Here is a 56,185-nt window from a genome sequence, read left to right on the forward strand (position 1 = left end):
GTCATCCTCGACGGCCCGACTCGAACCGATTGGCCGGCTAAAGGCTCCGTCTTTGTCGCCTTGCGCGACGACCTGCACTTGCCGCAAGTCACCATCGCGTCTCCAGTTCAACGTTCCGTTTGCAGCGATCCGCATTACGGCTGGCACGATGAATGTATTTGCGAGTTGCACAAGCATATGCTGGTCGCCGGATCGACGAAACCACCACCCAATCGATAGATGACTTGACCGCTTTCAGGGGGAGAGGCATGTTCCCAAGACGAAGTTGGATTACAGACGGCATCTTTGATTTGGAAGCGCTCTCGGCAGAACTGAACGCCGTTATCGACCAGGTGTCGCAACTGACCGATAGAGACGGCGTGCCTGCCGAGCAGCGTAAGCGCGTGCTTGCTGCGCTAAACGAGTATGTAGCCTGTCTCGAGGGCACCGCGCCGACTGCGACTGATTGCCATCGAGTCGCTCGCCTCGTTATCGAGTACTGGCCTTTGGATCTGGAGGTCGGCGAGCATATAGTGAACCTCGAGCGGAGGTTACGAGCGTTCTTCGGCCAATGCACGCAATGAGTCCCGGATACTGGATCATCGTTATCGCTGTCGTCATCGCGATGCTGTATCCCTACGTCAGAATTCTCCGACGTACGGGACATTCGGCGTGGTGGCTCGTCACCATGTTCATTCCGATCGTCAACCTCATCATGCTTTGGGTCTTCGCGTTCGCGAAATGGCCTGGCGTCGCCCGCGTCGAGCGATAGACGCAGCAATCACCAGCACGAACAACCGACAAGCAGCAAAACCGCCCGATCGAACGCGGCGCCCACTCCCACCCGACCCACGATTCATCCAACCAATCTCCCCGACCCTAACGCCGCAACCTAACGCCGCTAGGGTTTTCCCTTTCTCCAAGTCCTCCCTCCTTTCCCGCTAAACCCCATACGCCGCGGCCTTCTCCGCCCGATCGCCGCGCGTCGCCCCCACGTTTCTCCCCCTTGACGTTCTTTATTGGCGAGCTAGCATTCGCGTTGACAACATATGTTGCGACGAAGTATAAATGCACACCTATCGTTGTAATGGGCGTGCGCACTGCCTCCGGGCGAGCCTTCACTTCGTTGTCGCAGGCGTTTGTCGTTTCCGTCCGAGCGCTCCGCATATGCGCGCCGGGCGTTCAGCAGTTCAACTGGCAGTGGAGGCCACTATGGGACGTCGTTCCTTTTTGATGTCGTTGATCGCCGCGACGCTGTTCGGGTCGGCGGCGCTCATGCCCGCGCATGCGGAAAGCACGCTCACCGTCGGCGTCGATACATCGTTCATGCCGTTCGAATTCAAGCAAGGCGACAAGTACGTCGGCTTCGATATCGACCTCTGGACCGAAATCGCAAAGGACTTGAATCTGAAGTACACGCTTCAACCGATGGATTTCGCGGGCCTCATCCCCGGGCTCCAAACGCACAACATCGATGTCGCGCTTTCCGGCATGACCATCAAGGAGGAGCGCAGGAAAGTGATCGACTTCTCCGATCCCTACTACGACAGCGGTCTGGCGGCGATGGTGCGCGTCGACAACACGACGATCCATTCGATGGACGACCTGAACGGCAAGGTCATCGCGGCGAAGACGGGCACGGCCACGATCGACTGGATCAAGGCGCACTTGAAGCCCGCCGAGATCCGTCAGTTCCCGAACACCGACGAGGCCTACATGGCGCTCGAAGCGGGCCGCGTCGACGCCGCGATGCACGACACGCCCAACGTTCAGTTCTTCGTCAACACGGCGGGCAAAGGCAAGGTGAAGGTGGCCGGCGCACCCGTGAGCGGCGACAAGTACGGTATCGGTTTTCCGAAAGGAAGCGAACTCGTACCGAAGGTCAATGCGGAGTTGAAGCGGATGAAGGCCGACGGCCGCTACGCGACGCTCTATCGCAAGTGGTTCGGCTCGGAACCCCCGAAGTCCTGATGCCCAGTAATCGCCTAAGTTGGCAGGCGCATTAATGGCATGTCCAGCGGCGCGCGGGCGCGCGCCGCCTACTTCTCCGATAGCGGGAGCCAAGCAGTGGATTTCGATTCATCGGTAATCTGGAGCGCATTGCCGGACCTTTTGGACGGCGTGAAGCTCACGGTCATGATCGCCGTTCTGGGCCTTATCGGCGGCTCGGTGATCGGCCTATTGGCGGGGCTGGCCCGGGCATACGGTCCGCTCCTTCTCAACGTGGCGGCACAAGCTTACATCGAGCTGATTCGCGGCACGCCCATCGTCGTGCAGGTCATGTTTCTGTATTTCGCGTTGCCGCTGCTCGCGCACATTCGCATCGACGGGCTCACCGCGGCTGTCATTGCCATCGCGGTGAACTCGGGGGCGTATCTCGGCGAAGTCGTGCGCGGCGCATTCTTGTCCATTCCGCGCGGGCTCACCGAAGCGGGTCTCGCCATGGGGCTGTCCATGCCGCGCACCTTGCTCAAGATCGTCGGCCCGCTCGCGTTTCGACGCCTGATTCCGCCGCTCGGCAATCAGTGCATCGTAAGCCTGAAAGATACGTCGCTGTTCATCGTCATCGGCGTCGGCGAACTGACGCGCAAGGGTCAAGAGATCATCGCCGGCAATTTCCGCGCGGTGGAAATCTGGACGGCGGTCGCCTGCATATACCTCGTTCTGACGGGCGTCATGACGCTCGGACTTCGAATGGTCGAAAAAAGGATGCGGATGCTATGAGCATGGTCGAATTCAAATCGGTGTCGAAGAACTTCGGACACGTCACGGTCCTTAAAGACATCGACCTTCGCATCGATGCCGGCGAGGTGGTGGTGGTGCTCGGGCCGTCAGGGTCCGGCAAGTCGACAATGCTTCGATGCATCAATGCGCTCGAGAAAATCTCCGGCGGCGATCTGCTGGTCGACGGTTTGAGCGTGAAGGGGCGATCGGCCGACATTCACCGTATCCGTCTCGAGGCTGGCATGGTGTTTCAGCAGTTCAATCTGTTTCCGCAGATGACGGCGCTCGAGAATGTCATGTTCGGGCCGATTCAAGTGCGCGGTGCAACGCGAGCGGAGGCGCGCGAGCAAGCGTTGGCGCTGCTGCGCAAAGTGGGCTTGGCCGAGCGCGCGGGGCATTATCCCTCCGAGCTTTCGGGCGGGCAGCAGCAACGCGTCGCCATCGCGCGGGCGCTGGCGATTCGGCCGAAACTGATGCTGTTCGACGAGCCGACCTCGGCGCTCGATCCCGAACTGCGTCATGAAGTGCTCAAGGTCATGCAAGATCTGGCAACCGAAGGCATGACCATGATTGTCGTGACGCACGAGGTTGGATTCGCGCGACGCGTGGGTACGCGTTTATTGTTCATGGATCAAGGCACGATCGTCGAAGACGGTCAGCCTGCCGCGTTGCTCGATCAGCCACCGACGGTGCGGTTGCAGAATTTTCTGAAGCACGTCGCGTAGGTCGTCTTGGTTGAACGTACGTTTGATAGCAGATCAGTGATGCCGCAATTGAATTGCTTCACCATCGCGGGCGATTCGGCCCAGATCGGGCGGGCGCTAGGTGAGCTCGCTAAGCCGGTCTTCGATGCTTACATGCAGCAAAGCGCTGCTTGGGCCCGCCTGCGTCAATGGAGGGGAACGCCGTTCGTGGGGGCGCTCCGCAAGGTCGCGTCCGAGCGTTACCCGGCTTACGTCGCGGAACTCGATGCCATGGCGGCTGCGCTGGGCTGGCCTGGCGACGATCTCTTTCTGTGGAACTGTCGCGGCGAGTTGACACATCGCGCACCGGACGGCTGCACGACGCTCGCTGCCGAGCGAAGCATGGGCGGCACGGGCGGCGTAATCGCGCACAACGAAGACGGCGATCCGCATCTAAGAGACAAGTGCATGCTGGTCGATGTGCGCCCGACAGGCCGCCCCGGCTTCGTGAGCTTCTACTATCCGGGGTCGCTGCCGGGCCATACATTCGCGGTGAATCGCGCCGGCATCGCCCAAGCGATCAACAATCTGCGCATCGTGCACACCGCTCCGGGCGTGCCACGCATGATTCTTGCGCGCGCAGTGTTGGACGCGGTTTCGCTCGACGAAGCGGTCGCAATGCTGCGAGATGCGCCTCGTGCGAGTGGCTTTCATCACACGATCGGCTGCGCGGGAGAGGCCCATATATTCAGTATCGAAGCGACGCCGCGTCGATGTTCGATCGAACGCGTGGGCGGGCAAAACACCAACGTCGGACGCTTATTCGGTCATGCCAACCATCTGGTTCATCGGGAACACGAACTCGAGCTTCAAGTGGTTACCGATTCGTCGCGCGACAGGCAAGGGCGGCTCGCCGAACTGCTGCCTCAGCTAGGCGCTCGTTCGGACAACGAAACGTTGTTGCGGGTGCTGCGGGACCGGGCGCAGGCGGGCTTGCCGATCTATCGCGACGACCCGCGTGACCCAGACGATGAGAATACGCTGGCGACCGCCCTCATGCGCACCGATCGCGACGGAGTAGCGTTCGAGGTGCATCAGCACGGCGTGCTTGTGTTCGAGCAATTCATTTCTCGCACGGCGGGCGTCGCCGCCGGCTAATCGGCTCTACGACGACGCCCGCCGTTTCACCTACGATTTCGAGGTACTGCATGTCCTACGTATTTCACCGAATGCCGAAAAAGTCCTTGCCTGCGGCGGTGGCGGGCGACGGCATCGAGATCATCGATTCCACCGGCAAGCGATACATCGATGCGAGCGGCGGCGCGGCCGTGTCGTGCCTGGGTCATAGCCATCGTCGCGTGGTCGAGGCCATCGAGCGGCAAGCTCGACAGCTCGCTTACGCGCATACATCGTTCTTTACGACGCAGGTGGCGGAAGCGCTGGCCGAGCAGCTCGTGAGCACGGCGCCCAGCGGTATCGGTCACGCCTATTTCGTCTCGGGCGGATCGGAGGCGATGGAGGCCGCGCTCAAGCTCGCGCGTCAATATTTCGTCGAAATCGGCCAACCGCAGCGTAAGCATTTCATCGCGCGCCGGCAGAGTTACCACGGGAACACGCTCGGCGCGCTCGCCATCGGCGGCAATGCGTGGCGGCGCGAGCCGTTCCTGCCGCTCTTGATCGACGCGCATCACGTCAGCCCCTGCTACGTGTATCGCGATCGGCTGGCGGGCGAATCTGACGAAGCCTATGCGCAGCGCCTGGCCGATGAACTCGAAAGCAAGATTCTCGAACTCGGTGGCGACACAGTGGCGGCATTCGTCGCCGAAACGGTGGTCGGCGCCACGATGGGGGCGGTGCCGCCCGTCGCCGGCTACTTCCGCAAGATTCGCGCAGTGTGCGACAAGTACGGTGTCTTGTTGATTCTCGACGAAGTGATGTGCGGCATGGGACGCACAGGCCGCCTCTATGCATGCGAGGAAGAGGGCGTCACGCCCGATCTGCTCACCATCGCCAAGGGGCTCGGCGCGGGCTATCAGCCGATCGGCGCGACGCTCGCCAGCGACCGCATCTACGATGCGATCGTCGACGGCTCGGGATTTTTTCAGCACGGCCACACGTATATGGGCCACGCGACCGCTTGCGCGGCGGCGCTCGAAGTGCAGCGCGTGATCGACGAGGACAACCTTCTTGCCAATGTGCAGGCGCGCGGCGAGCAGTTGCGCGCGGCGCTGCGTGCGCGTCTAGGCGACGACGCGCATATCGGCGATATTCGCGGGCGCGGGCTATTCGTTGGCGTGGAGCTTGTTCGGGACCGTACAAGCAAAGCTCCGTTCGAGCCGCAGCGCAAGCTGAACGCGGCCATCAAGCAGGAAGCGATGACGCGCGGATTGATGGTCTATCCGATGGGCGGTACGATCGACGGCAAACTTGGCGATCATGTCTTGCTCGCACCGCCGTTCATCTGCACGCCGAGCGATATCGAGCGTATCGTCGAGCGCTTAGGCGATGCGATCGATGCAGCGTTGGTTTCAACCGGCGCATTGGCGGCAAGCGCCTCATAAACCGTATCGCGGCAGAGCCGCACCATGAAGGATCGAGATCGATGACGACTGAACGAAACGCCGCGCGCCTGCCCCCGTTCGATCGGGCTGCCGCCACGCCCGAGCAGGAGGCGGTGCTGGACGAGATTTTGTCGGGGCCGCGGGGCAATCTCGACGGCCCGTTTCTCGCGTGGATCGCCAGCCCCGAACTGGCGGAACACGCGCAGCGGCTCGGGGCGTTTTGCCGGTATCGAACGGGACTGCCGTTGCGGCTATCCGAGTTGGCGATCCTGATCACGGCGGCGCAGTGGCGTGCGCAGGCAGAGTGGCAGATTCACTATCCGATCGCGCTAGAAGCCGGCGTGTCGGTCGACGTAGGCGAGGCGCTGCTCGAGGGGCGGCGCCCCGCGTTTGCCGATCTCGACGAGGCGCTGATCTACGACTTCGCCACCGAGTTGTACGCCGCGAAGCGTGTTTCCGATATGACATTCGAAAAGGCCGAGAAGCGCTTCGGCCATGAAACCACGGTCAATCTTGTGGGTTTGCTCGGCTATTACGCGCTGGTGGCCATGACGCTGAACGTTTTCTCCATGCGGGCGAGCGAGGATCAGCCGTTGCCGTTCACGGAGTAACGCGAGGGCACTGCGCCGGGAAGACCTGAGCGTCAGCGAACGGCAGCAAGCGGTGGCAAAATCGCGGATAGCGGCGCTAGCCATGCCCTTTTTCCGATGCTAGACTCCGCGACGCCCGAGCATTTTCCGACGACATGAACCTTCGCCGACACGCCCGCATGACCGCATGGCTTGGCCTCATCGCCATGTGGCTCGTCGTCTGCGTGCCGCTCGTGAGTCAGCTCGTCGTTGCATCGCGCGCGCACGAACCCGTCGCGCCCCTATGCTCCGCCGCAACCCCCGTCGATATGCCGCAGCACGAGATCGCGGCCAATCCTTTGTCGGCGTGCGGCTATTGCGACCTGCTTGCCACCCATGCGCCGATGCCCTCGGTATCGCCCGTCGTCGTGCAAACGACGACGTTGGTCATGACCATGGCCGCGCCGGTGCTTTCCATCCGTTTCACCCCGCTTGGCGCTTTCCCATCCGGGCGCCCCAGAGCGCCTCCGCTCGCTTCCTGAAGATCGCTTCGCCCGACCGCTAGTTGCGCGCCCATGAACGGCGCGTGCGGTCGTTCGTCCCATGCTTTCAGGAACAGCCGATGCCTTTTTTCGCACCGGGCTGCCGAGCTGCTTGCCGCCGCAAGCGGGCTCGACATGTCACGCTCGCACTCTTGCCCGTTTCGCTGCTGCCGCGACTGGCGCACGCAGACGGCGCCTCAACCGATGTCACGCTGCCCCCGGTCGTCGTCACCGCCAACGGGGAGGCCAGCCGATGGTCGGCCCCTCGAACGATCGACCCGAATCTGCCGGCCACGGTCGAAACGGTTACGCGTGACAAGTTTTCGAATTGGAACGTCGTCAATACCGAGGACACGCTGAAGTACTTGCCGAACCTCGCGGTGCGCAAGCGCTTCATCGGCGATCTGAATTCGATCATCGCCGTGCGCGGCACGAGCAATACGCAAAGCGCGCGGGGGCTCGTCTATGCCGACGGTCTGCTGCTCAGCAATTTGCTGGGAAACAGCTATTCCTTTCCGCCTCGCTGGTCGATGGTCTATCCGGGCGAGATCCAACGAGTCGACGTCATTTACGGACCATTTTCCGCGTTGTATCCGGGCAATTCGCTCGGGGCGACGGTGCTGATTTCGACCGGCATGCCGAAACGGTTCGAGGCCGATGCGGAGGTGAAGGCCTTTACGCAACACTTCGATCTCTTCGGCGTCAACGGGAATTTCAACGGCAGCGAAGCGACAGCGACGCTCGGCAACCGAATCGGCAAGTTCTCGTTTCGGCTAGGCGTCAATCACCTGGAAAACACGAGCCAGCCTTTGTCGTTCGCCACGTTGGCGAAGTCGTCCACGCCGGCGAAGGCGGGTGACACCCCGGTCACCGGCGCATACTTCTACAACAATCAAACCAACGCGCCCACGACCGTCCTCGGCGTGAACGGCGAGGGCATCGAGCACACGATTCAAGATCAACTGACGCTGAAGGCGCAATACGATTTCACGCCGACGGTGCAAGGCGCGTTCACGCTCGGCTATTGGCGCCAAAGCTACAACAGCGCAACGTCGACGTTTCTGACGGATGCCAAAGGCAATCCCGTCTACAGCGGCAAGGTCGATATCGGCGGCTACGAATATGCGATCCCCACCGCCGCGCTGGCGCCGAGCCTCGGTTGGAACGAGAACTGGCTCTACGGGCTTTCGCTGCGTACGCACCAGGCCACCGGGTGGAATGCGGAAGCGATTGCTTCCTACTACGACGTGTCGACAAGCGTCGCTCGCACCGCCAACGCGGGTGGCCCAGGCAACGGACCAGGCGTCGTGACGTTCGGCGACGGCACAGGATGGAAGACGCTCGATCTAAAGGCCACGTGGACACCGGCCTCGCGCGACGCAGGCTGGCGCAATCATTGGCTCACCTTCGGCTATCACTACGATGACTATCGCCTAAGCAACGAGACGTACAGCACGGCGAACTGGCGCGACGGGGCGGCCGGTGCGTTCGCGAACGCATTCGGCGGCAAGACGCGAACGCAGGCCCTGTATGCGCAAGATGCGTGGCGTTTCCTGCCGCGCTGGAAGTTCGTCTACGGCGCCCGCTACGAAGATTGGAACGCCTACGACGGGAAGCAGGCGGTCGGCGCGACGGGGCTGCCCTATCCGCAATCGAATCAGCACCACATCTCACCGAAGGCATCGCTGTCGTTCGACCTGACCGACTCGCTCACGTTGCGTGCATCCATTGGCCGCGCCTATCGGTTCCCGACGGTGAGCGAATTGTTCCAAGGGCAAATCAACGGGACATCGATCGTCAACAACAATCCGAATCTCACGCCCGAGGACGATTTGTCGAAGGAGTTGACCGCGGAGTGGACGCATTGGAACGGCCTGTGGCGGTTGTCGCTGTTTCAGGATGACGTGAAAAACGCAATCTTCAGCCAGACCGATACGACGGTGATTCCGAACGTCACCAATTTCCAGAACATCGGCAAGGTGCGTTCACGCGGCGTCGAACTCAGTTACGAAGGGGAAGACGTCGGCGTGCGCGGGCTCGATCTGCTGGCGAGTATGGCCTACACCCAGTCTCGCATTCTCGCCAATGCGCAGAACCCGGCATCCGTCGGGAAGTATTTCTACCGGATTCCGCTGTGGCGCGCCGATTTGGCCGCGACGTATCGCTTCGACGAACGCGCGGCGGTCACGCTGGCCGGCCGCTACTCGGGGCGCCAGTACAACACGCTCACGAACACCGATACGAACCCCGACGTATTCGGCGGCACCAGCACATACGTGGTGGCGGACGCGCGCTTTTCGTTCAAGCCGACCAAGCGCAGCGAAATCGGCGTGGGCGTCGACAACCTATTCGACGCGCGCTATTTCGTCTACCACCCGTATCCGGGCCGCACCTTTTACGTCGATGCCAAATTGAGGATGTGACCATGCGAAATTCAGGTTACCGCACGCTGTGGCGATGGCACTTTTATGCGGCGCTGTTCGTCATGCCGCTGTTGATCGTGCTCGCCGTCACCGGCACGTTGTACTGCTTCAAGCCGCAGATCGAACCGTTGCTCTATCCGCATCGCTTGATCGTCGCGCCGGAGGCAAGGCCCCGGATCGCCGAGGAGCGGCTGCTGCGAAATGCGGCGGCGGCGCTGCCGCCTGGAGCCACGCCGAGCAGCGCGCATGTCGATAACGATCCGGCGCACAGCGCCGAGTTCGTCTTTCGGCTGCCGAGCGGGGATCGCGAGAGCGTGTACGTCAATCCGTATTCAGGCGAGATACTGGGCACGCTGAGCGTCGAAGGCCGGTTCATGCAGGTTGTGCGGATGCTGCATCGCAAGCTGTTGCTCGGCAAGCCGGGCGAATTGCTGATGGAGTTGGCGGCTTGCTGGACGCTCGTCATGATCGGCACGGGCGTCGCGCTTTGGTGGCCTAGGCGTGGTGTTCGCGTGCGTATGCGCGACTTATTCTGGCCCAACGCCGCGATGAGCGGCCGCGCGCTGTGGAAAAGCGTCCACGCGGTGTTGGGCATTTGGCTCGCCGTGGGCGCGCTTGCATTCATCGTGACCGGATTGCCGTGGACGGGCTCTTGGGGCAAGCAATTCAAGGCGCTCGCGACGAGCGTGAACCTCGGTTCGCCGCCCGGCGCGTGGGGTGGGTTGGCGCTGCATTCGCAGGCGCCGGGCGCGGACAAGTCGGCGGTGCGAGCTGCGGCCGGACCGACGACGGACAAGGCCGATGCAGGCGAGCATCATGCGATGAAGATGTCGGCGCACATGGATTCGATGCCGGGCATGGTGATGGACGACATGCCGTTGTCGAACGTACCGTGGGCGGTAGGTGCGGTGCCTGTCCCGCACGCGCCGGCGCATGGTGCGGCCGAACCCTTGCCGCTCGGCCGCATCGTCGCGCAGCTACGCGAGATGGGGCTCGACGATGGCTACGACATTGCCTTTCCGCGCGGTAGCGACGGCGTCTACACCGTCAGCTATTTCCCCGACGACCCGCAAAACGAGCGCACGCTGTACCTCGATCAATACACCGGGGCAGTGCTGAAGGACATTCGCTATCGTGACTACGGGGCGGTGGCGAAGGCGGTGTCGTACGGCACATCGCTGCACATGGGCCGTTACTTCGGGCTCGCCAATCAGATCGTTTGCACGCTGATTTCGCTGGGCCTGGCCGCGATGGCGGTCACGGGGTTTGCGATGTGGTGGCAGCGCCGGCCAGCCGGTGCGCTCGGCGCGCCGAACCGAGAGCAGGGCGCGCCACCCATGCGTGCGTGGAAGACGGCGCTGGTTCTGCTCGCAATCGTCTTTCCGCTGATGGGGGTGACGCTTATCGCGGTCTGGCTATTCGATCGCGCGATGTTCGGCAGGCGGCCAAGGCGAATCGCCGAGCGAAGCGACGGCGCTAATGCCTAGGAAATAGCGCGGGCATACACGAACGACAACGAACTGCCTCGGCATAAAAAAACGGCCATCGATCGACGATGGCCGTTGCGTGCTGCGAGAGAAAAGACGCTTACTGCGCGGCGACGTTCGGCTGGGCCGAGCGGCTCTTCGCCGTGACCGCCGACACGGCCACCGTGATGACCACGTTAGCCGCGAGCGCGATCAACCCGATGTACGTCGGATACGTCGCGCCGGCGATATGCAGCGCATAGACCGGCTTGAGTCCTTGCATCGCGGCGAGAATCGTACCGATCGAGATCCCCGCCAGCCAGCCGAGGAACAAGCCCTGCGTCGTGAGGCGCCGCGTATAGAGCGAGAACACCACCGCCGGGAAGATCTGCAGAATCCACACGCCGCCGAGCAGCTGCATGTCGATCGCATATTGCGTCGGCAAGGCGATGATGAACAGCAACGCACCGAACTTGACGACGAGCGACACGAGCTTGGCGTTCGACGCTTCTTTCTCCGGCGTGGCGTTCGGCGCGATCAAAGGCTTGTAGAGATTGCGCGTGAACAGGTTGGCTGCGCCGATCGACATGATCGCGGCCGGTACGAGCGCGCTGATCGCGATGGCCGCGGCGGCGAAGCCGACGAACCACGACGGGAACAACGTGAGGAACAGCGTCGGCACGACATCGGACGGCGACTTCACATGCACGCCCGCGGCGATCGCCATGTAGCCCAGCAGCGCGATCAACCCGAGCAGTACCGTATAGGCCGGCAGAAAGATCGCGTTCTTCTTGACGGTGGCCGCCGAGCTCGACGAGAGCACGCCCGTCATCGTGTGCGGATACATGAATGCCGCCAGCGCGGACCCGAGTGCGAGCGTCGCATAGGCCGTGAATTGCGAGGGCTTCAGCAAGATGCCCGTCGCGCCGCCCTTCGCCGCGAAGTACTTGTCCGCGGTGTCGAACAGGGCGCCGTAGCCGCCGAGCTTGACCGGAATCCAGCAGACCGCGACGATCACGACGATATAGATCATGATGTCTTTGACGAACGCGATCATGGCCGGCGCGCGCAGACCGCTCGCATACGTATAGAGCGCGAGAATCACAAACGCGACGATCAGCGGCAACTCGCCCGTAACGCCCAAGCTCTTGATGACGACCTGCATGCCGACGAGCTGGAGTGCGATGTAGGGCATCGTGGCGACGATGCCGGTCACCGCGATCGCGGCCGGGAACCACTTTCCGCCGAACACGCCTTGCACATAGTCGGCCGCGGTGATGTGATTGCCGCGATGACATGCCTGCCAAAGCTTGGGCATGACGGCGAACACGAACGGATAGACGATGATCGTGTAGGGCAGGGCGAAGAACCCGTAAGCGCCCACTGAATACACGAGCGCGGGCACGGCAATGACCGTATAGGCGGTGTAGAAATCGCCGCCTACCAGGAACCACGAGATTACGGTGCCGAATTGACGGCCGCCCAATCCCCATTCATGCAGTTGCGTGAGATCGCCTCGTTTCCAGCGTGCGGCGACGAAGCCGAGCACCGTGATGAGCGCGAAGAAAACGATGAAGATGGCTAGGGCAGTGGTATTGATCGAAGTCGGCTCGGTCATTTGGCGCTCCGGTAAACGGCGTACATCAACAGCGAGGTGATGGGCACCCAGAGGAACTGGTACCAGTAGAAGAACGGGAAGCCGAGTAGCGACGGATGCGCGCCGTTGTAGAACGGCAGCCAAAGCAAGGCGAGGTAGGGCAACAGCAAAATCAACGGCAACCACGCGCGGCGTGGCGGGTTGGAGGTCTCCATGATTGCTCCTTAGGGCTGACGATGAAGCGAGAGGCATCCCGCGAATAGGGGCCGCCGCTCGATGTCTTTATTTGAACTTTCGTGGGAAGAATCGAGCCAAACGCGATGTTTGCTTGGAGGAGGTGGGGCATCCTCACGCAAATCGGGTGCGATTGACGGGCGTAGTATTCGCGCTCGGTATATTGGCCGCAAGCGCATAACTACTTAAGGGTGCTACGTAGGATTACGTAGGGGTGGGCGGTGACCTTTGACGCGCTGCTCGATGAGCATCGCCACCGTCACAGTAAGCATGGCGCGTGGATCCATGATGCCGATCGAGAAAAGAACCGCCATCCAATTCGCGCAGCAGACGCCGCTGTGAACGGCGAGCGCAAACCCATACCGGAACGCAGCACAGCACTTGTTTACCGGTGCAAAGCCGTCGAGCGGCGACGTCCGGCAGCATGCGAGACGCCCCGCCTTCCACGGCGTGAATTGCACGCACCCCGCAAGCACGATGACAACGCCTGAAACCACCGGCATCGATCGAGCAAGCACTGTCGAACGAAGTAAGCCCGCGCTCAGCGCGGCGCCCACTGCGAACACGACGACGCCGAGAACGAGCCAGAAAGCAAAATAACCGAAGCCCACCAATAGCGTGGACCAAGCCGCTCGCCGCCCAACGATGCCCCGAGCGTGCATCCAATGCACCCATAGCGCCGGCGTCAGCGATGGCAGCATCATCGGAATCATCATCACGGTCCACATCGCGACGAACGCAGCGGCCGATCCGATCCATGTTTGTCCGCATGTCGACGCGGGCATCCACATCGAGGACAACGCCCAATCGCCGGGCATTGGAATATCCGGCATCGCGGACATCGATCGGCTCATCGCGATCGTCCCTGCAATGCCGGCAATGAAGACGAGCCCGATGACCCCGAAGAAAAGACAACGAGCGGCCCGCGCGGCAGGCGGGCCGTCGTTGCGGCATCGTTCGATACCGGCGTCAAAGCGGATGTCACCGCACGACACGATCCGGCTCAACGCGGCGCGTACTCGTCATGCCGCTTCCACCAAACACCGGTTTCATTGCGGCCGAGCGGCGCGCGATCGAGCCATTGGTACATCCCCCACACGGCGTCGACGCCGCGAGCATACGTCGAATACGTGTGATAAACGGCACCGTCCTCGAGCACGAACGCGGTGATGCCGGGCCGATCGCGGGCATAGGTTTTCGCATCCGTGCCGCACGTATCGGCGAAAGCTTTGACGGGGGCGGGCGCGGGCTCCATGTCCATCGCATGCCTGCCGCGCACATAGTTGTATTCGATCTCGCCGTCGCGCTGTTGCATCTCGGTGAACGACACGTTGAAGTCGAAATTGAAGCTGCTGTCGGCCGACGATGCCCACGGGAACGTCCATCCCATGCGCCGCTTATACCCTTGCAGTTTGTCGATCGACGCACGCGAGACAGCGGTGAGCGTCACGTCGTGGTTCGCCAGATGCACGTGCACGCCGTTGAACGAATCGGCGATCGACGAGCACGACGGGCAGCCCGCCTTGTAATCCGGGCCGAACATGAAGTGATAGACGAGCAGTTGCGAGCGGCCATCGAACAGATCGATGAGCGTGGCCGGTCCGTTCTCCGTTTCGAATCGATAGTCTCGATCCACGCGCACCCACGGCAAGGCTTGTCGCTGGCGCACGAGTTCGTCGCCGTGGCGCGTCAGCGCTTTCTCCGCTTCCAGCAGCTTGATGCGTGCGGCCAGCCATTCCTCTCGCGTTCCTGTTGCATGTGTCGTCATCGTTTGCTCCTTTGAATCATTGAAGTTCGTCGCTTTGTCGCTTCGTGGCGCGCGGATGCGCCAGGACGAACGGCCACATGTGGTGACATGTCACGTGCTAGATTAGTGACCGGCATCCAACGGTGGGAGTGACAAGTTTGGCGGGATTCGAATGGACTCGATGATCGCGGCCGCGGCGCGCTCCCTCGCCGCCGGCGATCCGATCGGCGCGCTCAATTGCGTGTCGCTGCGCGAGGACGCGCCGGCGCTCGCGCTGCGTGGCATCGCCATGGCGCAGCTCGGCGATCTCGCACGGGCCAAAGGGCTGCTTCGCAGCGCGGCGCGCGCCTTCGGGCCGAGCCAAGCGCTGGCGCGCGCGCGGTGCATCGTCGCCGAAGCGGAAGTCGCTCTTGCCGCGCGCGATCTGCGCTGGCCCGAGAAGTCGCTCGATGCTGCGCGCGCGACACTGGAGGCGAACGGCGATCGACTCAACGCGGCGCATGCGCGATATCTCTCGGCCAAGCGATCGTTGCTCCTGGGGCGTTTGGAAGAGGCGGAGCAAGCGCTCGCGCAGCGTGTGCCCGAGAACGCGCCGGCCGCGCTGCGCGCCTGTCATGCGTTGCTCGTCGCCGGCATCGCCATCCGGCGTTTGCAACCGCAGCTCGCGCGCGACGCCTTGGAGACGGCTGCAAAGGCCGCGCGTGAGTCGGGGATCGCCTCTTTGAGCGCCGAGGTGGAAAGCGCTGAAACGTCTCTCGCCGCGCCGGCGGCGCGATTGATCGCGCGAGGCCAGACGCGGGCCGTGACCCTCGAAGAGGTGCAAGCGCTGTCCTCCCCCAAGCGCATCATCGTCGATGCTTGCCGCTACGCCGTCCGCGATGCCGGCACGACGGTGCCGCTCGCCACGCGTCCCGTGTTGTTTGCACTCGCCCGAGTCTTGGCCGAAGCGTGGCCCGACGACGTTCCGAGAGAAACGCTGATCGCGCAGGCATTTCGCGGCACATTCATCGACGAAACGCACCGCGCCCGGCTACGCGTGGAAATCGGCCGCTTGCGCGCTCAGCTCAAGACGCTTGCCGATGTGACCGCCACTAAACGCGGGTTTGCGCTGATGCCGCGCGGCGCGCACGATGTCGTCGTGCTTGCGCGGCCGTTCGAGGAAAAGCATGCGGCCGTACTGGCGTTGATGGCCGATGGCGAGTCGTGGTCGAGCTCCGCGCTCGCGCTGGCGCTGGGCGCTAGCCAGCGATCGGTCCAGCGTGCGCTCGACGCGCTCGCGTCGGAGGGCAAGATTCAATCGGTAGGAGAAGGGCGGGCGCGTAGATGGATGACGCCGCCCGCCGTCGGATTCGCGACGGCTTTGTTACTCCCCACCTCGATGGCCAGCGACTAGGATGAGCGCACTATGAAATTATCCAACGCCGAAATCATTCAGGAATACGGACCCCTGCCGGGGATCGCCGCGGTCGGCGGCGTCACGTTCGACGGCCGGAACGTCTGGCTGGCAGTGGGGGAGAAGCTGTGCGCGCTCGATCCCGCCAGCGGCCAAATTGAGCGGACGATCGACGTTCCCGCCCCAGCCGGAACGGCCTTCGACGGCAAGCACCTTTATCAGCTGGCCGGCGAAGCGATCCGAAAGATCGATCTCGAATCGGGCGCCGTGCTCGCCACCATCGCCGCACCGCCCGGCGGCGTCAACTCGGGCCTCGCGTGGGCCGAGGGCTCGCTTTGGCTTGGGCGGTACTCCGAACGCAAGATCTTCCAAATCGACCCCGAAACGGGCGCGGTCCTGCGAGCGATCGAATCGAACCGATTCGTCACCGGCATCACTTGGGCCGATGGCGAACTTTGGCACGGCACCTGGGAAGGCGACGAAAGCGAAATCAGGCATATCGACGCACAGACGGGTGAAGTCGTCGAGGCGCTCGTCATGCCCGAGGGCGTTGGCGTGGCGGGCCTCGAATGGGACGGAAAAGACCGCTTCTTCTGCGGTGGCGGCGGCAGCGGGAAAGTCCGAGTGGTGCGCCGTCCCAAGCACGGCGCGGCGGCCATAGGCGAAGCACACGCCGCAGCCGATGCGCCGCCGGCGAAATGACATGTGACCCAACGCGCGCGGCATGCGGCTGCATGGACCGCGCGCAAAGACGGCAACCTAGCCGCCGGCCATCGACGCAAAATCCATGCGATCCAAAGCGTCGCTGCCGAAGTTACGTCTCGAGCCGCTTCGATAGCCCTTTCAACTGCGCGTAGTGCTTTTCCGCCCACAGCCACACGCCGCAAAACGCCGCGCATAAGCTGCGCCCCAGCTCCGTCAATTGATATTCCACGCGCGGCGGCACTTCCGGATAAACGGTGCGCGTGACGAACCCGTCTTCCTCCATCTGCCGCAATGTTTTCGTCAGCATGCGCTGGCTGATCCCGCCAACGAGCTCTCCAATGCGGGTAAAGCGCAGCACGCCGTTTTGTTCCAGCACTTCGAGCACACACATCGTCCATTTATCGGCGACTCGCCCGATGACCTCCATCACGACGTCATCGATCTCCGGCGTCGAGCGACTTCCCGTCGGCGATTCGAACACGACGGCGCGTCCCGCTCGTTTTTGCTTCTGCGTGGCCATGATTCGTTGCTTCCACTAGTAAGTTACTTACCAATATGTTCGTACAGCACAAACAAGTGCCTACTTCCGAAATGAGAGTATTGGGTCTATTCTTGCCCTCGTCAACCACGGGAGAAACATCATGCAAGTGACCGGAAACACGATTCTCATCACGGGCGGCGGGTCCGGCATCGGGCGCGCATTGGCCGAGGCCTTTCATCGTCGCGGCAACGAGGTCATCATTGCCGGCCGGCGCGAGGACGCGCTGCGCAAGGTAGCCGAGGCCAACCCGGGTATGAAGACCGCGGTGCTCGACGTCCAAGATCCCGCGGCGATCAAGCGGTTCGCCGCGCGCATGGCCGAGGAATTCCCGCGGCTGAACGTGGTGCTCAACAACGCCGGCATCATGCAGATGGAAGATTGGCGCGCCGACGAAGTCGATCTGTCGACCGCCGAGGCGACGATCGCGACGAATCTGCTGGCCCCGCTGCGTTTGATCGCGGCTTTGCTGCCGCAGCTCAAGCGCCAGCCCAGGTCGACGGTCATGACGGTCTCGTCGGGCTTGGCGTTCCTCACGCTGGCACATACGCCGACTTACAGCGCAACGAAGGCCGCCATTCACGCGCTCAGCGATTCGCTGCGCTATCAATTGCGCGACACGCCGGTCGATGTCGTCGAGATCGCGCCGCCGTATGTCGCGACGGAACTCATGGGCGAGCAGCAGGCCAACGATCCGCACGCCATGCCGCTGGCTGAATTCATCGACGAAGTCATGAGCATTCTCGAAACTCAGCCGAACGTGCGCGAGGTGCTCGTCAAACGAGTCTATCCTCTGCGCTTTGCAGCCGAGCAGGGCTACGAGAAGTACATGGAGCAATTTCACACGTTCAACGACCGCTTCGGCGCGGGACATCTCGGGTAACGGTGCGCTAACGACGAAGCGAGAAACGAAACACGAAAAACGACGGGCACGACCCGCGACCCAATCGGTGGGAGGCGGTTGGCATAGCGCTTGCAAGGAATGATCGCATTGAACCTTGCCGATATCCGACGATGCCTAGCCGCTCTCGCTCCCCGACCGCCACGTCACAGCGCGCACCCGCGCCCGACGTGGTACAGGCAGCGCTGCCTGCGGACCTTTGCTACGTCGACGATCGCGGGCCCGGCATCACGCGCAAGCTCGTTCGCGGCCATTTCGTCTACTTCGATCCGCAAGGCAAGCGCATTCGCGACGAGGCGCAGATCAAGCGCATCAACGCACTCGCCGTGCCGCCCGCCTATACGGACGTCTGGATCTGCCCGGACCCGCTCGGCCACTTGCAAGCGACCGGGCGCGACGCACGCAGGCGCAAGCAATACCGCTACCACGCGCGATGGCGCGAAATCCGCGACGCGACCAAGTACGAGCGCATGGCGGCGTTCGGCGACGCGCTGCCGCGTATCCGCGCACGCGTCGCCCGCGATCTGCGCTTGCCCGGCATGCCTTGGGAGAAAGTCGTCGCCACCGTCGTGCGGCTGCTCGACGTGACGCTCGTGCGCGTGGGCAGCGTCGAATATGCGCGCGACAATCAATCGTTCGGTCTGACGACATTGCGCAAGCGTCACGCGGCGGTGCGCGCCGGGCATCTGCGCTTCCGGTTTCGCGGCAAGAGCGGCGTCGAGCATGAAGTGGAGGTCGACGATCCTCGTATCGCGCACATTGTCCGGCAGTGTATGGGCTTGCCTGGCCGCGAGCTGTTTCAATACATCGACGAAGATGGCGGACGTCGGCCCGTGGGGTCGGCCGATATCAACGATTACCTGCGCGAGGCAAGCGGCGCCGACTTCACCGCCAAGGACTATCGCACGTGGGCCGGAAGCGTATTCGCATTGGCGGCGCTGCGCGGCATCGAGGTGGCCAGCGTGGCGCAGGCGCGCAAACACATGGTGGAAACGGTCAAGCGCGTCGCCGCCACGCTGCGCAATACGCCGGCGGTCTGCCGCCGATGCTATATCCATCCGGCCGTGATCGAGGCGTTCGAAGCGGGCGAACTCACTTCGCTGCCGAGCGTGAGGACCCGCCGCGGGCTCAAAGCGGACGAAGCGGCATTCGCCACGCTGCTCGCGCATGAAGCGCGGCGTGCGAAACGCGAGGCCAAGCAGCGGGAGGCAGCCTCCAAACGCAAGCCGAGCGCGTCGCCGAGCCGCAGCGGAAAGCAACGTGTGCGTGACCGAGGCGCCGATGAAGCGGATATCGCACGCGAGGATCCGCGCCTCGTCAGATTGCTCGCCAAGTCTCGGCGCACGGCCAAGCAGCGCGGCGAAGCGGCCCGTCGCAGCCCATGACGCCCGCGCTCGACGATAACGCGGCGCCTCTGAACTAGCCGATCGCCCCGAACGTTTGCAGCAACAACACGGCGTTGGGCGCGAGGATCACGATCGTTGCCGCGATGGCCGCCATCGTCGTGCGGGAGCTGTTGGCGAACGCGCCCATGATGTCGCGCCGGCTCGTGACGATCACGAGCGCGATCATCGGTACCGGCAACGCGAAGCTCAGCACCACTTGGCTGTAGAGCAACGCATCGGTCGCATTGACGCCGAGCGCGGCCACGACGAACGCGGGCGCCATCGTCAGGAGGCGGCGCAGCCCCACAGGAATGTGAAAGCCGACGAAGCCTTGCATCACCATCTGGCCCGCCATCGTTCCAACGACGGAGCTGGAAATGCCCGACGCCAGCAACGACACGAGGAAGACGGCCGCGGCGCCGGCGCCGAGAAGGGGCGTCAGGCTTCGATAAGCCGTTTCGATCTCGGCGATGTCGCTGTGGCCCGCATGGAAAACCCCCGACGCCATGACGACCATCGCCATGTTGACGAGCCCGGCCACCGACAATGCAACGACGACCTCCCGATTGGAAAAGCGCAGCAACTTGCGCCGTGCCATGTCGTTCGACGCGGGGGCGCGGTTTTGCGTGAGGCCGGAATGCAGGTAGATGGCGTGCGGCATGACTGTCGCGCCGAGAATGCCGGCGGCGATCGACAACGCCCCGGGCCCCTGCAACTGCGGAACGAACGCGCCACGGGCCGCTTCGCCCCAATTCACATCGACGAGCATCAACTCGATCACATAGGCGAGCGCCACCGTGCCGATCAATGCGCCGATGATGAGTTCGAGCGGGCGGAACCCTTTGCGCTCGGCAGCGAGAATCGCGTAGGTGACGACACCTGTCATCGCCATGCCGACGAGCAGCGGAACATGAAGCAGCAGCGACAACCCGAGCGCCCCGCCGAGAAATTCGGCCAGATCGGTGGCCATCGCAGCGGTTTCGCTGATGCCCCACATCGCATAGACCACGGGCGCGGGAAAATGCGCGCGGCTGATTTCCGCCAGGTTGCGGTTCGTGACGATGCCGAGCTTGGCCGACAAGCTTTGGAACAGCATCGCGACGACGTTGGCGGCCAGCACGACCCAGAGCAACGAATAGCCGTACTTGGCCCCGGCCTGCAAGTTGGTCGCGAAATTACCCGGATCGACGTAGGCAATGGATGCGACGACGGCCGGGCCGGCAAACAGCAGCGCCGAGTGCAGCCGCGCAACGGGGCCGGGCGCGCCGCGGCCCGCCAGCGCACCGCCGATAGCGAGGGTGGCCCGCCCGCTCATTCCCATTTGCATTTGCGCTGTCGTCATGGCGCACCTCGTTCGTCGTTCTCTCGGTGCTCATGATAAAAGCTATCGAAACACAATTGATAATCGTTTTTATTAATGATGACGATAAGAGCTTGGATCGGCTTCTCCGTCAGGTCGGAACCACAAGGGCGACCGCTCCATTCATTTATCTTTCGGGTGCTGCGACCAAGGGCGGGTACCGCGCCGAATCACCCTTCGCTCGGCGCGCGCCATTGCGGCGCGTATTCCACTTCGGACCAGCGAAACGGAAGCGCGGCGGGGCTGCGTCGCACTTCCGTCACCTGGAAACGCACGAGCCGCTGCGCGTCGGCGAACGTTTCGATCGCCGCCTCGTCCCAGACGATTTGCGCGCGGGCGGCGACAAAGAGCAGATCGCCGTGCTCGAAGTCGATGAAAACGAGGCCCGCGCGGTCGTCTTCGGCCAGGTTGCCTAGCGTATTGAAGAACAAGTTGCCGCGGTAATCGGGGGCGAGGAACATGCGCTCGTTTTCCACGCGGACAAACCCGGGCAAGCCGCCCCGGTGCGAGACATCGACCCCTTGCGCCGGCCCGTCGTCGCGCAAATTGCTGCGCGTGGCGATGAAGTAGGTGTCGCTTCGCTCGATCAGCGCGATGTCGCTTGCATCGAGCGCGGCGGCGCGTTCGAGCGGAACTGCCGACGGGCCGGTTTCATCGGTTTCGATGCGCGTCGGCGTGCGGCTTTGGATGTACTTCGCGCAGTTGCCGAAGCTTTGTCGCACGTGCACGGTCAATGCGCCTTCGGACGCGTCGGTCACGACGCCGTTGACGCGATTGCGCCGGCGCGTCGGCGGCTCGATCCCGAGGCCGCCGAGCGCCGAGCCCACATGCCACGTCCCGGCCAGCGGATCGCCGCGCACCGCATCTCCAGCAATGCGTAGCGTCGTCGAATCGGTCGAGGAGACGAAGCCGGGCTCGCCGGTACGCAGCGTGGCCCACGGCTGGCCGTTCGCATCGACGCCGCCCAGCACGATGAACGGCAACTGCTCGAAAAACAGCCGGTGCTGATCCGGCATATAGCGGCGAATGCCGCGCCGGCCGCCCATCGCCGCTTTTTCTTGCACACCGGCGCGCGTCTGCACGGCGAGTTCCCCGGCATGGAACGGCGCTTCGTCGAGATCCCAGCCGGGCGGGGGAGCGAGGGGGCGGACAAGGCGAGTGTCGGTGCTCATGGCGAAATGCTCTCGGTCGGACAATCCGATATTCGGACAATCGAAGAATCGAGAAGCGGCTAACGCAGGGCGTTTCCCGCTTCCCGCCACGCTTCAAGCCGCCGGTGCGGGCTCGAATGCCTGCATCGGCACGAAGCCGGGAAGCGCCTCGATGCGGGCGAGCCATGCGCGGATATTCGGATACGGCTCGAGCGAAATGCCGCCCTCGGGCGCATGAGCGATGTACGTGTAGGCCGCGACATCGGCGATCGTCGGATGCGAGCCGATGGCGAAGGCGCGTTGACCGAACTCGGGCTCGATGACACCGAACAGCCTCAACGCGATGCGCACGGAGGCGTCATAGTCGAACGGGCTTCCGAACAATTTGACGAGGCGGGCGGCGCAAGGCCCGTACATGATCTGACTGGCCGCGAGCGACAGCCACTGCGCCACGCGCGCCGCGCAGACCGGGTCTTCGGGCAGCCATGACGCGTCGCCATAGCGCTTGGCCAGGTAGACGAGAATCGCGTTCGAATCGAACAAGACGGTGTCGCCGTCCTCGATGACGGGTACTTGGCCGAATGGATTCATTGCCAGAAATGCCGCGCTCTTTTGCTCGCCGCCGCGCAAGTCGACCTCGATCGTTTCGAACGGCAGGCCGAGCAGGCTTAAGAACAACCGGGCGCGATGGGCATGGCCCGAGTAGCGCATGGAGTGCAGGCGAATCGGATGGTCAGGGCGGGCGAGAGACATGAGACGCTTCCTTGCTGGTAAGGGGGATTTCCTGACCTGAAGGGTATCGCGCCGAGATTGATCGCATAAGATGGATAATTGCTGAATCACAATCCATCAAAAGTGGACAATCGAGCATGCCCGATCTGCGCGATATCAATCTCAATCGGCTAGTGGTCTTCGCCGCCGTCGTCGAAGCAGGATCGTTGAGCGGCGCCGCCGAGCGCCTCGGTATGGCGAAAACGATGGTCAGCACGCATATGCAACGGCTCGAAGCCGAGGTGGGCGCCACGCTGATCGTACGCACCACGCGCCGCTCGAACTTGACCGAAGCCGGGCGAACGCTTTATGAGGCGAGCCGCGAGTGCCTCCGCGCCGCCAGCGAGGGGCTCGCCGCCATCTCCACGGCGGCGGGGCCTTTGCGCGGCGCCGTGCGCGTGGCTTCACCGGTCGATTACGGCGCCCTCGTCGTGGCGCCCGCGCTCGCCGCGCTGCAGCGCTCGCATCCGGAGCTCGAGGTCGAACTCGTGTGCGCAGACGGATACGCCGATCTCGTCGCCGAGCGCATCGACGTTGCGATTCGATTGGGCAACCTGAAGGATTCGAGCTACCGATCGGCTCGACTGGGACAGTATTTGCGCTGGCTCGTCGCCAGCCCCGAATTTCTGGCTAGCCAGCGGCTGCCGAAGTCGCCGAGCGGCATCGGCGAACTGCCTTCCGTCGCGCTGTCGACGCTGCGGCACCCGCATACGCTTTCGCTAAAGGACGCGAGCGGGCGACGCGTGCGGATTCGCTGCAAGCGAGCGTTCCTCGCCAACACGGCCAATGCTTGCCGGGCCGCCACGCTGGCGGGGGCGGGGTTCGGGCTGCTAACCGATTTTTCGATCGCGGAAGATCTCGCGGCAGGACGCCTCATACGGATTTTTCCCGCCTGGAGCGGTGAGCCCGCCGCGATTCAGGCTGTCTTCCCGTCGGCGCGTCAGCCTTCCCCGAAAGTGGCGGCGGTGATCGAGGCGTTGCGCCACTACCTCAGCGCGCGGCGGTAGGCAGCCGGAGACGTCCCCACGGCGGCGCGAAAGCGATGGCTCAGATGGCTCGCATCCGCATAGCCCGCGCGCGCGGCGATTTCGTCGATCGACAGCGCGGTCGTGCGCAGCAGCTGCCGTGCAAGATCGGCGCGCCGCAAGGCGATCCAGGCGTGCGGCGGCAGGCCGAAGGACGTGCGGAACATGCGTGCGAGATGGAATTCCGACAGGCATGCCACGTCCGACAAATCGCCCAGCGTCAGCGCATCGCTCAGATGCGCGTCGATGTAGTCGCGCAGGCGCCGCCGCACGACCGGCGCGAGCCCCCCTTTGACGGGCGCGTCCTCGCGCCGCACGCCCTGACTGCGCAACAGCAGGCTCAGGATGTCGTGCGCGGTTTCGTTCGCACGCAGGCGCTCGTCGTTGGCTTCCCACGGCAGCGCCGCCAGCGAGCGGCACATCGCGGCGATACGGGCGTCTTCGAAGTAAGTGCGATCGGCCAGCGTCAATTCGCGCGGCTCGCGGTCGAGTTCATGTACCGCCCGCCGCGTGAAATGCTCAGGCAAAAAATACAGATGCATGAAGTGCATGTGGCCGCGCACCCACCAGCGCGACTCATGGTCGCCGGGCAGCGCGCACAGTCGTTGCGGCGCCCCGTATTGCCCCGGCAGCTTTTGCCGCTCGGTGCGATAACCGCCGTTGAGATAGCAAGACAGCGTGTGATGCCCGGGGTGATCGTACGCCGTTTCGTCTTCCACGATGTCGCGACGCCAGATCGCGGCGGCGAGGTGGTCGCCCAGCCACGCGAAGCGCTCTAGCGTGGCGTTCGCGTTGGCCAGCGTGACGCCGATCGAGTGCACGCCGAACGGCGGCGCTTCGGCGGACGAAGCGTCGCTCTGGGCGGGGACGAAGGGGCTCGCGTTCACGGCGGCGACGATGCAAAACGGGTCATGACGGCATGAGTATAGAGAAACCGGCGTTCGAGCGCCGGGGCGGCCGAATAAAACCGCAAGGATAGACAACGCCAAGGGCGCCCCACGGACGCATAGTAAAAAGGCCGGTGGGCCATGTCGGCCCGCCGTGAATTGCCTGAGAGTGTTTCGATGAACTTGCTGCTCTACCTGACGACCGTGCTCATTTGGGGCACGACCTGGATCGCCATCAAGTGGCAGACCGGCGTGGTCGCGCCGCCCGTTTCGATTGCGTTCCGCTTCATTCTCGCCTCGATCGTCATGCTGGCGGTCGTGCGCTTGATGCGCCGCCCGATGCGTCCGCCGCGGGCGGCGTGGCCGCTGTTGTTCGGCCAGGGCCTCGCGCTTTTTTGCTGCAATTTCCTCTGCTTTTACTACGCGGAGCAGATCGTGCCGAGCGGCCTCGTGGCCGTCGTCTTCTCGACCGCGCCGCTGTTCAACGCGCTCAGCGGACGCCTGTTCATGAAGCGTGCGCTGCAGCCGAGCGCGATCGTCGGCGCAGCGCTGGGGCTGATCGGCATCTTGTGCTTGTTCGCGCCGGAAATCGCCGGCCATGCCGGCGACCGGACGATGTGGCTCGGGCTCGCGATCACGCTCTTCGGCACGATGTGCTTCTCCGCGGGCAACTTGCTGTCCAGCCGGATGCAGTCGATGGGGCTGCATCCCGCGGTGACGAACGGCTGGGCGATGCTGATCGGCGCCAGCGTCCTGACGCTCGGCAGCCTCGCGGCCGGTTTTTCATTCCAGCCCGAATGGACGCCCCGCTACTTCGGCGCGCTCGTCTACCTGGCCGTGCCGGGTTCGGTGATCGGCTTCACGACGTATTTGACGCTCGTCGGCCGGATCGGCCCGGAGCGCGCTGCGTACTGCACCGTGCTGTTCCCATTCGTGGCGCTTGCCGTCTCGACGGTATTCGAAGGCTACGAGTGGTCGATTTCGGCAGCGGTCGGCCTCGCGCTCGTGATGTTCGGCAACCTCGTCGCATTCAACGTATTTCGGCAATGGCGGTTCCTGCGACGGGCTCCGGCGCGCTGAGCGTCTCGGGGCCGGTGCATGGCGGATAGGTTTCGGTCCGACCGGCGGGCCGGTTTCGTCCTTACGGGCAAGCCGGTCCGCGGTCCCTTTTATGATGGGCTGCGCGGCCGCCGCGCGGGCACCCGAATTGCTCGCTCAGTCTGACGTCCTAAAGCGGTCGAACGCACATCGGCGGCTGGCGCGTGCGCGCCTTGCCGCGCACACTAGGCCGACCGCCGTGCGCGTGCTTACCCGCGCGCGCTGCTTTTGCCCAAGGAGCCGACGATGCAAACGGACAGCGAACTGCAATCCACCATCGACGCGATCACGCAAGACGGCAAGGGCCTGCTCGCCGCCGACGAAAGCGGCCCGACCATCGCCAAGCGCTTCAAGACGATCGACGTCGAATCGAATGAAGAAAACCGGCGCGCATGGCGCACATTGCTGCTCTCGACGCCCGGTCTCGGCCAGTACGTGAGCGGCGTCATTCTCTACGAGGAAACGCTTGGCCAGCGCGCCGACGACGGTGAGCCGCTGCCAAGCTTGGCGGCGCGTCAAGGGATCGTGCCCGGCATCAAGGTCGATTCGGGAAAAATCGCGCTCGCCCACGCGCCGGGCGACGAGATCACGCAGGGACTCGACGGCCTGGCCGGCCGCCTCGAAAAATACAAGGCGCAAGGCGCCCGGTTCGCGAAATGGCGCGCCGTGTACAACGTGTCGGACACGCTGCCGAGCCGGCTCGCCGTGCAGGCCAACGCCGAATCGCTGGCGCGCTACGCCGCCATCTGCCAGGAAGCGGGCGTCGTGCCGATCGTCGAACCCGAAGTGTTGATGGACGGCGATCATTCGATCGACCGTTGTTCTCACGTGAACGAAGCGGTGCTGCACGAGGTATTCGATGCGCTGCATCGGCACGCGGTCGTGCTCGAGCACATGTTGCTCAAGCCGAGCATGGTGATCGCCGGCAAGGCGAACAAACAGCAAGCCAGCGTGAGCGAAGTGGCGGCGCGTACCGTGTCGGTCCTTGGCCGCACCGTTCCTCCGGCGGTGGCCGGCATCTACTTCCTGTCGGGCGGGCAAACGCCGGAGGAAGCGAGCGCTCACCTCGATGCAATCAATCGGATGGGGCGTCGTCCTTGGCCGCTCAGCTTTTCTTACGGCCGCGCGCTGCAGGAGCCTGTCTTGGCGGCTTGGCGCGGCAAGGCGGAGAACGTCGAAGTGGCTCAGCAAGCGCTGCTCAAGCGCGCCCGCCTGAACAGCGCCGCCGCGCGCGGATGCTATGCGGCGAAGGATGAAGCATCGGCCTTAAGCGTCAGCCGTGCATCGCCATCTGAACGACCTTGACGATGACGAGCCCCACGGCGAGGACCAGGTAGCCGCGCAGCGATCCCATCCACAACCGCGTGGCGAACGTGAGGCGCGGCGGCGGCAGTTCATCGAGCGGGGGCATCCGCCAGTTGCCGCGCAGCACGCGTTCATCGGCGCCGATCGCGGCCCCTGATTTCGCCGGGCCGGATGCGCGCCCGGTGCTCCGCATCACTTCGACTCCGGCGTAGCCTGCCGCGAACAGGGCGATTCCGCCCACGAGGATCGCGATGATGGCCGTCGACGAAATGTCGGGGAACACGGTCGCCGCCGTGAGGATGATCGACAGTACGACGAGCACGGCGATGACCGCGCCCGTGAATACGTTCAAGCGTTTGGAGTTGACCCACGGGCCAAGCACCGCCTTGTCGTTGCAAAGCAGCAGCAGGAACACCGTGGCGCTGGGCAGCAGGACGCCGGCGAGCGTTTGCACCGCTTCCGTCAACAATCCGAGCGGGCTGCCGGGCATCAGCACGAGCGCCGCCGCCAGCGCGACGATCCCGAAGTACACGAGGTAGAAGCCCTTGGCGTCGAACACGCTGCGATGCAGCGAGTGCCGAATGCCGAACGTGTCGCCGATCGCATAGGCCGTCGACAACGACACGGCGGCCGCGCCGATGATCGAGGCGTCGAGCAGCGCGATCGCGAAAATCGTCGCCGACGTGGGGCCGACATACCGGCGCAACCCCGCGATCACGCCGCCCGCATCGGTGAACTGGCCGAATTCGCGATGGCCGTCGAACAGCGCCGCCGTGAACGCCATCATGGCGACCGCCCCGACGATCACGAAGCCGATCCCGATCCACAGATCGATCTTTTCGTACTTCATGAAGCGCGGCGTGATGCGCTTGTCGATGATGTAGCTCTGCTGGAAGAACAACTGCCAAGGCGCGACGGTGGTGCCGACGATGCCGATCACGAGCAGCATGACGTCCGAGAGCTTCGACTGTTTCGGCCAGCTCGGCACGAGGAAATCGCGCGCGATCGTGCCGACGCTCGGGTGGATCGAGACGAGCACGGGCACGAGCAGCAGGCTCAGTACGCACAGCACGATTGCAAACCGCTCGAAGCGGCGGAAGTCGCCCGTACTGACGGCGGCCATCGTCAGCACCGCCGCGATGCAGACCCCAATGATTTTGGACACGCCTAAAAAGTCGAGCGCGAAGGTAATGCCGATGAATTCGGTGACGATCGTCAGCGCATTGAGCAGGAAAAGGTCGACCACGCTGAACGCGCCCCAGAACTTGCCGAAGCGCTGGAAGATCAAGCGCGCATGGCCGACGCCGGTGACGGCGCCCAGACGCAGCACCATCTCCTGGTTGACGTAGATCACGGGAATCAACAGCGCGAGCGTCCAGAGCAGCGTCGTACCGTAATTCTGCCCGGCTTGCGTATACGTGCCGAACGCGCCCGCGTCGTTGTCGCCGACCATGACGATCAGCCCGGGGCCCAGGATCGCGAGCAGCGTGCGTACGCGCGCGGCCCAGCCGCGGCGCGGCGCGGTATCGTGGTGCGCGATCGTGCCGAAGGCGCCCTTGATGTCCCCGACGTGGGCTTCGTCGAGCACGGTGCGGCGTGCCGGCGAGACGTTGATGGGTGTAGACATTTCTCGTTTCTCGTTAGGTCTTGCGCAATGCGCGTACGAACGTGTTCATCGGCACGAGGGCGGCGGCGCTAAAGGCGCGCGCGACCGGCGTGTGCGTGCGTGTGCGCCGCGAACGAAAACCGTTCGCGGCGCCGTCCGGCCGGACGCGGCGGCGTGCGAGCACGCAACGCGGCGTCCGAACGGCACGGTGGCCATTCGAATTCGATGCGCGAAGAAAACTAGGGAGAAACTGCGGCGCGCACCGTCTGCCTGCTGGCTAGACGGCGGCTTGAGGAAGCACTAGCGGACGTCGTTGCCGATCAGGCGGAAATACAGTTCGAAGGTCGACTACTGCAACTGTCCAAGGCATATGCCCCACTTGTGGAATTGGTTGAATTTTAGTTGTTGCATCGAAGATGCGTCAATAAGCGAGTTTGGTGCCACCTCAATTTTTTCGTGCCGGTCCGTGCGTTCGGACGCACGAAAAGGTTCGTTGTCCTGATGATTGAAGGCCCCGAACGAACCCAAGGGCAGTGCGGGCGATGAGTGCCCGTGTGGGATGCACGCAACAGCGCGCCCGATGGGGGCGTGTTCAGCCCAGCCCGGCATGGGTACCGGCATCGGCACGATGCAGCCCTCATGAAGATGCGTCGGCTGGATCGGCGCGTCTTGGGCGTTCGGGATCGTCGGGCCGGTCGGGCACGAGCGAGTCGATGAGCGTGCGCATGCGCTTCCAGTGCGACCCTTCCCAAAACACGCGCCGGCAGACATCGCAGGTGACGAATTGCGAGTGCCGCTCGAGCACGCCCTCGGGCGCACGGCCGATGGCTTGCGTCTTGTCGATGCGCCGCAGCGGCGCGTTGCAAGACAGGCAGAGCCGAAATGCGCGAACGCTCGCGGCTAGATCGAGCCGGTCCATGATTTCGCGCAGTTGCGCTTGGGGCTTGAGCGCGCGGACGTAGCAGCCGTGGGTGATCGTGCGGCGCTTGAGCAGCTCGCGGTCGCGCGTGAGGACGATACGCTCCTGCGAAGTGGCGAGCGCTTCGATTTCGGCATCGGCGAAATGGTTGTCGTACAGCGTGTCGAAGCCTGCGAGACGAAGCAACTGCGCAAGGCCGCCCAAGTGCGCGTCGGCGATGAAGCGCACCGTGCGCAGCGGCCGCTCGCGCACGCGCAGCAATGGACTCACGTCGAGCGCTTCGAATTTGGGGTAGACGGCGACCCGATCGCCGTCGGCAATGACACGGTCGAAGCCGACCGATTCGCCGTTGACGATGATGAGCTCGACCTCGGTATGCGGCACGCCGAGCGCTTCGATCATGTGCTTGGTCGTCGCGTCGCGCGCGCAAAGACAGCTGAACGAGCGCCGGCGTAGTTGCCGGGCAAGAAAGTCATTCAGCTCTTCGTAAAACCGGAACGTGGCGGTAACGGTCGACATCGCGTCAGTATCGCACCGGCAGCCTACACGCGCGCAACGCCGCGGGGCCGCCGGCAGGTTGGCGGCAATCGTGCTCTACTACTCGCTCTTTTTTCGGGGCGAAGGAGCAAACAATGGATATCGGCTTTATCGGTCTAGGGAATATGGGCCACGCGATGGTCGAAAACATGTTGAAAGCGGGTCACCAGGTACGCGTATGGAACCGCACACGGGAGCGGGCCCGGCCGCTCGCGGCGCTCGGCGCGCGAATCGTCGACGAGCCGGCGGCGGCCTTCGCCGGCGACGCCGTGTTCTCGATGCTTGCCGACGATGCCGCCGTGCTCGACGTATTCGATTCGGCCTTGCTGGCCCATGCGCCGCGCGACCTCGTGCACGTCAACATGGCGACGATATCGGTCGCGCTCGCCGAAACCATGGCGCGCGAGCATGCGGCCCGCGGGATTCACTACGTGGCCGCGCCCGTCATGGGGCGGCCCGACGTCGCGGCGGCGGCGAAGCTCACCATCATGGCGGCGGGGCCGGCTGAGGCGATCGACCGGGTGCAGCCGGTGTTCGACGCCATCGGCCAGAAAACCTGGCGTATCGGCTCGCTGCCGCAGCATGCGAACGTCATCAAGCTCGCGGCTAATTTCACGCTCGCCTCCGCCATCGAAACGCTCGGCGAGGCGGCCTCTCTGCTGGCCGCGCATGGAGTGGCGGTGACGGATTATCTCGATGTCATCACGACGGGCGCCTTCCCGGGGCCCGTGTACGCCGGCTACGGCAAGCTCATCGCCGAACGGCGCTATGAACCCGCCATGTTCAAGGCTCGGCTCGGCCTGAAGGACGTCCGGCTCGCCCTTGCCGCGGCCGAGTCGACATCGACGCCCATGCCGATCGGCAGCTTGCTGCGCGACAACCTGCTCGAAGTCATGGCGCGCGGGGAAGGCGAGATGGACTTCGCGGTGCTCGGCGAGGTGGCGGCGAGACGCTCTGCTCGCTGAGTCCTGCATGGGAAGCCGTTAGCGCTCGTCCGCTCCCGGCAACAGGCCCAAGATGAACGCCGTGCCTGCGAAGATCAGACCAACGGCGCACACGCCGCTCCAACCTACCCAGGCCCATGCGGCGCCGGCCGCCGATGCGCCGGCCGCCCCGCCCACGAAGAAGACGCCGACGAACAGGCCGTTCAGGCGGCCGCGCGCGGACGGATTGAGTAGATTGATTGCGCGGCGGCCTAGCGTCTGATCGGTCACGACGCCCGCGTCGAGCGTGGCGGCGCCGGCCACCAGCAGCGCGATGGCGAGCGCCCGGTGTGCGCTCGGATCGAAGCCGAACCAGCCGGCGCCGACGATACCGCTTGCGACGAGCGCCGTCAGCATGCTCGCGTGCCCAATGACGAGCGCGGCGCGTCCCCAGCGCTTGTCTCCGGCGATGCCCGCGAGCGGCGTGACCACCACCCCGGCCGCGCCCGCCAGGGCGAACAACGCGATGTCATAGAAGTTGAAGCCGAAGGGAGCTTGCGAAAGGCGCAGCCCGATCGCAGTCCAGAACGCGCTGAATGCGCCCATTCCCAGCGCGGCGGAAACCGAGCGCCGCTGAAGGACGCGTTCGTCCTTGAGCAGCGTCCAAAGCGAACGCATCAACGCGCCGTAGCTCGTTTGCACCATCGGCGCCCGGCGCGGCAGCTGCGTCGCGAGTACGAGCGCGAGCAGGGCATCCGCGGCAGCGGCGACGCCGTAGAAGGCGCGCCAGCCGATCGATCCGGCGATGACGCTGGCGAGCGGGCGCGACAGCAGAATGCCGAGCATGAGCCCGCTCATGACATTGCCGACCGCGCGTCCCCGCCTGGCTTCCGATGCCATCGAAGCAGCCATCGGCACCAGCATCTGAATGACGCTAGAGCTTGCGCCGGCCAAAAATAGCGCCGCGAGAAAGAGCCAGCCCGCATGGGCGAGCATGGCCAAGGCGAGCAGCGCGGCGCAGGCCGCGAGCGTGCGCACGATGAGCCGGCGGTTCTCGATGAGGTCGGCGAGCGGCACGAGCAGCACCAGTCCGAGGGCATAGCCGAGCTGGGGCAGCATCGCGATCGCGCCCGTCAGCGAGCCGGGCAAGCCCAGCGAATGCCGGATCGGCCCTGTAAGCGGCTGCGCCGCGAACAGGTTAAGGACGATGATGCCGGTCGCGGCGGCGAACAGCATGGTCAGCGGGGTCGTCAGCCTATGGGCGCCGGGCACGTGTTCCGGGGCGGCTGCGGCGCAATAGAGTTCCGTTGAGTGGGCGGGCCGATTCATTTGGAAGATCGAACGAGCAGTGAAAGAAGCACCCATCGTAGGCTCGCGCATGTTATGCGACAATTGAAATATGTCGATATTGATTATGCGAGGTTGTTTTGAATACGCGCGATCTGCAGGCCTTCGTCGAAGTGGTCGACAGCGGCTCGATGGTGCGCGCCGCCGACAAGCTGCATTTGACGCAGCCGGGGTTGACGCGGCGCGTCCAGAACTTGGAAACGACACTGGGGGTGGCGCTGCTCGACCGGCAAAGCAAGCCGCTCAAGCCGACGGGCGCGGGTAAGGAGGTCTATGCGCTCGCTCGCGCCGTGCTGCGCGGGGTGGACGACTTGATGGCCGTCGCCGCGCCGAACGGTGTGCCGGCTGGCGAATTGAAAATCGGTGTGCCGCCCTTCTTGTCGGACCTCGCGCTGCAAGAGCCGATCGACCGGCTGCGCGCGGCGTTTCCGCGGCTCACGCTGAGGGTCACCGCGGCTTGGTCGCCCGCATTGCTGGAGAGGGCGGTGCGCGCGGAAGTCGATGCGGCTGTCGTCATGATGCCCACGGCGTTCGCGTTGCCCGAGTCGGTCACGGCCACGCTGCTCGCCGTGCAGCCTACCCTCATCGTGGCGTCGCGGTCGCTGGCGTTGCCGCGCACAGGGCGCAAAGGGGGCGGTGCGCCGCGTCTCACGCTGGCCGAACTCGCGCGCTATCCCTGGGTACTGAACCAGGACGGCTGCGGCATGCGCTCGGCGCTCAGTCGTGCGCTCGGATCCGCTTCGTTGTCATTCGACGTCGCGGTCGAAGCGTTCGGCTCGGAGCTGCAGCTGTCGCTGGTGGCGCGCGGCGTCGGCATGGGGGTCGTCACGCCGAGCGCGCTGGCTGCGAGCCCGCACCGAGATGCGCTGCAGATCGTCGAGGCGCCCGAGTTTTCGGGCGGCTTGAATGTCTGGCTCGTGCACGGCACGCTGCCGGGCCGGCTCGTACGCCCGCTCGCGGTGCTGCGGGACGCACTGGCCGAAGCGCTAGCGCCGACCGATTCGCGCAGCGTCGCCACGGCCGCACCGCCTTCGCAAGCGTGACATTCGCCGCGCCCGGCGCCGCCGGCACGGGGCGCGACCGACTGGCGCGGGCCGCCGGATAGCCGCGCTCGCTCAATAAGCGAAGTACGGGCCCGCCCCAGCCGGTGTCGATTGCTGTTCGATGGCCGAGTAGACACTGCGCCCGTAGAAGAAGGGCAGACCCCAATCGAACGTTTGCGAACCGACGAACGCCGGGCCGGCAAAGAGGGGCATCGCCGCGGCGCCGCCGGAGCTTTGCCAAATCTGCGCCGCGTTGCCCACGCTGAACGTCACCGCGCTCGTCGCGCCGTTTGCGCCGACGTTCGTGGCCGCGAGCTGTTGGGTCGAGCCGGGGCAGTAGTAGCTCTGGTTCGGGCTTGCGCAGACGGGAAGCTGGCTCGTCGAGAAGAACAGCCCCGTCGACCCGCTGTCGATGATGCTGCCTGTGTAGCTCGTGCCGTTCTGCATCGTCGTGAACACGCCGCGCGACGGATCGACGCCGATGACCTGCGCCGCCCCGAGCCCATTGTTGCTTTGCGTGCCGATGCCGAAGACGAGCTGGCCCGTCACGCTCGCGGCGCCGCCGCCGGGCACGGCGGGCAGGCTGACGATGACGCCGTTGCCGTCCGCGCCGAAGTAGGGCACCGGATTGGCCACTTGCCGCGACTCGGGCACCGCCGTCGATGAACAGGACGTGCCCGCGCAAGCATAGTAGGCGCCGGCGATCGGCTGATTCGCGCATGCCGCGCCGCAGTCGTGCTTGAACACGCCGATCCCGAGAATGCCGTTCGCGGCCAGCGTGCTCGGGGTGTTGCGCGCCGCCCCGGTGTTCGCGCAACTCGCCGGCACCGCCGCGTAGCTCGGATCGATCACTTGAATCGGTAGCGAAGCGGCGCGCTCCCCGGCGATTTGCACATCGGCGAGCCGCACGGAGCCCCACGTGTAGCCGTCGAAGAACTGCATGCATTCGGCCAGTGGGCTGCCTCCTGCCGTCGTCTGCTGCGGCAAGGCCACGGCCGCGGGCAACTGCGAGGCGAATACGCGCAGGCCCCACGATCCCGTATCGACGAGTACGTGGTCGATCGTTTGGCAAATCGCACTGCCCGGCGTGCACACGGTGACGCTGACGAACGGCATATTCGGCACGCCGGCGACACCATGATCGACGGTGATCGCCGCGACGTTGGCGGCGAGCGTCGGCGCGGGCGTCGAGGTATTGCTGACGGACGACGCACCGCTGGTCCCACCGCCACCGCCGCCGCCGCATGCGGCGATCAGGCATGCGACGAGTCCCGCCGCGGCCCAAAGAACGGCTTTTCCGCTGAAGAGTCGAGACATCGCTTCGGCTCCCTAGCGGACGACGCCGGCATCGACGCCGGCAGGCAGCGCCATGGGCAGATACGCATGCCCCGAAAACGCCCGCAGATGGCCGCCGGAGTACACCACGAGGTCGCTTGCCGACACGGCGAGCGGCCCGCCGCCGCGCGTGGGCGAGGCGTTGACGAAGCGCTCGAATGCCGCCCCGAGCGTCGTTCTCAAATCGGGCAGCGTCGGGCCTTCCCACGCGACCCCGAACACGATACCGTCGGCGCCGGCGTATTCCCGTACGACGGTGCCCGAGGGCAGGGTGATCGTATGAACGGTATAGGCGGCTTGCACGATGCTTGCGTGTGCAATAGCTGCAAGGCGGGTGGCGTCGGCGGCGACGCTGTCGACGCGCTGGCCGAGGGCGGCCCAGGCATCGGAGGCGGCCATCAAGCCGGCCCCGGCGAGCGCGACTGCGATTGCGCCCGAATAAACTCGCGATCTCACTACGATTCCTTGCTGACAGTGCGCCGGCCAACCGGCAAAAGCGCCGACACCTGCGCACAATGAGGCGCTTAGCCGATGACGAGGTCATTAGCCGCACCGTGCGTCGCAGATGTCGTAACAAGTGCGTTGAACGGACGCGCGGCGTGGAACTTTAGGCGGCGAGCACGGAAATTCGCGCGAAGGGGGACGGGCGAGCGGGCGGATGGGCTGCGATGGTGTCGAGCGCCCGTCTTGGACTGAAGCATTCGCACGCTTTGCCCGGCAAGGGCGGGCAGGCGATTTGGAGGGCCGGCTAGGTTTGAAGCGCCCGACCGAAAGCGGGGCGTCGTTGCCCGATTGAAAAAAATTTTGCCTATGTGGGCAGAAACCCTTATTTTTAACCGAGCGCTGAACTTTTTCTCCAAACGCTCGTTTGATCAGGCGGTATGCGCGCGAATGAACATACGATGCTTCGCCGGGCCACGCCCTGGAAGACGCGATAAGCACTGTGCACGAGGATAGTAATGAAATCCGATTGGTACGGCGCGCAAGGAACGGTCGCAAACGGAACTGACCACCCGGACGAAGTACACGAGGCCCGGCGGCGCAAGCGCGTGCTCATCGCCGATCGCGACGACGCGGCGCGCCACATGCTGGTCAATTTGGTTGAAAGTCTGGGTTACGAGGCGGTGGCCGCTCGCTCGACCGAAGAGGCGCTCGACATCGCGCGTCGCACGCCCCCGGAGGCGGCGCTGATCGACATCGGCGCACCTTTGCTGGAAGGCTTGCCCACGGCACGGCGCATGCGGGAACTCGCTGGACAGGCGTCGTTGCTGCTGATCGCCCTGACCGGCTGGGGCCAGCCGCAATACCGCGACATGGCCCTGGCGGCCGGCTTCGACGTGCACTTGGTCAAACCGGTCGGCATCGACCAGTTGGGCTTTCTGCTGTCGATGACGCTCGTATGACGGAACGACGTGCCCACCCCGATGTTGCGCTTGGGCAACGAGGAGCGCGGCCCTCGAAACGGGTGTGTTGCAATGCATCAAACGGTTTGCTAGAGTGAAGTTGTCTCCTCCATGTCTCCTCTGATATGGATTCAGCCCGCCGCTTGGCGGGCTTTTTTTTGCGCGGCGAGTCCGTCGGGTCCCGTTAGAACTTGTACGACAGCGCCACATAAGTAATCAGCGGATTGGCCGTCAATTCGGCTTGCGTCGTGCCGAGCGTCGTCCCGTCGGCCGCCCGCACGTACACGGTCGATCTCGATTTGAGCGGAATGTAGGTCACCGACGCGCTCACGCCCCAGTGTTCGGTGAAATCGTACGAGGCCCCCGCGTTGAAGACGGGCGCCCACGAGGGCGACGCCTTGGCCGAAACGCTCGTGACGCCGGGCTTGTTCGCGCCGGCGGCCAACACCGACCCGAGATTGTTCTGCGTCGACGTGACGAAATTCGGGTTCAGTTCGAGGTTCGTGAAAAAGTTGTACGAGATGCCGATGCCCACGAACGGCCTGAAGCGCGCCGTCGCCGAATTGAAGTAGTACTGGATCATCATCGTCGGGCTCCACTGACGCACGCTCTTGACGATGGGCTCGTTGGCCGGATCGTCGAGATTCTCGGTGCCGAGCGCCCCGGCCGGGCCCGGCGGCACGATCGAACCGCGGCCTTTGATCTTGAACGTGGGCGGGACGCCCGCGACGGTCGTCACGGCGATGTGATCGGTGAGAAAGTGACTGAAGACGAGCCCGAGGGTATCGGCGTTCGTCGTCGAAAGCCCCGTGCCCGACGAGGTGAACGAACTCGGCAGCCGCAGCGGCGTGTCGATCGGTTGGGGGTTGACGTAAGTCGTCATCGGTGTGCTCGAGTCCTGCGGCATGATGTGAAACCAGCCGAGCGAAACGACGTTGTCTCCCGCCTTTTGCGCTTGTGCGTTGCCGGCGCACAGAGCGAGCAATGCCGCGCCCGCGGCGGCGCGCGTTGTCTTGTTCATGTTTTGCTCCCTGTTCTTTCGTTTTTTTGTGTGACACGTATCGCCCGATCGTTGCGCGGGCGAGAAGCATTCCCGTACAACGAAAGGGCGACGCCACGCAGCCCGGTGCAACGAGCGCTGCGCCGCCTGCTACTGAACGAAGGCGTTGATCGTGAAGTACGGCGCGGAATTCTCGTTGTAGAGATAGCCGAATACGCCGCCCGTGAAGACGAGCTTGCCCGTTGCGGCGCTCGACGATGCGCCGTGGACAGCCGAGAGCACCACGCCCGGCACGGCGTTGGCGAAGCTCAAGTCGAGCGGGGTCGCGAGCGATGCGTTCGACGGCTGATACGGGGCGAGCATCGTGGCTTCGGTGCCCTCCAGCGCCGTTGCGCGATAGTCGAACTGGCTGTCCACGCCGATGTACTGGCCGTTTTGCGTATCGACCGCGATGGGCGTTTGCGGGGCGAGGATCGTGATGCCCGATTCGTCATCGGCCGTGAACGTCGAGGGGTCCGCGTATCCCGTGCGGATGAGAATCGGCACGAGTTGATTGCGCAGCTTGCCGACGATCATGAAGCCCTTGCCGGCCGGCGCGACGGCGCTCGTCGCGGCTGCCTGGCTTTGGAAGCGGTCGGTCTCGAATGCACCGCTGCCGTTGCTCGATTGCGTCCAGTTGGTCCCGGCCTGCTGCGACTTGCCCGCGTTCACGCCGACGTTGTCGGTCTCGGTCCAGGTGCCGTCGGCTCGGATGACGATCGTCGCATCGACGGGTACGGTCGCGTAGTTCTGCGAAGGGATGATGTGATAGCCGATCTGGTTGTAGGCGCCCGCGACGTTGGCGAGATTGGTCTCGATCGATGAGAAGCCGATGAACGGGAAGTACGGAAACGTCTTGTCGGGCACCGCGCCGAAACCGACGACTCCGCTGTACTGAATCTCCTTGCCGGGGATCGTCCCGCCCAGTACCCCTTGGCCGACGAAGATGCGGGCGGGCTTGTTGGGATCGAGGCTCGCCCCCTGCAAGTAGAACGCGCACTGATTTTGTTTTTCGGTCGGCAGCAGCGTCTCTTGAGCGAGGGCGCCGCTTTGCGTCGTGCCCGCGCGCGAAGGCGTCACGGTACCGGTCTTGGCGGGAATCGCGGATTCGACATACGTCACCTTCCACGTCATCTTCGTCGTGTCGATCTGCATCTTCACGAGTTCGCCGTCCCCGCCGCCGCCCGTGAAGACGGTGTTGTAATCGAGCGAAGCCGGGCAAAGCCGATCCGATGCGGCCGCCGCGCCGCCGCCGGCCGCCGTGCTGCCTGCACCGCCGCCGCCTCCACCACCACCGCCGCATGCGGCCAAAAATGGCGCGGCGAGCGCCATCGTCAAAAGGGCGTTCCGGGTCATGACGTTCCTCCATTGCTTTATCGTTATCGGGCGGCCGGCTCCCTGTCGGCCGCCTCTTCATTTAGTTCGTTCTGCTAATCGACTCGCTGCGTCGTATTGCCTCCCTCCTCGAAAGGTGTGCAAGCTTTGCGCGCCCAATGCGCGTCCGTTCGATGTCGTTATGCTGCGTAATTTGGTCGCGCATTATTTCGATGTCAATTGACAAAGCCGTCTAAAATGACTAATTCAAAAAAATGCGCTGCAATGAAATCAAGGCTGGATAAGGGATTCGGCGGCATATTGAAACAAAAAGAGCGTTTCAAGCGGTCGCCTGTGCGGGCGGGGCTGGCATGGCTTTGCACGGGGCTTGCGCAGGGCAGGCGGCGCCCCTTCGCCCCTATGCCCCGGAAACTTGTGCGCCAAACGATCTGATGAATGGGCAAGCGTTTCCGGTCGAGCGTGAATGCGAAAATGCGTGAATCGATGATTTACTGCATCGACTGCGGGCTAGACGTCGCGTCGCCCCGTATAGACCTTAGAAGTTTGCGCGAGACCGCCGCGATTTTATTGCAATGCGTCGAATAAAAAAGCCGGCTTGCGCCGGCTTTCGTTTTGCATTCATTCGCAGTGCCGATCAACGCTGCAGTCCGCTTTCCTCATCGGCGCCGATGGCCAAGTTCATGCATTGGATCGCCGCACCCGATGCACCCTTGCCCAGGTTGTCGAGCCGAGCCACCGTGACGAACCGCTCTTCGTTGCCGAAGACGAAGAGGTCGACGCGGTTCGTGTCGTTGTTCGCTTGGACATCGAAGAAACCCCCATCGAGGTTCGCTTCGGCATCGAACGGCGCCACGCGCACGAACGGTTCGCCGGCATAGTATTCGCCGAACAGCGCCAGCACGTCGCGCGGGCCGACGCGCTTGGCGAGCTGATTGGGCGAAAAGTACGTCGTGACGGCGAGGCCTTTGTAGAACGGCCCGACGATCGGCGTGAAGATCGGCGCCGCGGACAACCCCGTGTGGGCGGCCATTTCCGGCAGATGCTTGTGCCCGAGCGCCAGCGCATAAGCGCGCGGGCTCAGCAGCTTCGGGTTCGGCTGGCCTTCGTAGTCGGCAATCATCTTCTTGCCGCCGCCGCTATAGCCGGTAATGGAATGAGCGTGCGCCGCGAAATCGGATGGCACGATGCCGGCGTCGACGAGCGGACGCATGGCCAGCACGAACGCCGATGCATGGCAGCCCGGCACGGCGATACGCTTGGCCGTACGCAGGCGCTCGCGCTGCGCGCGCGCGAGTTCGGGCAGGCCGTAAGCCCAGTCGGCATGCGTGCGGAACGCCGTGCTCGCATCGATGAGGACGGTCTTCTCGTTTTCCACGAGGCCGGCCGATTCGCGCGAGGCCACGTCGGGCAGACACAGGAACGTGACGTCGGACGCGTTGATGAGCCTGCGCCGCTCGTCCAGATCCTTTCGCTTGGCTTCTTCGATCCGGAGCACTTCGACGTCGGTACGACGCGACAGGTACTCGAAAATCTTCAGGCCTGTCGTGCCTTCCTGTCCGTCGACGAATACTTTGGTGCTCATTTCGATCTCGCTGTGTAGCCGGTTGTCAGGGTGCCGCGACCGGCCGAATCCGTCGGCGAGGGCGCGTGAAACCGTGATTTTACGGGTTAACGGTAGTTGAGGTGAAATTTCGACGCGACGCTGCGCGTTGCCGCGAGATGCCAGCGTGAAGCCGCGTGCCGCGGCCGCGCGTTCAACGCCCGTAGGTCACGGTGATATGGGCTTTGGCGAGCACCGAGGTGTTGATTTCGTGGTCGAACATCAGCGCATGGCGCGCCGGTCCGAGCCGAAGGTCGGCAGTGTTCAGCGCGAACACCGTGACGACGTAGCGGTGCGGCTTGCCGGGCGGCGGGCAAGGGCCGCCGTAGCCGACGTCGTCGTAATCGTTGCGGGCCTCGATCGCGCCGATTCGCTTCAAATAGCCCGACGCGCTCGCGTTGGACGGCAAGCTTTCGATGGTGTTGGGGATATCGGCCACGGCCCAGTGCCACCAGCCGGGCCCCGGCGCGTCGAGGTCGAATACCGTGACGGCGAAGCTCTTGGTGCCGACGGGGGCGTTGCGCCAGGACAACTGCGGCGACGCGTTGCCACCTTTGCATTCGTCCTGGTTGTAGACCTGTGCGTTGCCGACCCTCGCGCCGTCGCGCAGATCGCTGCTCGTCACGGTGAACATGCCCTGCGCGGCCGCCGGGGCCGCGCCGCAGGCGAGCCGGACGATGACAATCGAAGCGATGGCGGCCACGGCTCGCTTCGGTGCGGGCCGGGCGAAAACCGATGCAACGACTTCGCGGGACTTGCGCATGGGCCGATCTCCGGTCGACGGCCATCGAGGGAAAGGCGGGTTACGCGGCGGCCGAGTGCGCCTGAAGCATGCGCAAACCCGAGGGCCCGCGCATGCTCGTCGGGCGGACTGCGTTACTGCGGCGTGGCCGTCGCGCCGCCGTGCGCGGCCGACCATTCGGCCGGCGCGTTCAGGAACTTCTCGACTTCGTCGAGCGTTTTCGTGTCGAAGTAGCCCGACGCCTTGGCCACGCGCAGCACGTCCCACCAGGTTGCGAGCGCGTGCAGTTCGACGTCGATGTCCTTCAGAACCGACACGCTTTCCTTGAAGATGTTGTAGTGGAACAGCACGAAGCAGTGGTTCACGCTGGCCCCGGCGGTGCGCAGGGCGTTGATGAAGTTGATCTTGCTGCGGCTGTCGGTCGTCAGATCTTCGACGAGCAAGACGCGCGAGCCTTCCTCGAGATGGCCCTCGATCTGCGCGTTGCGGCCGAAGCCCTTCGGCTTTTTGCGCACGTATTGCATCGGCAGCATCATGCGGTCGGCGATCCAGGCCGCGAACGGGATGCCGGCCGTTTCGCCGCCGGCCACGGCGTCGATTTGTTCATAGCCCACATCGCGCAGGATCGTCGTTTCGGCCATTTCCATGAGGGCGCGGCGCACGCGCGGATAGGAAATCAGCTTGCGGCAATCGATATAGACCGGGCTTGCCCAGCCGGACGTGAAAATGAACGGCTTCTCGGCGTTGAAGTGCACGGCCTGCACTTCGAGCAGAATCTTGGCGGTGGTATCGGAGATCGTTTGGCGATCGAAGCCTGTCATGGGCAAATCCTTGGAAATGAGCGTGAGGCGGGCGGGATGGCCCGTTGGCGCAGGCGTGTTTCCTGCGCGCGTAGGCGGGTATTTTACCCGACTTCCGGATCGCGCCCCCTGGAAAGCGAGATTAGGGGGTGTACACTAGGCGCCCCGCGAAACGCTCCCGCGCCGTCTGCGCTACCCGCGACAGACACCGCGCCGCGCCCACACGGCGCACGAGTCGACCGCCGCAGTCGCTACCTAGCCGATTTGCCAGGCGCGGCGCCGGCGCGAGCGTGCCGGCCCAAATTCAATTAGAACTCCCAGGTTTGATCATGGACGAACAACTGAAACAAAGCGCCCTCGCCTACCACCAGAATCCGAAGCCCGGCAAAATCTCGGTCACGCCCACGAAGCCGCTGTCGAACCAGCTGGACCTTTCGCTGGCGTATTCCCCGGGCGTCGCCGCCGCTTGCGAGGCCATCCACGCCGATCCGCTCGACGCGCAGAAGTACACCTCGCGCGGCAATCTCGTGGGCGTCGTGACGAACGGCACCGCCGTGCTCGGCCTCGGCAACATCGGCCCGCTCGCGGCCAAGCCGGTAATGGAAGGCAAGGGGTGCTTGTTCAAGAAGTTCGCCGGCATCGACGTGTTCGATATCGAATTGGCCGAATCGGACCCCGACAAGCTCGTCGAAGCGATCGCCATGCTCGAGCCCACGCTCGGCGGCATCAACCTCGAAGATATCAAGGCGCCCGAGTGCTTCTACATCGAGCAGAAGCTGCGCGAGCGCATGAAGATTCCCGTCTTCCACGACGACCAGCACGGCACCGCCATCATTGCCTCCGCCGCGATCCTCAATGGTCTGAAGGTAGTCGGCAAGGATCTGGGCAAGGTCAAACTCGTATGCTCGGGCGCCGGCGCGGCCGCCATTGCCTGTCTCGACCTGCTCGTGAAGCTCGGGCTCTCGAAGCAAAACGTGCTCGTCGCCGATTCGAAGGGCGTCATCTACGAAGGCCGCGGCAATCTCGATCCGTCCAAGGCCCGCTATGCGGCAGTCACCGACGCCCGCACGCTGGCCGACGCCATCAAGGGGGCGGACGTGTTCCTCGGCTGCTCGAGCGCCGGCGTGCTCAAGCCCGAGATGGTCAAGGAAATGGGCGATCGGCCCTTGATCCTCGCGCTGGCCAATCCCGAGCCCGAGATCCGTCCCGAGGACGCCAAGGCCGCGCGCCCCGACGCCATCATCGCGACGGGCCGCTCCGACTATCCGAATCAGGTCAACAACGTTCTGTGCTTCCCGTTCATCTTCCGCGGCGCGCTCGATGTCGGCGCGACGACGATCACGGAAGAGATGAAGCTCGCCTGCGTGCGCGCGATCGCTGAATTGGCCGAGGAAACGGATCAGGGCGACGAAGTCGCGAAGGCCTATGAAGGCCATTCGCTCGAATTCGGCCCGGAATATCTGATTCCCAAGCCGTTCGATCCGCGCCTCATCATCAAGATTGCACCGGCCGTCGCGCAGGCGGCGATGGACTCGGGCGTCGCGACGCGCCCGATCCAAGACATGGACGCCTACCGCGAGCAACTCGGCGCCACCGTCTATCGCACGGGCATGGTCATGCGCCCGGTGTTCGCCACGGCCAAGAAGAACGCCGCGCGCATCGTCTTCGCCGAGGGCGAGGACGAACGCGTGCTGCGCGCCGCGCAATTCGTGCTGATGGAGAAGATCGCCAAGCCGATCATCGTCGGACGGCCGGCCGTCGTCGAAATGCGCTTGCAGAAGATGGGCTCGAAGTTGAAGACGGGCGTCGATTTCGAAATCGTCAATCCCGAGGACGACCCGCGCTTCACGCAAAGCTGGCAGCTTTATCACGACATCGGCGCGCGCGACGGCGTGACGCCCGAGATCGCGAAAGCGGCGATGCGCAAGTTCAATACGCTGATCGGCGCGATCCTGATCCGCCTCGGCCAGGCCGACGGCATGATCTGCGGCATGATCGACACGTATCACAGCCATCTGAAGTACATCGAGCAAGTGCTCGGCCGCGCCCCGCAAGCCGAGCATTTCGCCGCGATGAATCTGCTGATGCTGCCGGGCCGCAATTTGTTCATTTGCGATACGTACGTCAACGAAGTGCCGAGCGCCGAGCAGTTGGCCGACATGGCGATTCTGGCCGCACGGGAAATCGAGCGTTTCGGCATCGTGCCGAAGATCGCCCTGCTGTCGAACTCGAACTTCGGCAGTGCGCCGTCGGCGTCGTCGCAGCGCATGGCGGCCGCACGCAAGATGATTGCCGAGCGCGCGCCGCAGCTGGAAGTCGACGGTGAAATGCACGGCGATGCAGCGCTCTCGGAGCTCATCCGCAAGCAGTCGTTCCCCGGCACGACGTTGACCGGCGAAGCGAATCTACTGCTGATGCCGAACGTGGAAGCCGCGAACATCGCGTACAACCTGCTGAAGATGGTGAGCGGCGAAGGCGTGACGGTCGGGCCGTTCTTGCTCGGCGCGGCCAAGCCCGTGCACATCCTCACGCCGGCCGCGACGGTGCGACGGATCATCAACATGACGGCCGTGGCCGCCGCGAACGTGCGGGTTGAGTAAGCGCGTTCGTACCCGGCGGTTCGGCTTCGGCGGTGCGCATCGAGTCGATCGAATGCGTCGCCGCCAACTGGACTGGCGCCACTGCGCAGGCGGAATAAAAAAGGCGACTGTCCTGGGGCAGCCGCCTTTTTCTCATCGATGCTCGCTCGGCGTCGCGCGAAGCGTCGGTCGAGTCGCGCTGGGGCTTCTTACGCCGCGTGCCTGGTCGCACCGCCCGGCGCACGCCAGCGCGCCAGCAGGTCATTCCACTTCACGCGCACCGCCTTCAGGTTGTTTTCCTTCACGTGACCGAAGCCGCGGATGCCGTCGGGCAGATTCGCGAGTTCGATCGCGAGCGGCAGATTGTCCGTCTTCAACCCGGACACGAGTTCACGCACGAGACCCTCGTACTCGCCGATCAACGCGCGCTCCGTGCGGCGCTCCTCGGTCTTGCCGAAGACGTCGAACGCCGAGCCGCGCAGGAATTTCATCTTCGCGAGCAGCTTGAACGCCGACCCCATCCACGGGCCATATTGCTTCTTCACGAGGTGGCCCTTCGCATCCTTCTTCGCGAGCAGCGGCGGCGCGAGATGGAAGTTTAGTTTCCAGTCGCCTTCGAACTGCGCTTGCAGCTTCGCGAGGAACGCCGGGTCCGTCTGCAGGCGCGCGACTTCGTACTCGTCCTTGTACGCCATGAGCTTGTACAGGTTGCGCGCGACGGCTTCGGTGAGCGCCTCGCCGGCGGCATTGCCTTCATTGACTCCGCGCTCTGCCGCCCGCACTTGCGAGACGAGCGTTTCATAGCGCTTCGCATAGGCCGCGTCTTGGTAGGCCGTCAGCTGCTCCACCCGCTTGGCGATCAGCGCATCGACCGACTTCTTCGTATGCAGCGAGATCACGGACGCGCCGGCATCGGTCGAGCCGGCGGCGGGTTTGGCTGCCCGCTCGACGCTGGCGAGGTCGAACGCGGCGCGCCGGCCCCATTCGAACGCGGCAAGATTCTTCTCGACTTGCACGGCGTTCAGCTCGATCGCGCGCACGAGCGATCGATACTCGAGCGGCAGCCAACCGCGCTGCCAAGCGTAGCCGAGCACGAACGGGTTCGTGTAGATCGCGTCGCCGAGCAGCGCCACGGCGAAGCGGTTCGCGTCGACGAGATCGACGTGCTCCCCGGCCGCCGCGCGCACATCTTGCTCGGTGCTCGTGCCCGGGAACGTCCAATTCGGATTCTTGATGAACTCGGCCGTCGGCGTCTTCGAACTGTTGACGACGACACGCGTTAGACCGAACTTCATGCGCGACGTGCACTCGTCGCCTGCGGTCACGATCGCATCGCAGCCGATCACGAGGTTCGCCTCGCCCATCGCGATCCGCGTCGCGTGAATGTCGGTCGGCGCGTTAGCGATCTGCACGTGGCTCATCACCGCGCCGCCCTTTTGAGCCAACCCCGTGACGTCGAGAACCGTCACGCCCTTTTGCTCGAGGTGCGCAGCCATGCCGAGCAGCGCGCCGATCGTCACCACGCCCGTGCCGCCCACGCCCGTGACGAGCACGCCGTACGGGCGCGCGATCTCGGGCAACGTCGGCTCCGGGATCGGAGGCAGATCGTCGCTCGCCTTGGCGGCGAGCGCCTTCGGCTTGCGCAGTTGGCCGCCTTCGACCGTGACGAAGCTCGGGCAGAAGCCCTTCAAGCACGAAAAATCCTTGTTGCAGCTCGACTGATTGATCTGGCGTTTCGTGCCGAACTCGGTGTCGAGCGGCTCGACCGACAGGCAGTTCGACTGCACCGAGCAGTCGCCGCAGCCTTCGCAAACGGCCTCGTTGATGACGACGCGCCGCGCCGGGTCGGGGAATTCGCCTTTCTTGCGGCGGCGGCGTTTTTCGGTGGCGCAGGTCTGGTCGTAGATGAGAATCGTCGTCCCCGCGATTTCGCGCAGTTCGCGCTGCACGGTGTCGAGCTCGTCGCGGTGGCGGATCGTCACGCCCGGCGCCAGCAGCGTCGTGCCGCTGTATTTCTGCGGCTCGTCGGTGACGATCACGATCTGCTTCGCGCCTTCGGCAGTGAGCTGATGCGTGATCTGCGGCACCGTCAGCACGCCGTCGACGGGCTGGCCGCCCGTCATCGCGACGGCGTCGTTATAAAGAATCTTGTAGGTGATGTTCGCCTTGGCCGCGATGGCCGCGCGAATAGCGAGCAACCCCGAATGGAAGTAGGTGCCGTCGCCGAGGTTGGCGAATACATGCTTCTCTTCGGTGAACGGCGCCTGGCCGGTCCAGGCGACGCCTTCGCCGCCCATCTGGCTGAACGTGCTGGTATTGCGGTCCATCCAGACCGTCATGTAGTGGCAGCCGATGCCGGCCATCGCACGCGAGCCTTCGGGCACGTTCGTCGACGTATTGTGCGGGCAGCCCGAGCAGAACCAAGGCTTGCGCTCGGCGGTCACGCGAGGCTTGGCCAACGCCTTTTCCTTCGCCTCGATCACGGCGATGCGCGCCGCGATGCGCTCGCGCACGTCCGAAGGCAATTCGAACTTTTCGAGCCGCGTCGCGATGGCCTTGGCGATCAGCGCGGGCGAGAGCTCGTAATGCGCGGGCAGCAGCCAGTTGCCCATCGGCACCGACCATTCGCCGCCTGCGCCGTCCTTCTCGTCGAACTTGCCGAACACGCGAGGGCGCTGACCGTCGGGCCAGTTGTACAGTTCTTCCTTGATCGCGTATTCGAGAATCTGCCGCTTTTCCTCGACGACCAGAATTTCGTCGAGTCCGCGCGCGAACGCTTGAGCGCCTTGCGCTTCGAGCGGCCAAACGCAGCCCACCTTGTAGAGCCGAATGCCGATGCGCGAGCACGTTTCGTCGTCGAGCCCCAGGTCGACGAGCGCTTGGCGCACATCGAGGTAGGCCTTGCCGCCCGTGATGATGCCGAAGCGAGCGTGCGGCGAATCGATCTCGACGCGATCGAGCTTGTTCGCCCGCACGTAAGCGAGCGCGGCGTACCACTTGTAGTCGAGCAGACGCGCTTCCTGAACGAGGGGCGGATCCGGCCATCGAATGTTCAGGCCGCCCTCGGGCATCATGAAGTCGGACGGCAGGACGATCTGCGTGCGATGCGGGTCGATGTCGACCGATGCCGACGATTCGACCACGTCGGTCACGCACTTCATCGCGACCCATAGGCCCGAATAGCGGCTCATCGCCCAGCCGTGCAGGCCGAAGTCCAGATATTCCTGCACGTTCGACGGAAATAGAACGGGCAGACCGCACGCCTTGAAGATATGTTCGGACTGGTGCGCAAGCGTCGAGGATTTGCAGGCGTGATCGTCGCCGGCCAGCACGAGTACGCCGCCGTGCCTGGACGAGCCGGCCGAATTGCCGTGCTTGAGCACGTCGCCCGAGCGATCGACGCCGGGGCCTTTGCCGTACCACATCGAGAACACCCCGTCGTACTTGGCGCCAGGGTAGAGATTGACTTGCTGCGTGCCCCATACGGCCGTCGCCGCGAGATCTTCATTGATCCCAGGCTGGAAGACGACGTGATTCGAGGCAAGGTGCTTCTTGGCTTTCCAAAGGGCGAGGTCGAGACCGCCTAGGGGGGAGCCGCGATAGCCGGAGATGAAGCCGCCCGTATTGAGCCCGGCGGCTTGGTCGCGTGCGTGTTGCAGCATCGGCAGGCGCACGAGCGCCTGAATGCCGCTCATGTAGGCTCGGCCACGTTCGAGGGTGTATTTGTCGTCGAGCGTGACGGAAGACAACGCGGCTTCGAGCGAGGCTCGCTGACCAGCGTCTAGCGGGGCATTCATTATGTTGACTCCTCAACCCTGTTTGGGATCACCAAAACGTCTCAGCGGCCGGTCCGCATCTTGTGGATGCTCCGTCCGGGGCCGCCATATTGGCGGATTTTTTGCGATGGTAGCACTGGTGGAAACCCGCCGCATCGATCAAAAACAATGCCATCGCTTATCTGGTAAGCGATTGACGGAAGCTCGATATCTCGCAAAGGGCCCGCAAGACGAGCGCTGCCCGCTTCGTATCCGTCTGTAACCGCCGTAACGTGTTGTTTTTAGGCTGGAACACGCCAGGGCGACCTGGTCTAATTTCCCCACTCGCCGATGCATTGGCGAGCACGCGTCTTGGCGTCGCGCCGGCTCACCTAGCCGCGAGAGGCGCTGACGGCGCGCCAACATAAGGAGTACAGATGGAAAAGCGACACGTTCAAACCTTCTTGATGGTTTCGGCCGCATTTTTCGCGATGAGCTTGCCCGTGCGCCAGGCACAGGCCGGCGTGGTCGCGGCGGCGGTTTCCCGCACGATCGCGCAAGCCGGCCTCGGCGCGAGTCCCGCGGAGGCATGGGCCGCCTCGCTGGGTGAAGGCCGCGCGGCGCGCACGCCGTTCGCGCAGGCGAGCCACGCGCATGCCGCTTCGGTCGAAACGGCTTCGACCAAACACGCCGGAGCGGGCAAGGACGCCGACGCCGCGCCGTTCGCCCTGATGTAATCGACGGTGAGCCGTGGCGGCCCGGCCTGTGGCACTGGTATGCCAGGCCGAACGTGCATACCACCGGCTCACCTCGCTTACGCGGCCCAAAGCGGCCGCGCGCCGCAAGGCTCAGGCCTTGTCTTGCACGACCCCGCGGCGAATCTGATCGAGTTCGATCGATTCGAACAGCGCCTTGAAGTTGCCTTCCCCGAACCCTTGATTGCCCTTGCGCTGGATGATCTCGAAGAAGATCGGTCCGATCTGGTTTTCGGTGAAGATCTGCAGCAGCAAGTCGTCCTTCTCGCCGTCGATCAGAATCTTGCGCTTTTTTAGTTCGTCGAGCGGCTCGTTATGCCCCGGAATGCGGCGGCTCACCAGCTCGTAGTACGTGTCGATCGTGTCCAGCAGCTTGATGCCCGACGCACGCAAGCCATCGACCGTCCCATAGATATCCGACGAGCCCAGCGCAATGTGCTGAATGCCCTCGCCGCGATAGGCGTCGAGGTATTCCTGAATCTGACCGGCCGTCTCGGAACCCTCTTCGTTGATCGGAATGCGGATCTTGCCGCACGGTGAAGTCATCGCTTTCGACTTCACGCCGGTCACCTTGCCTTCGATGTCGAAATAGCGGATCTCGCGGAAATTGAAGAGCCGTTCGTAGAATGCTGCCCATTCCTGCATGCGCCCGCGATGGACGTTGTGCGTCAAATGGTCGATGTAAGTGAGGCCATGGCCGACGGGATGCGGATCGGCCCCGGCAATCGGTTCGAAGTCGACGTCGTAGATGTCGATGTCCCCCACGCTGCCCGCTTGCGCGCCGTTCTTGCCGCGCCAACGGTCGACGAAGTAGATCAACGAATCGCCGATACCCTTGATGGCGGGGATATTCAGCTCCATCGGGCCTGTCTTGTTGTCGAAGCCCCAGGCGCCGAGTTCCAGCGCATGCCGGTAAGCCTTCGCGGCGTCCTGCACGCGAAATGCGATGGCGCAGATCGACGGGCCGTGCAGCCGCGCAAACCGTTGCGCGAACGAATCGGGCTCGGCGTTGATGATGAAGTTGATGTCGCCCTGACGGTAAAGCGTGACGTCCTTGTGGCGATGGCGCGCGATGGCGGTGAAGCCCATCTGCTCGAACAGCTTGCCGAGCGCCTTTGGATCGGGCGCCGTGTATTCGATGAATTCGAAGCCGTCGGTGCCGACGGGGTTGTCCCAGGTTTGAACCTGCATGTTCGTCTCCGTATCTATGTCTCTGCGACCCGGCGCCGCAGGCCATCAATAGACGCAAGTGTATAGCGGGTGTGCGGGCGAAAATTTGCGAACTTGCGCGCCGTCCACTACGATTGCGCAATTTTATGGCTACAAGAAACGAAAGGGAGTGGGAAAATGGCCGAGATCGAGCTGGATGCCGTCGATAGGCGCATCCTCGCGTTTTTGCAGGAAAACGGGCGCGCGTCGAACCAGGACATCGCCGAGCGCGTGAACCTTTCGCCGAGTCCCTGCCTGCGGCGCATTCGGCGGCTGGAGGAATCCGGCATCATCCGCGGCTACGTGGCGCTGCTCGATCCGCAAAAGCTGGGCCTTGGTTTGCTCGCCTACGTGAACGTGCGGCTCGAGAAGCGGGGCGGTGCGACAGGCCACGCCGGTACGACGCACGCCGAACTCTTTCGCGCGGCGGTGCAATCGTGGCCCGAGGTCGTGGCCTGCCACGCGATGACCGGGGAGATGGATTACCTGCTGCGCGTCCAGGTGAAAGACATGGTGCACTTTTCACGCTTCGTGCAGGATCAGTTGCTCCACCATCAGTCGGTCATCGACGTCAAGACGAGCTTCGCGCTCGAATCTTTCAAGGAAACGACGGCCTTGCCGATTCTCTGAGTGCTCTGATCGCGCTGATCGTCTGGCAAGCGGATGGGCGCCGGCGATGCGTACAAAAGACAACGAGGCGACCGAAGCCGCCTCGTCGAGCGCGTCGCACAGGGGGGGCACGACACGCTAGGGAAAGAGGGAAAAGCGTTACGCGACCGCTTCGGCAGGCATGATCGCCTCGATGAAGCGCGCGGTATTGCGCGCCTGGCGCTTGATCGCATAGTCGAACACGGCGGCTTGCTCTTGCAGCATTTCGCTGATGATGCTTGCTTGATCGGCGGGCGGAAGCGTCAGGTACGCGTCGGCGCTGCCGTATGCGTACTCGATCTTCATGCCGGCTTTCTTCGCGATGTGCATCATCGTCGTGTTGCGCGAGAGGCAGTACATGTAAAGCGTCGTCACGCGCGTGTTGCGGCCGTGGATGGCGGCGCGCGCAAAAAGCTTGGAGCCGACGCCGATGCCGCGCGAGCTTTCGAGCACCGACACGCCCAATTCGGCCGTGCGCTGTTCGCCCTCGGCCGGCAGATAGGCGAGGTGGCCGACGCCGACGAGTTCGAGCCGATCGTTATAGACGCCGAACACTTTGTCGCGCGTGAAATCGATCGAACGGACGTAGTTTTCGACCACATGGTCGGGCGCGGCTTGGCCGAAGCGCAAAAGACGGTCGTCCTCGCCAAGCGCGAGAAAGTGCGCGAGCAGCGAGTCGAGGTCGCCCGCCGTCAGTTCGCGGACGAGCACCGATTCACGATGGGCCGCCTGCGAACGGCGGTCGTGCTGCTCGATCGACGCGACGGTGCGAGTAGTAGGGTGCGGATTCATCGTGAGTTCTCCTTTTCGTCATGCGCGCTCATGCTGCGACGCAATGCGAATTCTACCCGACATGCATGGGCAGAACTAGGGAAAACCCGGATCCGTGACTGAGAACGACTTCTATTTCGCTCGGGAATTGAGCTAACTCGCTGATTTTACGGTAAAAACAATCTGTTGTTTTGCTGCCCCATGTCATTTTGACCGATCAGAGATGATCATTTGTTCTGTTGCGGCGCGGCAATCTCCGCTGTCACGGTCCGGTCAACAGCCCCCGCTCGAGGACATCGATGACCTGATCGGCGAACGCTCGATAGCCCAGGCGGCCGCCAGGCTTGAGCCAGGTGAACGTCCAGTTGATCATGCCGAACACCATCATCGTGAGGGCGGTCTGATTGTCCCGGGTCACGCGCTCGGGGTAGGCGCGCGCAAGCTGACGGGCGAACGCCGCGACGATATCGCGCTGGCGGTCGAGGATCACTTCGCGCTGGGTTTCGACCAAGTACTTCACGTCGTTGAGCAGCGCCACGTGTCGGCTGTGCGACGTTTCGTATTCGGCGAGAAACGCGCGCACGAGCTCGGCGAAGGTTTCGCGCTCACCCAGGCCGCGTCGCTGGCTCGATCCTTCGACCTCGGCGATGATCAGCATGAGCCGCTTCGTGTAGCGGTCGAGCAGATCGAACAGGATCGCTTCCTTGCTCTCGTAGTAGTGATACAGGCGCGCTTTCGAGGTACCGCTCGCCGCGGCGAGTTCCGCCATCGACGTGCTCGGGTAGCTCGTTTGCGCGAACGCGGCAGCGGCGAGCTCGAGAATCTGCTCGCGTTGGGTTTCGTGATCGGGTGCTCGGGTGCGGGCCATGGTGTCGTCTTGGTTTCGGGCCGGCGCAGGTGCAAGGCGAGGGTGGCTTTCGAGTCGTGAGGGTCGTCGCTTCTCTTTGCTACGCTTTGCTTCTTTTGACGCCGCGCACGGCCCGCAGGCCGCCGCGGCACATGTCGTTTCAGGCCGCCGCGGCGCTAGTGTAAGCGAAACGCGCGGCGCGTCCTTCGATCATCGCTCGTCGTAGCTCACGACGACGCGCTCGCTCACAGGATGGCACTGGCACGTGAGCACGAAGCCGTCGCGGATCTCTTGCTCTTCGAGCGTGTAGTTCTTGTCCATCTTCACCTCGCCCTCGAGCACCTTGGCCCGGCACGTGCAGCAAACGCCGCCCTTGCACGCATACGGCAGCGCCAATCCGGCATGCAGGCCCACGTCGAGCAGGCTCGCGCCTTCGTACGGCAAGCGCAACTTGCGGCGATTGCCGTCGATGACGATCTCGAGTTCGGCCGCCGGGGTCTCGTCGGTGATCTCGACGACGGCCGCGCCCGCTTGCGGCAGCGGCGAGCCGAAGCGCTCGACGTGCACCTTCGATTCGTCCACGCCCGCGGCCTTGAGCGCCGCCTCGGCGGCGTCCATCATCGGCGCGGGGCCGCATATGAACGCCTCGTCGATCGATGCGGCGGGGACGAGCGCGTCGAGAAACGCGGCGCACTTCGCTTGATCCAGCACGCCGTTGAACAAATCGACGTCCTGCATATCGTCCGACAACACGTTGTAGAGGACGAAGCGGCTCATGTAGCGATTCTTCAGATCCTCGAGTTCCTCGGCGAACATGATCGCGTCGACACTGCGGTTGCCGTAGATCAGCACGAACGTGCTGCGCGGCTCCATGTCGAGCGTGGTCTTGACGATCGCGAGCACGGGCGTGATGCCCGAGCCGCCCGCGAACGCGACATACTGCTTGCCCTGTTCGGCGTTCAGATGCGTGAAGAACCGGCCGTCCGGCGTCATGACGTCGATCGAGTGGCCCGCCTGCAGCGTATCGAACGCGAAGTTCGAAAAGCGGCCGCCGCGCACGCGCTTGATGCCGATCCGCAGTTCGCCGTCGCGATCGTAATCGGTGACGCCCACACAGATCGAATAGGATCGCCGCGTCTCCTCGCCGTCGACATGCGCCTTGAGCGTGACGAATTGCCCTTGCGTGAAGCGATACTGGTCGCGCAGTTCGGGCGGCACTTCGAAGGAGACGGTGACCGCGTCGGCGGTTTCGGGCCGCACCTCGCGGATGCGCAGCGAATGGAATTGCGGAGTCGCCATGTTCAGTAGGGTTTGAAGTAATCGAAGGGTTCGCGGCAGTCGAGGCAGCGATAAAGCGCCTTGCATGCCGTGGAGCCGAACTGCGCCAGGCGCTCCGTATGCGCCGAGCCGCAGCGCGGGCAGGCGGGGGCGGCGACGGCGCGCGGCACGAAGCGAATTGCCTGCTCTTTGCCGGCGTCGCTCGCGCAGCGCCCGCCGGGCGGCGCGATGCCGTACACGCGCAGCTTTTCTCGGGCTTCGTCGGTGATCCAGTCGGTCGTCCACGCCGGCGCCAGCACCGTCTTGATCCGGTAGGGCGTCAGACCCGCGCCCTCGAGCGCGTGGCCGACGTCCTCGGCGATATGCGCCATGGCCGGGCACCCCGAGTACGTGGGCGTGATCACGACTTCGAGGGCGCCGTCCTCGGCCCGCTCGACGCCGCGCAAGATACCGAGCTCGCGGATGGACACGACCGGAATTTCCGGATCGGGCACCGATTCGAGCACTGCCCAAGCCCGTTCCAACTCATCGCCATGGGCGGCTGCCGCGGACGGGGCGGTATGCGCGGAAAAGTTAGCTGTAGGTCGCATGTCGAAGAACTGAAGCCAAGGCGCCGGCGCTGGCGATCAAAGGGGAGTCACCACGTCGCGCCCGGATGTTGGCGCGCGAGGCTTTGCATTTCCGCAAGCAAGAAGCCCATGTGCTCGGAGTGCTCGCCGCGTTTGCCCGTCGTCACGTGCTGGACGGGCGCGGGCGGTGTGAGCGTGGCCTCTTCGAGCGCGGCCTGCACGTCGCGTTGCCAGGCCGCCTCGAAATCGGCGGCGCGCACGCCGACGCCCGTGGCTGCCACGGCGTCTTCGATCGCATCGGAGGTGAAGCACTCGCGCATATACGGCATCAAATGGTCGAGGGCCGCTTGCGCGCGCCGATGGGACTCTTCGGTACCGTCGCCGAAGCGAATCAGCCATTCGCGCGCGTGCTGCAGCTGATAGCGCGTTTCCTTGATCGACTTCGATGCGATGGCCGCGAGCTGTGCATCCTTCGAGGCCTCCAGCGCCGTCCAGACGTGCGCCATCAGCGCCGTGTAGAGGTAGTTGCGCACGATGGTCACCGCATAGTCGCGATCGGTGGCGGCCGTTGCGCTGAGCGGCCCATGGTGCGGTAGCTCGACGAGCGTGTAGTTGGCGAACTCGCGCTCGCTGCGCCAGTACGCGTAGTCGTCTTCGGTCTTCTTCGCGCCGGTCAGCGTTTGTTCGAGCGTGGCCGCGTGCGAGTAGAGCAGGCGCGCTTGACCGATGAGGTCGAGGCTCATGTTCGCGAGCGCGATGTCCTCTTCGAGCACCGGGCCGTGACCGCACCATTGCGCATTGCGCTGACCCAGGATCAACGCATTGTCCGCGAGACGCAGCACGTAGGAGAGATGTTCGTTCGTGATCGTCATGACTCTTTTACGCGCTTGCGCGTCACATGTGGTTGACTGCGTCGGGCAACGTGTAGAACGTCGGATGCCGATAGATCTTGTCGCCGGCCGGTTCGAAAAGGTCTGCCTTCTCGTTCGGATCGGACGCGGTAATCGCGCTGGCGGGCACCACCCAAATGCTCACGCCTTCCTGGCGCCGCGTATAGACGTCGCGCGCCATGCGAAGCGCCATCGACGCATCGGCGGCGTGCAAGCTGCCGCAGTGCTTGTGATCGAGGCCTTGCTTGCTGCGCACGAACACTTCCCAGATCGGCCATTCCTTGTTCATTGACTCACTCCTGAATGCTTAATCAAACTTGGCGAAACGCGCGAGAGGCGACATATCAGGCGGCTTCCTGCTGCATGCGGCGACGCACTTTTTCCGCGTGGGCGAGGGCGGCCTCGCGTACCCAGGCGCCGTCTTCGTGAGCCTTGACGCGTGTGGCGAGGCGCTCTTTGTTGCAAGGGCCGTCGCCGTTCACGACGCGCCAGAATTCTTCCCAGTCGATCACGCCGTAGTCGTAATGACCGCGCGTCTCGTTCCATTTCAGGTCGGGGTCGGGCAGCGTGACACCGAGCACCTTCGCCTGCTCGACGGTCGCATCGACGAATTTCTGCCGCAGATCGTCGTTGGAGATTCGCTTGATGCCCCACTTCGCCGATTGATTGCTGTGAACGGAATCCTTGTCGCTCGGGCCGAACATCATCAGCACGGGCCACCACCAGCGGTCGACGGCTTGCTGCACGAGTTCGCGCTGCGCGCTCGTGCCCTTCATCATCGCAAGCAACGCATCGAAGCCTTGACGTTGATGGAACGATTCCTCCTTGCACACGCGGATCATCGCGCGGGCGTAGGGGCCGTACGTGCAGCGGCACAGCGGAATCTGGTTCATGATCGCGGCGCCGTCGACGAGCCAGCCGATCACGCCCACATCCGCCCAGGTGGGCGTCGGGTAGTTGAAGATGCTCGAATACTTGGCGCGCCCGCTGTGCAAGGCATCGACGAGATCGTCGCGCGAGACGCCCAGCGTTTCGCACGCGCTGTACAGATACAGCCCATGGCCGCCTTCGTCCTGCACCTTCGCGAGCAAGATTGCTTTGCGCTTGAGGCTCGGTGCTCGCGAAATCCAGTTGCCCTCGGGCAGCATGCCGACGATTTCCGAATGCGCGTGCTGCGAGATCTGCCGCACCAACGTCTTGCGGTAGGCGTC

The 56,185-nt window shown here is 64.1% G+C and carries 52 protein-coding genes and 1 pseudogene (1 of these 53 cut by a window edge); 25 read left to right on the forward strand and 28 right to left on the reverse strand.

What is annotated here, in order from left to right:
* The 12 genes from ACTHNR_RS07565 to ACTHNR_RS07620 form a co-directional block, all read left to right on the forward strand.
* On the forward strand, window positions 1–219 hold a 219-nt coding region (locus ACTHNR_RS07565; protein ID WP_440546954.1), incomplete at its 5' end, for a hypothetical protein.
* Window positions 220–248: 29 nt separating this feature from the next.
* On the forward strand, window positions 249–563 hold the full coding sequence (locus tag ACTHNR_RS07570; RefSeq protein ID WP_440546955.1) for a hypothetical protein: 315 nt from the start codon (window positions 249–251) through the stop codon (window positions 561–563).
* A complete protein-coding gene (locus ACTHNR_RS07575) occupies window positions 560–751 on the forward strand; it encodes a hypothetical protein (protein WP_440547007.1) in 192 nt (63 codons plus the stop codon). Before ACTHNR_RS07570 ends, ACTHNR_RS07575 begins: the two co-directional genes overlap by 4 nt.
* Window positions 752–1,191: 440 nt before the next feature.
* Window positions 1,192–1,950 (forward strand): glutamine ABC transporter substrate-binding protein GlnH, encoded by a 759-nt coding sequence (gene glnH / locus ACTHNR_RS07580; protein WP_440546956.1) that lies wholly within the window; start codon window positions 1,192–1,194, stop codon window positions 1,948–1,950.
* A gap of 96 nt (window positions 1,951–2,046) precedes the next feature.
* Window positions 2,047–2,703, forward strand: a complete 657-nt coding sequence (gene glnP / locus ACTHNR_RS07585) for a glutamine ABC transporter permease GlnP (protein ID WP_440547008.1) — start codon at window positions 2,047–2,049, stop codon at window positions 2,701–2,703.
* Entirely contained in the window at window positions 2,700–3,428 is a 729-nt protein-coding gene (gene glnQ, locus ACTHNR_RS07590; protein WP_440546957.1) for a glutamine ABC transporter ATP-binding protein GlnQ, read from the forward strand. Before glnP ends, glnQ begins: the two co-directional genes overlap by 4 nt.
* A gap of 39 nt (window positions 3,429–3,467) precedes the next feature.
* On the forward strand, window positions 3,468–4,544 hold the full coding sequence (locus ACTHNR_RS07595; protein ID WP_440546958.1) for a C45 family autoproteolytic acyltransferase/hydolase: 1,077 nt from the start codon (window positions 3,468–3,470) through the stop codon (window positions 4,542–4,544).
* 50 nt (window positions 4,545–4,594) lie between these two features.
* Window positions 4,595–5,947, forward strand: a complete 1,353-nt coding sequence (locus ACTHNR_RS07600) for an aspartate aminotransferase family protein (RefSeq protein WP_440546959.1) — start codon at window positions 4,595–4,597, stop codon at window positions 5,945–5,947.
* 41 nt (window positions 5,948–5,988) lie between these two features.
* Window positions 5,989–6,558 carry a carboxymuconolactone decarboxylase family protein gene (locus ACTHNR_RS07605; RefSeq protein WP_440546960.1) on the forward strand — a complete coding sequence of 190 codons (570 nt, stop codon included), beginning with the start codon at window positions 5,989–5,991 and terminating at the stop codon, window positions 6,556–6,558.
* 158 nt (window positions 6,559–6,716) lie between these two features.
* On the forward strand, window positions 6,717–7,058 hold the full coding sequence (locus ACTHNR_RS07610) for a DUF2946 domain-containing protein (RefSeq protein WP_440546961.1): 342 nt from the start codon (window positions 6,717–6,719) through the stop codon (window positions 7,056–7,058).
* Between the two features lie 80 nt (window positions 7,059–7,138).
* The gene (locus tag ACTHNR_RS07615; RefSeq protein ID WP_440546962.1) at window positions 7,139–9,481 is read left to right on the forward strand and encodes a TonB-dependent receptor; all 2,343 of its coding nucleotides are present in this window, start codon (window positions 7,139–7,141) and stop codon (window positions 9,479–9,481) included.
* A gap of 2 nt (window positions 9,482–9,483) precedes the next feature.
* Window positions 9,484–10,968: a PepSY-associated TM helix domain-containing protein gene (locus ACTHNR_RS07620; RefSeq protein ID WP_440546963.1), complete on the forward strand. Its 1,485-nt coding sequence runs from the start codon at window positions 9,484–9,486 to the stop codon at window positions 10,966–10,968.
* Window positions 10,969–11,068: 100 nt separating this feature from the next.
* Here the strand turns inward: ACTHNR_RS07620 and mctP are convergent, their stop codons facing one another.
* The 4 genes from mctP to ACTHNR_RS07640 form a co-directional block, all read right to left on the reverse strand.
* Window positions 11,069–12,565 carry a monocarboxylate uptake permease MctP gene (gene mctP / locus ACTHNR_RS07625; RefSeq protein WP_440546964.1) on the reverse strand — a complete coding sequence of 499 codons (1,497 nt, stop codon included), beginning with the start codon at window positions 12,563–12,565 and terminating at the stop codon, window positions 11,069–11,071.
* Window positions 12,562–12,759, reverse strand: a complete 198-nt coding sequence (locus ACTHNR_RS07630; RefSeq protein ID WP_440546965.1) for a DUF3311 domain-containing protein — start codon at window positions 12,757–12,759, stop codon at window positions 12,562–12,564. The genes mctP and ACTHNR_RS07630 overlap by 4 nt, the downstream gene beginning before the upstream one ends.
* Window positions 12,760–12,972: 213 nt before the next feature.
* Window positions 12,973–13,611 carry a copper chaperone gene (locus tag ACTHNR_RS07635; RefSeq protein WP_440546966.1) on the reverse strand — a complete coding sequence of 213 codons (639 nt, stop codon included), beginning with the start codon at window positions 13,609–13,611 and terminating at the stop codon, window positions 12,973–12,975.
* A gap of 170 nt (window positions 13,612–13,781) precedes the next feature.
* Window positions 13,782–14,546 carry a DUF899 domain-containing protein gene (locus ACTHNR_RS07640; protein ID WP_440546967.1) on the reverse strand — a complete coding sequence of 255 codons (765 nt, stop codon included), beginning with the start codon at window positions 14,544–14,546 and terminating at the stop codon, window positions 13,782–13,784.
* A 151-nt stretch (window positions 14,547–14,697) separates the two neighbouring features.
* On the opposite strand from ACTHNR_RS07640, the gene ACTHNR_RS07645 reads away from it, so the two are divergent.
* Both ACTHNR_RS07645 and ACTHNR_RS07650 read left to right on the forward strand, forming a co-directional pair.
* Window positions 14,698–15,918, forward strand: coding sequence for a helix-turn-helix domain-containing protein (locus tag ACTHNR_RS07645; RefSeq protein WP_440546968.1), 1,221 nt, complete (start codon window positions 14,698–14,700; stop codon window positions 15,916–15,918).
* 12 nt (window positions 15,919–15,930) lie between these two features.
* Window positions 15,931–16,620: a Vgb family protein gene (locus ACTHNR_RS07650; protein WP_440546969.1), complete on the forward strand. Its 690-nt coding sequence runs from the start codon at window positions 15,931–15,933 to the stop codon at window positions 16,618–16,620.
* Between the two features lie 112 nt (window positions 16,621–16,732).
* Here the strand turns inward: ACTHNR_RS07650 and ACTHNR_RS07655 are convergent, their stop codons facing one another.
* Window positions 16,733–17,143: a winged helix-turn-helix transcriptional regulator gene (locus tag ACTHNR_RS07655; protein ID WP_440546970.1), complete on the reverse strand. Its 411-nt coding sequence runs from the start codon at window positions 17,141–17,143 to the stop codon at window positions 16,733–16,735.
* A gap of 121 nt (window positions 17,144–17,264) precedes the next feature.
* Between ACTHNR_RS07655 and ACTHNR_RS07660 the strand changes: the two genes are divergently transcribed.
* Window positions 17,265–18,044, forward strand: a complete 780-nt coding sequence (locus tag ACTHNR_RS07660; protein ID WP_440546971.1) for an SDR family oxidoreductase — start codon at window positions 17,265–17,267, stop codon at window positions 18,042–18,044.
* A 131-nt stretch (window positions 18,045–18,175) separates the two neighbouring features.
* Window positions 18,176–19,447 (forward strand): DNA topoisomerase IB, encoded by a 1,272-nt coding sequence (locus ACTHNR_RS07665; protein ID WP_440546972.1) that lies wholly within the window; start codon window positions 18,176–18,178, stop codon window positions 19,445–19,447.
* Between the two features lie 34 nt (window positions 19,448–19,481).
* On the opposite strand, the gene ACTHNR_RS07670 is transcribed toward ACTHNR_RS07665, so the two are convergent.
* From ACTHNR_RS07670 to ACTHNR_RS07680, 3 genes are all read right to left on the reverse strand, one after another.
* On the reverse strand, window positions 19,482–20,789 hold the full coding sequence (locus ACTHNR_RS07670; protein WP_440546973.1) for an Nramp family divalent metal transporter: 1,308 nt from the start codon (window positions 20,787–20,789) through the stop codon (window positions 19,482–19,484).
* 188 nt (window positions 20,790–20,977) lie between these two features.
* Window positions 20,978–21,979, reverse strand: coding sequence for a pyridoxamine 5'-phosphate oxidase family protein (locus ACTHNR_RS07675; RefSeq protein WP_440546974.1), 1,002 nt, complete (start codon window positions 21,977–21,979; stop codon window positions 20,978–20,980).
* A 93-nt stretch (window positions 21,980–22,072) separates the two neighbouring features.
* The gene (locus ACTHNR_RS07680) at window positions 22,073–22,711 is read right to left on the reverse strand and encodes a glutathione S-transferase family protein (protein ID WP_440546975.1); all 639 of its coding nucleotides are present in this window, start codon (window positions 22,709–22,711) and stop codon (window positions 22,073–22,075) included.
* A 116-nt stretch (window positions 22,712–22,827) separates the two neighbouring features.
* Between ACTHNR_RS07680 and ACTHNR_RS07685 the strand changes: the two genes are divergently transcribed.
* Window positions 22,828–23,736 carry a LysR family transcriptional regulator gene (locus tag ACTHNR_RS07685; RefSeq protein ID WP_440546976.1) on the forward strand — a complete coding sequence of 303 codons (909 nt, stop codon included), beginning with the start codon at window positions 22,828–22,830 and terminating at the stop codon, window positions 23,734–23,736.
* On the opposite strand, the gene ACTHNR_RS07690 is transcribed toward ACTHNR_RS07685, so the two are convergent.
* A complete protein-coding gene (locus ACTHNR_RS07690) occupies window positions 23,715–24,641 on the reverse strand; it encodes a helix-turn-helix domain-containing protein (protein ID WP_440546977.1) in 927 nt (308 codons plus the stop codon). The genes ACTHNR_RS07685 and ACTHNR_RS07690 overlap by 22 nt on opposite strands.
* 177 nt (window positions 24,642–24,818) lie before the next feature.
* On the opposite strand from ACTHNR_RS07690, the gene ACTHNR_RS07695 reads away from it, so the two are divergent.
* Together ACTHNR_RS07695 and ACTHNR_RS07700 are read left to right on the forward strand one after the other, a co-directional pair.
* Window positions 24,819–25,721, forward strand: a complete 903-nt coding sequence (locus tag ACTHNR_RS07695) for a DMT family transporter (protein WP_440546978.1) — start codon at window positions 24,819–24,821, stop codon at window positions 25,719–25,721.
* 264 nt (window positions 25,722–25,985) lie between these two features.
* A complete protein-coding gene (locus tag ACTHNR_RS07700; protein WP_440546979.1) occupies window positions 25,986–27,044 on the forward strand; it encodes a class I fructose-bisphosphate aldolase in 1,059 nt (352 codons plus the stop codon).
* Here the strand turns inward: ACTHNR_RS07700 and ACTHNR_RS07705 are convergent.
* Complete coding sequence (locus ACTHNR_RS07705) at window positions 27,013–28,671, reverse strand: NRAMP family divalent metal transporter (protein WP_440546980.1); 1,659 nt, start codon at window positions 28,669–28,671, stop codon at window positions 27,013–27,015. The genes ACTHNR_RS07700 and ACTHNR_RS07705 overlap by 32 nt on opposite strands.
* Window positions 28,672–29,287: 616 nt before the next feature.
* On the reverse strand, window positions 29,288–30,088 hold the full coding sequence (locus ACTHNR_RS07710; RefSeq protein WP_440546981.1) for a Mut7-C RNAse domain-containing protein: 801 nt from the start codon (window positions 30,086–30,088) through the stop codon (window positions 29,288–29,290).
* Window positions 30,089–30,177: 89 nt separating this feature from the next.
* Here ACTHNR_RS07710 and ACTHNR_RS07715 point away from each other — a divergent pair.
* Window positions 30,178–31,071: pseudogene (locus ACTHNR_RS07715) on the forward strand (NAD(P)-dependent oxidoreductase); the annotation flags it as partial.
* Between the two features lie 18 nt (window positions 31,072–31,089).
* Here the strand turns inward: ACTHNR_RS07715 and ACTHNR_RS07720 are convergent.
* Complete coding sequence (locus ACTHNR_RS07720; RefSeq protein ID WP_440546982.1) at window positions 31,090–32,358, reverse strand: MFS transporter; 1,269 nt, start codon at window positions 32,356–32,358, stop codon at window positions 31,090–31,092.
* A gap of 98 nt (window positions 32,359–32,456) precedes the next feature.
* Between ACTHNR_RS07720 and ACTHNR_RS07725 the strand changes: the two genes are divergently transcribed.
* On the forward strand, window positions 32,457–33,419 hold the full coding sequence (locus tag ACTHNR_RS07725; RefSeq protein ID WP_440546983.1) for a LysR family transcriptional regulator: 963 nt from the start codon (window positions 32,457–32,459) through the stop codon (window positions 33,417–33,419).
* A 72-nt stretch (window positions 33,420–33,491) separates the two neighbouring features.
* On the opposite strand, the gene ACTHNR_RS07730 is transcribed toward ACTHNR_RS07725, so the two are convergent.
* The gene (locus ACTHNR_RS07730; protein WP_440546984.1) at window positions 33,492–34,736 is read right to left on the reverse strand and encodes a DUF3443 domain-containing protein; all 1,245 of its coding nucleotides are present in this window, start codon (window positions 34,734–34,736) and stop codon (window positions 33,492–33,494) included.
* 12 nt (window positions 34,737–34,748) lie between these two features.
* The gene (locus ACTHNR_RS07735; RefSeq protein WP_440547009.1) at window positions 34,749–35,153 is read right to left on the reverse strand and encodes a DUF2844 domain-containing protein; all 405 of its coding nucleotides are present in this window, start codon (window positions 35,151–35,153) and stop codon (window positions 34,749–34,751) included.
* A gap of 560 nt (window positions 35,154–35,713) precedes the next feature.
* On the opposite strand from ACTHNR_RS07735, the gene ACTHNR_RS07740 reads away from it, so the two are divergent.
* Window positions 35,714–36,157, forward strand: a complete 444-nt coding sequence (locus ACTHNR_RS07740) for a response regulator (protein ID WP_440546985.1) — start codon at window positions 35,714–35,716, stop codon at window positions 36,155–36,157.
* A 184-nt stretch (window positions 36,158–36,341) separates the two neighbouring features.
* On the opposite strand, the gene ACTHNR_RS07745 is transcribed toward ACTHNR_RS07740, so the two are convergent.
* The 5 genes from ACTHNR_RS07745 to ACTHNR_RS07765 form a co-directional block, all read right to left on the reverse strand.
* Window positions 36,342–37,178 (reverse strand): OmpW/AlkL family protein, encoded by an 837-nt coding sequence (locus tag ACTHNR_RS07745; protein ID WP_440546986.1) that lies wholly within the window; start codon window positions 37,176–37,178, stop codon window positions 36,342–36,344.
* Between the two features lie 129 nt (window positions 37,179–37,307).
* Window positions 37,308–38,552, reverse strand: a complete 1,245-nt coding sequence (locus tag ACTHNR_RS07750) for a DUF2957 domain-containing protein (RefSeq protein ID WP_440546987.1) — start codon at window positions 38,550–38,552, stop codon at window positions 37,308–37,310.
* Between the two features lie 613 nt (window positions 38,553–39,165).
* The gene (argC, locus tag ACTHNR_RS07755; protein WP_440546988.1) at window positions 39,166–40,113 is read right to left on the reverse strand and encodes an N-acetyl-gamma-glutamyl-phosphate reductase; all 948 of its coding nucleotides are present in this window, start codon (window positions 40,111–40,113) and stop codon (window positions 39,166–39,168) included.
* 172 nt (window positions 40,114–40,285) lie between these two features.
* On the reverse strand, window positions 40,286–40,894 hold the full coding sequence (locus ACTHNR_RS07760; protein ID WP_440546989.1) for a YbhB/YbcL family Raf kinase inhibitor-like protein: 609 nt from the start codon (window positions 40,892–40,894) through the stop codon (window positions 40,286–40,288).
* A gap of 113 nt (window positions 40,895–41,007) precedes the next feature.
* Window positions 41,008–41,694, reverse strand: coding sequence for an orotate phosphoribosyltransferase (locus ACTHNR_RS07765; RefSeq protein WP_440546990.1), 687 nt, complete (start codon window positions 41,692–41,694; stop codon window positions 41,008–41,010).
* 308 nt (window positions 41,695–42,002) lie between these two features.
* Here ACTHNR_RS07765 and ACTHNR_RS07770 point away from each other — a divergent pair, with 308 nt between their 5' ends.
* The gene (locus ACTHNR_RS07770) at window positions 42,003–44,273 is read left to right on the forward strand and encodes an NADP-dependent malic enzyme (protein WP_440546991.1); all 2,271 of its coding nucleotides are present in this window, start codon (window positions 42,003–42,005) and stop codon (window positions 44,271–44,273) included.
* 188 nt (window positions 44,274–44,461) lie between these two features.
* On the opposite strand, the gene ACTHNR_RS07775 is transcribed toward ACTHNR_RS07770, so the two are convergent.
* A complete protein-coding gene (locus ACTHNR_RS07775) occupies window positions 44,462–48,049 on the reverse strand; it encodes an indolepyruvate ferredoxin oxidoreductase family protein (RefSeq protein ID WP_440546992.1) in 3,588 nt (1,195 codons plus the stop codon).
* A 395-nt stretch (window positions 48,050–48,444) separates the two neighbouring features.
* On the opposite strand from ACTHNR_RS07775, the gene ACTHNR_RS07780 reads away from it, so the two are divergent.
* Window positions 48,445–48,744, forward strand: coding sequence for a hypothetical protein (locus ACTHNR_RS07780; protein WP_440546993.1), 300 nt, complete (start codon window positions 48,445–48,447; stop codon window positions 48,742–48,744).
* Between the two features lie 111 nt (window positions 48,745–48,855).
* On the opposite strand, the gene hppD is transcribed toward ACTHNR_RS07780, so the two are convergent.
* A complete protein-coding gene (hppD, locus tag ACTHNR_RS07785; protein ID WP_440546994.1) occupies window positions 48,856–49,953 on the reverse strand; it encodes a 4-hydroxyphenylpyruvate dioxygenase in 1,098 nt (365 codons plus the stop codon).
* A 156-nt stretch (window positions 49,954–50,109) separates the two neighbouring features.
* Between hppD and ACTHNR_RS07790 the strand changes: the two genes are divergently transcribed.
* Complete coding sequence (locus ACTHNR_RS07790) at window positions 50,110–50,601, forward strand: Lrp/AsnC family transcriptional regulator (RefSeq protein ID WP_440546995.1); 492 nt, start codon at window positions 50,110–50,112, stop codon at window positions 50,599–50,601.
* 138 nt (window positions 50,602–50,739) lie between these two features.
* On the opposite strand, the gene ACTHNR_RS07795 is transcribed toward ACTHNR_RS07790, so the two are convergent.
* The 7 genes from ACTHNR_RS07795 to paaA all read right to left on the reverse strand — a co-directional run.
* On the reverse strand, window positions 50,740–51,411 hold the full coding sequence (locus ACTHNR_RS07795) for a GNAT family N-acetyltransferase (protein ID WP_440546996.1): 672 nt from the start codon (window positions 51,409–51,411) through the stop codon (window positions 50,740–50,742).
* Between the two features lie 241 nt (window positions 51,412–51,652).
* Window positions 51,653–52,258 carry a TetR/AcrR family transcriptional regulator gene (locus ACTHNR_RS07800; protein ID WP_440546997.1) on the reverse strand — a complete coding sequence of 202 codons (606 nt, stop codon included), beginning with the start codon at window positions 52,256–52,258 and terminating at the stop codon, window positions 51,653–51,655.
* A gap of 189 nt (window positions 52,259–52,447) precedes the next feature.
* Window positions 52,448–53,536 (reverse strand): 1,2-phenylacetyl-CoA epoxidase subunit PaaE, encoded by a 1,089-nt coding sequence (gene paaE, locus ACTHNR_RS07805; RefSeq protein ID WP_440546998.1) that lies wholly within the window; start codon window positions 53,534–53,536, stop codon window positions 52,448–52,450.
* 2 nt (window positions 53,537–53,538) lie between these two features.
* Window positions 53,539–54,105, reverse strand: a complete 567-nt coding sequence (gene paaD, locus ACTHNR_RS07810) for a 1,2-phenylacetyl-CoA epoxidase subunit PaaD (protein WP_440546999.1) — start codon at window positions 54,103–54,105, stop codon at window positions 53,539–53,541.
* 47 nt (window positions 54,106–54,152) lie between these two features.
* A complete protein-coding gene (gene paaC / locus ACTHNR_RS07815; RefSeq protein WP_440547000.1) occupies window positions 54,153–54,956 on the reverse strand; it encodes a 1,2-phenylacetyl-CoA epoxidase subunit PaaC in 804 nt (267 codons plus the stop codon).
* 22 nt (window positions 54,957–54,978) lie between these two features.
* Entirely contained in the window at window positions 54,979–55,263 is a 285-nt protein-coding gene (gene paaB, locus ACTHNR_RS07820; RefSeq protein ID WP_206950850.1) for a 1,2-phenylacetyl-CoA epoxidase subunit PaaB, read from the reverse strand.
* 55 nt (window positions 55,264–55,318) lie between these two features.
* Window positions 55,319–56,185, reverse strand: partial view of a 1,2-phenylacetyl-CoA epoxidase subunit PaaA gene (gene paaA, locus ACTHNR_RS07825; protein WP_440547001.1) — the 3' portion only. Its footprint extends 180 nt past the window's final position; only the last 867 of its 1,047 coding nucleotides appear in the window; its start codon lies off the right edge, out of view; the stop codon is at window positions 55,319–55,321.

Source organism: Trinickia sp. (assembly GCF_051954495.1).
Classification (GTDB): Bacteria; Pseudomonadota; Gammaproteobacteria; order Burkholderiales; family Burkholderiaceae; genus Trinickia.

Excerpts from the sequence above, each read along its gene's own strand:
- ACTHNR_RS07570 (WP_440546955.1), top strand. The coding sequence starts at position 249 with ATGTTCCCAAGACGAAGTTGGATTACAGACGGCATCTTTGATTTGGAA.
- ACTHNR_RS07575 (WP_440547007.1), top strand. The coding sequence starts at position 560 with ATGAGTCCCGGATACTGGATCATCGTTATCGCTGTCGTCATCGCGATG.
- glnH (WP_440546956.1), top strand. The coding sequence starts at position 1,192 with ATGGGACGTCGTTCCTTTTTGATGTCGTTGATCGCCGCGACGCTGTTC.
- glnQ (WP_440546957.1), top strand. The coding sequence starts at position 2,700 with ATGAGCATGGTCGAATTCAAATCGGTGTCGAAGAACTTCGGACACGTC.
- ACTHNR_RS07595 (WP_440546958.1), top strand. The coding sequence starts at position 3,468 with ATGCCGCAATTGAATTGCTTCACCATCGCGGGCGATTCGGCCCAGATC.
- ACTHNR_RS07600 (WP_440546959.1), top strand. The coding sequence starts at position 4,595 with ATGTCCTACGTATTTCACCGAATGCCGAAAAAGTCCTTGCCTGCGGCG.
- ACTHNR_RS07605 (WP_440546960.1), top strand. The coding sequence starts at position 5,989 with ATGACGACTGAACGAAACGCCGCGCGCCTGCCCCCGTTCGATCGGGCT.
- ACTHNR_RS07610 (WP_440546961.1), top strand. The coding sequence starts at position 6,717 with ATGACCGCATGGCTTGGCCTCATCGCCATGTGGCTCGTCGTCTGCGTG.
- ACTHNR_RS07615 (WP_440546962.1), top strand. The coding sequence starts at position 7,139 with ATGCCTTTTTTCGCACCGGGCTGCCGAGCTGCTTGCCGCCGCAAGCGG.
- ACTHNR_RS07620 (WP_440546963.1), top strand. The coding sequence starts at position 9,484 with ATGCGAAATTCAGGTTACCGCACGCTGTGGCGATGGCACTTTTATGCG.
- mctP (WP_440546964.1), bottom strand. The coding sequence starts at position 12,565 with ATGACCGAGCCGACTTCGATCAATACCACTGCCCTAGCCATCTTCATC.
- ACTHNR_RS07630 (WP_440546965.1), bottom strand. The coding sequence starts at position 12,759 with ATGGAGACCTCCAACCCGCCACGCCGCGCGTGGTTGCCGTTGATTTTG.
- ACTHNR_RS07635 (WP_440546966.1), bottom strand. The coding sequence starts at position 13,611 with ATGCCGGATATTCCAATGCCCGGCGATTGGGCGTTGTCCTCGATGTGG.
- ACTHNR_RS07640 (WP_440546967.1), bottom strand. The coding sequence starts at position 14,546 with ATGACGACACATGCAACAGGAACGCGAGAGGAATGGCTGGCCGCACGC.
- ACTHNR_RS07645 (WP_440546968.1), top strand. The coding sequence starts at position 14,698 with ATGGACTCGATGATCGCGGCCGCGGCGCGCTCCCTCGCCGCCGGCGAT.
- ACTHNR_RS07650 (WP_440546969.1), top strand. The coding sequence starts at position 15,931 with ATGAAATTATCCAACGCCGAAATCATTCAGGAATACGGACCCCTGCCG.
- ACTHNR_RS07655 (WP_440546970.1), bottom strand. The coding sequence starts at position 17,143 with ATGGCCACGCAGAAGCAAAAACGAGCGGGACGCGCCGTCGTGTTCGAA.
- ACTHNR_RS07660 (WP_440546971.1), top strand. The coding sequence starts at position 17,265 with ATGCAAGTGACCGGAAACACGATTCTCATCACGGGCGGCGGGTCCGGC.
- ACTHNR_RS07665 (WP_440546972.1), top strand. The coding sequence starts at position 18,176 with ATGCCTAGCCGCTCTCGCTCCCCGACCGCCACGTCACAGCGCGCACCC.
- ACTHNR_RS07670 (WP_440546973.1), bottom strand. The coding sequence starts at position 20,789 with ATGACGACAGCGCAAATGCAAATGGGAATGAGCGGGCGGGCCACCCTC.
- ACTHNR_RS07675 (WP_440546974.1), bottom strand. The coding sequence starts at position 21,979 with ATGAGCACCGACACTCGCCTTGTCCGCCCCCTCGCTCCCCCGCCCGGC.
- ACTHNR_RS07680 (WP_440546975.1), bottom strand. The coding sequence starts at position 22,711 with ATGTCTCTCGCCCGCCCTGACCATCCGATTCGCCTGCACTCCATGCGC.
- ACTHNR_RS07685 (WP_440546976.1), top strand. The coding sequence starts at position 22,828 with ATGCCCGATCTGCGCGATATCAATCTCAATCGGCTAGTGGTCTTCGCC.
- ACTHNR_RS07695 (WP_440546978.1), top strand. The coding sequence starts at position 24,819 with ATGAACTTGCTGCTCTACCTGACGACCGTGCTCATTTGGGGCACGACC.
- ACTHNR_RS07700 (WP_440546979.1), top strand. The coding sequence starts at position 25,986 with ATGCAAACGGACAGCGAACTGCAATCCACCATCGACGCGATCACGCAA.
- ACTHNR_RS07705 (WP_440546980.1), bottom strand. The coding sequence starts at position 28,671 with ATGTCTACACCCATCAACGTCTCGCCGGCACGCCGCACCGTGCTCGAC.
- ACTHNR_RS07710 (WP_440546981.1), bottom strand. The coding sequence starts at position 30,088 with ATGTCGACCGTTACCGCCACGTTCCGGTTTTACGAAGAGCTGAATGAC.
- ACTHNR_RS07720 (WP_440546982.1), bottom strand. The coding sequence starts at position 32,358 with ATGAATCGGCCCGCCCACTCAACGGAACTCTATTGCGCCGCAGCCGCC.
- ACTHNR_RS07730 (WP_440546984.1), bottom strand. The coding sequence starts at position 34,736 with ATGTCTCGACTCTTCAGCGGAAAAGCCGTTCTTTGGGCCGCGGCGGGA.
- ACTHNR_RS07735 (WP_440547009.1), bottom strand. The coding sequence starts at position 35,153 with ATGGCCGCCTCCGATGCCTGGGCCGCCCTCGGCCAGCGCGTCGACAGC.
- ACTHNR_RS07740 (WP_440546985.1), top strand. The coding sequence starts at position 35,714 with ATGAAATCCGATTGGTACGGCGCGCAAGGAACGGTCGCAAACGGAACT.
- ACTHNR_RS07745 (WP_440546986.1), bottom strand. The coding sequence starts at position 37,178 with ATGAACAAGACAACGCGCGCCGCCGCGGGCGCGGCATTGCTCGCTCTG.
- ACTHNR_RS07750 (WP_440546987.1), bottom strand. The coding sequence starts at position 38,552 with ATGACCCGGAACGCCCTTTTGACGATGGCGCTCGCCGCGCCATTTTTG.
- argC (WP_440546988.1), bottom strand. The coding sequence starts at position 40,113 with ATGAGCACCAAAGTATTCGTCGACGGACAGGAAGGCACGACAGGCCTG.
- ACTHNR_RS07760 (WP_440546989.1), bottom strand. The coding sequence starts at position 40,894 with ATGCGCAAGTCCCGCGAAGTCGTTGCATCGGTTTTCGCCCGGCCCGCA.
- ACTHNR_RS07765 (WP_440546990.1), bottom strand. The coding sequence starts at position 41,694 with ATGACAGGCTTCGATCGCCAAACGATCTCCGATACCACCGCCAAGATT.
- ACTHNR_RS07770 (WP_440546991.1), top strand. The coding sequence starts at position 42,003 with ATGGACGAACAACTGAAACAAAGCGCCCTCGCCTACCACCAGAATCCG.
- ACTHNR_RS07775 (WP_440546992.1), bottom strand. The coding sequence starts at position 48,049 with ATGAATGCCCCGCTAGACGCTGGTCAGCGAGCCTCGCTCGAAGCCGCG.
- ACTHNR_RS07780 (WP_440546993.1), top strand. The coding sequence starts at position 48,445 with ATGGAAAAGCGACACGTTCAAACCTTCTTGATGGTTTCGGCCGCATTT.
- hppD (WP_440546994.1), bottom strand. The coding sequence starts at position 49,953 with ATGCAGGTTCAAACCTGGGACAACCCCGTCGGCACCGACGGCTTCGAA.
- ACTHNR_RS07790 (WP_440546995.1), top strand. The coding sequence starts at position 50,110 with ATGGCCGAGATCGAGCTGGATGCCGTCGATAGGCGCATCCTCGCGTTT.
- ACTHNR_RS07795 (WP_440546996.1), bottom strand. The coding sequence starts at position 51,411 with ATGAATCCGCACCCTACTACTCGCACCGTCGCGTCGATCGAGCAGCAC.
- ACTHNR_RS07800 (WP_440546997.1), bottom strand. The coding sequence starts at position 52,258 with ATGGCCCGCACCCGAGCACCCGATCACGAAACCCAACGCGAGCAGATT.
- paaE (WP_440546998.1), bottom strand. The coding sequence starts at position 53,536 with ATGGCGACTCCGCAATTCCATTCGCTGCGCATCCGCGAGGTGCGGCCC.
- paaD (WP_440546999.1), bottom strand. The coding sequence starts at position 54,105 with ATGCGACCTACAGCTAACTTTTCCGCGCATACCGCCCCGTCCGCGGCA.
- paaC (WP_440547000.1), bottom strand. The coding sequence starts at position 54,956 with ATGACGATCACGAACGAACATCTCTCCTACGTGCTGCGTCTCGCGGAC.
- paaB (WP_206950850.1), bottom strand. The coding sequence starts at position 55,263 with ATGAACAAGGAATGGCCGATCTGGGAAGTGTTCGTGCGCAGCAAGCAA.